Here is a 57671-nt window from a genome sequence, read left to right as displayed (position 1 = left end):
CGTCATGGTTCAGGAAGATTACTCCCTTGGATTTAAAACCACTACGCCGCCGACAGGACTTCCAGCTTATGGAGGTAAGGGTAAGTTCTACAATGATTTACAACTTTCCAATGAAGGTTTAGTGGGGACGGGTCAAATCGAATACATTACCTCCACGGCGGTGGGGGATGCCTTCACCTTCTTCCCGGATAGTACCAATGGCATAGCCAGCAGCTATGTCATCGAAGAGCGATCAACGGGGACTGTGCAATACCCTCCAGCTGATGGTCAGAATGTTTTCATCAACTGGCGACCGTATGATGATGTCATGTACGCAAAATCGCGATCAACACCGTTCAACATGTACGGACCTATTGGTATGAAAGCCGAGGGTACATTGGCCTACGGAGCTTCGGACTTGCGCGGGGATGCCAAGCTCGAATTCCTCGATGCACAGACCATTTCCAAAGACTTTGTATTCTCTAATCGATCCTTTGATGCGCAGAGTACCAGCTTTGCGGTGAAGAAGGATCCAACTTCAGATTGGGCCTTTAAACTTTGGGATGCCAATGGGTATGTAGACTTCGACAAACAATATGGCGAGTTTACCTTGAATGGAGGAACACAGTACATGGAGTTTACCATGAACAAATACATCACTTGGATGGACCATGCGGAGTGGAATATTCCAGTGAAAACCATCGAAGTGTCGCATGAAAGCGGACAATTGAGTCGAATGGTTGGAACCGCTCGTCGTTTGGACTCTTTGGAGTTTATGGCGATGTCGGCCAAGTTCGCTCTAGAGCCAAGTCTCCTTGAAGCTTTTGAAGTGCCAGAAATCGATGTGGCAGATTCGCGAATCTTCCCAGATTCGGGTTATGTGGCCATTGATCCTAACGCCTACATGCGCGAGCTTACCAACGCTCGTTTAACGGCGAACCGCTACTTGAAATACCACAACTTCTACAACGGAACCTTCAAGATTGATACTCGACACAAGTACAGTGGTTCAGCTGATTATGAATATCTCGACAAGGATGGTACGGCATGGCCACTGTTCTTTGAGGAAATCAAAGTAGACACCTCTGAAACCACCATTGGATTAGCCAAGGTGAAGAAAGAGGATGAATTCTATCTGAGTCCGTTCTTTGGCTATTACGGCAAAGTCCGTTTGCGCGCTCCAGAGCGACTCATGACGTACGATGGTCACCTGCTCATCCAGCACACTTGTGAGAACCTAGAAACCGATTGGTTTAAGTTTGAGAGTGAGATTGATCCGAACGACATCGTTGTGGATTTACCGGAAGACAATCCAACAACTCGTGGAGATGATATCTATAACGGTATCTATCTGGCACCTGACAGCACGAGTATCTACACCGGATTCTTGAACAATGATGCCTCCAAGGTAGACAAGGAGCTCATTTCGGCGACTGGAGTATTGTTCTATGATGAAACCTTGAACAGTTACATCATCACCACTCGCAGAAAACTTCGCGACGAGAGTATTCCGGACAATTACGTGAGCTTCAACAACCGCGATTGTATCATGACCGGGAAAGGGAAGATTAGCCTTGCTCAGAACACCGGCAGGGTAGAAGTAGAAAGTTACGGGGTAGCCGTGCACGACTTGCGTAATGACGAGTTACAAGTAGACGTGACCATGACCTGGAACTTCCTCTTTAGCGAAGACCTCATGAACGCCTTTGCAATGGAGATCAATGCAGAGAGTGGGTTGGCAGCTTCTTCCTTAGATGGAGAGGGGTACAACATCGCCATGCAGAACATCATCACGGATAAAGAAGATAGACAAGAGTACTTTGCAGACATCGCCAATTACGGAGCGCCAGAAGAAGTTCCTAAACCTTTACGCCGTACCATTGTTTTCACAGACATAACCCTGCTTTGGAGTGAAGAACGCAGTTCGTTTGTCAGTGATGGCAACTTAGGTATCGGTAACTTCGGCGAAGCACAGGTAAACAAGAGTGTTGAAGGGATTATGGAAATAATGCCGCGAAGAAGATCGGACGAGTTGTTCTTGTATTTAGAGCCAACTCGAGACTACTTCTTCTTCCAATACAGAAGAAACATAATGCAATTCTACTCGACCAACGAGGAGATTACAGCCATGGTGCTATTGGTAGAGGCAGACGAGAGAGCTTTGGAAGCTGAGGGCGGTAAGCCGAGATACGCCTACAATCAGACCTCGCGTGGACGAGTAAGTCTATTCTTAAGACGACATGACAGAGAGTAAAATCAAGATGGCCTATACACCACAACCGGAAGAGCGAGAGCTTCCGGAGGTGGATGTACTGGAAATGGAGGACAAGGAGAACGTCATTGTCCTCTACAACGATGAAGAGAACACCTTTGACCACGTAATTGAGTGTTTAATTTCAATTTGTGACCACACATTTGAGCAGGCTCAACAGTGTGCAATTATCACCCATTATAAAGGTAAGTGTGAGGTACTTAGCGGTAGTTATAATCACCTAGAGCCTAGATGTACCGCGCTTTTATCTGAAGGTTTATCTGCAGAAATTTTCTAAAGTACTTGCAAGAATCCAAATGCTGCGTATATTTGCAGCCCCTTAAGCAATCAACCACGCTTAAGGTCACCGGCCGGACGGCCGATTACATATAGGATGGCTCCGTAGCTTAACTGGATAGAGCACCTGACTACGGATCAGGAGGTTCGGGGTTCGAATCCCTGCGGAGTCACAAAAAGCCCAAGTTTTTGCTTGGGCTTTTTTTATTCCCCGAAGGGATAATCATCACGTTTTACTTAGGTGATTTGACGGATTGTGTTTGGGGTGTTTAAGGGGTTTGAGGCGTTTAATTGGTTTCAGGGGTTTTAGGCGTTTCAGGCGTTTTAGGTGTTTAAGAAGTTAACTGTGTTGAGGTTTTTCCGCCGCTGATGTTTTACGGCTTACGGCTTGGGCATTTGGTCGTGACGGAAATGGGGTGCTATTGATGCTGTGCGCGTATTTTGCGACTGCCGTTCGAATCCTATCTCGTAGTTCTTTCTTCAGTATTTTCTCTATTGACATTCTATTCCCAGGAGTGTCGTCGAATTCTTCCCGTCTGGGTTTATAAATCTTCGTCACTTGGGGTGTAGTTACACTAGTATGGGGTGGGGAGTTCGGGAATGGCCCCTGTTACGCATTTATGTTCACTTGTCAATTGCTGCGAAAGTCGAGCGATCTTGCTCTCCCGTGGACGAAGCAAAGTATTACCTCGTGGGAATCGATTCTGTGGATTTGACACAGTTGCCAGCAAAGGTCGTAAAGAAGCCTTCTATTCGCTTTTTGCGTCAAAAGCTATCGGGTGGGAGAATTGAGGTAGAAGTACCGATTATCGAGCCTGCAAGGGTGCTTATTCAAAAGTATGCAGCACGAGCGGACAAGCATTTACTCTTTGCCTGGCATCATCAACCATCAGATAATAAACTATACGTATCCCAACGGAATCGCATTCAAAAGAAAATGGCCATCCTCCTTCCAGGAATTAAGATAGGCACGAAGATGGACAGGCATACTTTTGCTTCTCATGGTCGTCAAGTAGGTGTGGATCCAGATCTATTAACTCAACTAATGGGGCATGAGGTGCCGGGCTATCAAATTGCGAATGTTTATAAGGAGAGATATAGGTTTGGCATACTCTATTAAGGATTGTGTAGTATAATCACCTATAAAGTAGTGTAAATACTACTTTTTATGCGTAGAAATACGGTATTTACAATTGTGACATTAAAGTGTTTGAAGTGAAGATGCTAAATTGCTTGCATGTGGAAGTATCGATAAATGATGTTTCATGCTAAGGATAACTTGAAGAATTATGCTCTACAACGATTTCGAAACAGTAGTACCAAAAGTTTCAAACCAGAGGAAATATTATTTTATAAGAACTGATCACGGCCGATATTTTGACGAATTCTATGAAAATGGATTCGTTGCAATTGGTTGGGATCCGATAACATTAGATGATTTAAAAAGGGCGGACACAGAAGAGGTTCGGTTGAAAGTCGGAAGAATCAAGGAAAGGCATGATATCGAAGACTCGATAGTCAAGAGGGAAATTACATCAATTCTCAATAAGCTACTATTGTTCAGGGATATGAATGTTGGTGATATTGTTGTTATGCCTAGTTATAATTCTGATCGCTTTGCATTTGGAAGAGTGTTGGATCCGCATGTTTACCTTGAAAATGATAATCGTGGAGAGTGTCCACATATTAAGAGGAGGAGGGTTGAATGGGTGAGTGTGAAGAATAAAAACAGGTTGCATCCTGATTTTAGCTTGATTAGAGCTCATCATGCAATATTTGATATTAGTTCAGATTATTCATCGAGGATTGACTCCTTGCTTAGTAGTGTATATCAGAAGGATGATTATACCTATCTTCGCATTGACGTTGGTATAGAAGAAGAGATTCCGATTCAGGAGTTGATTAAGATCTTTAATTCCATCGACCGTCTTGCCGAGGAATTCCGTGTTAAGTATCCAGATTTTGGTGAGGTTACAGTTAAGGTAAATCTAAATTCGCCTGGGGATATTGGTGTTAAGATTAGGTCGTCAGTTCATGCCATGGCATTCGCTTTCGTACTTTTTACTGCATGTACCCAAGATCAAGTTGATTCTCGCAACGTAAGTGATCAAGTGGTTGATATAGAGCCTGGAATTGATCAAAAGACTATTGAGAATGCCGTACATTCTCTACAAGAAACTAGAAGATCGCTGAATGCAAGGATGAATGAGAATCTTGATCGTTAATTATGGTTGACGGTATAGCTAATACTGAGAACTTTTTCAAGTTTGCCTTTCTGTCAGGAATGGTAATGATAGTTTTTGCTTTAGTTTATCCTCTCCAAAGAGAGGAAGAATTATTACAGCAAAAGGCCGAAGTTAATGCAGAATATAAGAGAGTGGAATACGCATACTTAGAGCTTAAATCTGAGATTGATCTTATGGTTGATCTTGGAGCAAAAGTGGATTCCCTTCTCAGGTTAGATACTTTAAGTTCGACAGATTCCATTCGTCAAATTTATTATGTCAGTCAATTTGATAGTATTAACGCTCTGTCTGAATCAAAAGATCCTGAACTCAATTTAATGCTTATTGAGCTTGGTTTTAAAAGGGAAATGCTCAGCATTCTTAAGAATAAAGCTGATGAATTTCGGATATGGAAGTATGTGCTCTTTGGTTTTGGTGCAATTTTCGCCATTTACGGTGGTGTCGTGTGGCATAATTGGTCGCGTAAAGAATATAAATTATTGCGAGTAAAAAAGTAAAATGATTATTTCTAACAGACTCTAATTTGTGTGTGTAGCAGTGATCTAGCTAACCCGTCGAGACCAGGGAATAGAATTTCAGCATTGATATTCATAGTATATAAACTTTCTAAGATATGTTCAGTTAATTCGCTTGGGATATCAATTACAATTACGTCAATATTAGCTGTGTGAGTTAGCTTATGGCTCATTGAAACTAAGTCTTCGAACCTGATGTTCTCGTATCCTTCCTCTTGTGCATTAAATGCTGTTCTCAAGTTGAACTCAAAAGTCTCATTTCCATTTGTTGGAAAGAGAAATGTCCCTTGTTGTCTTGCGATGCGTTCGTTGAATAGTTTTGGTTCAATTGGGATTACTGAAGACTGAATCGAATCTTTTGCAAGTTGAGTTTTTCCTATGTGTGTATTAGCCAACGCTCTGTGAACTTGATTTACCTCATCTTTTAGCACTTTTCCTTTAGAGTATGGTAGTGCATAGGTTTCTTTTAAATTATCTCTTAGTTTTTGCCAATTCACTGCCCAAATAGAAGAAGAAGTATTGTGATTAAATTCAAGAGCGAAATAGGTTGCTACGTACATGGAAAAGCTAAAATCTAGCAATCTAGTTGGAGCACCGTAATGTTGCATGACGGACAGCCATTCAATTTCTTGGTTTTCGTCAATTGCATGTTGGCTATAGAGTTGATATTTTTTCTTGAATTCATGTAGCATCCATTTTTCAAAATAATTTTGACCTAATTGTAGAGAGTCATACTTAGTCATTGACCTTTCTAAAGAGGTGGCTAATGACCAATCTGAGTTTGACTGACCTCGGAAAATAAATGGAGATAGAAAATATTTATTCAGTTTAAATATACTTTCCCAATCTACCAACGCTGTCCTCAAAAGTTTTCCCATATTTTAGATGATGTGATTATCGTATCAAGATACTAGACATTCCTTAGGTTATGGAAATTTATTCTGATTAACTTCAATAGTCATTTGAACAGCTCATACACTCATCAGTTTGTTAATCATGATGCAGACGCCTAGTTAGTGATCAGGAGGTTTGCAGATCGAGAACCTACGACGTCACATAAAGCCCAAATACTTACTTGTGCTTTTATTGTGACCTCGCTCGAAGACAACTGTTTGAGTTGTGATTAGGGTAGATTGCTATAATTTCGCTCAATGGAACTATTCATTCTGAAATCTCGAAGATGGCTTTACGTCTTCGGGCTTTTTATTCTCAGTCAATTCTCATTGAATGCTCAAGTTGCAGTTAACTCAAGTGTTCTAGTTTCGTTGAATTCGTTTAGTTCAGTGAATGATGCTGAGAGTGTCTTTTCTGATCATTGGAGAGGTGATTTTATACAGACTCAAGTCATTACTCCTGCAGTGGGTGTGGAGCTGGAGTTTCCCGATTACCATATTGGTGTTAGGGGTTCGTTTTACATTGCGCCCATATCATCACCCTACGGTGAACTTATATATTACCCATTATTGGATTATAAGTCAGCAAGATCTTTTGACGTAGACTATCGCTGGGAAAAATTGAGAATTGGTTTAGTTTGGAGTCAGAGGTTCTACAGCAGGGCTTCTATTGAGCCTTTGGGTTCTGCCAATCAAAATGGGATAGGGTTTAAGGTCGGCTGGAAGTATGGTAAAATAGATTTTGAGTTAAGAGACGAGATGTTTATCCTTTTTGAAAGGGTTCAAGGACATTTAAGTCCCACACTTTTTGGTCCTGCTTTTGGAATTAGCTTGCGAGCTACCTATCCTATCCGGATTTACTCAAATCAAGTATCTGTAGAGAAGTCACCGAATGAGAGCGAAACTATCAGAAATGGTCACGGGCTCAATTTTCAGTTTGGGGCATTGATAACAGGAAATCCAAATTTTGGATTTATTGACAAGACAGAGCCGCTCAACACGGGATATGCCCTTGGTTTAGAATATTTTCATCAACCGTGGAATGTGGCCTTGCTTTTTAGGAGAACGCAGTCGATTCGTCTAGGTATTACAGGAGGTATATTTCAGGAATACATCCAAAACAACTATTTCGGTGTTTCTTATTGGATGCCATTGGACAACAATAAATATGTCAAGTTTGACCTACTTCATAATTGGTCATTTAACAGGGCGACCCAAACTGGGATAAATCAAGAAGCGTTTATGAATAACGAATCTCTGCCATTCCAAATGGGGGATTACCCTAATTTAAGTGTAGGGCTCGCGTGTAGGTATCCTATTTCTAGGTCGGTTGACGCCTTTGGTCAATTGGATATATACTACAAGGCAGATGAATATTCTAAAACAGGGTTTGCTCGAAATTCTATCAGTCTTGGTATGTACGTATACCTATTCGCATTGAATTGAATTGAATTGACTTCTTTTGTAGAATTATTCTTCGTTCAAACGACTATCACGAAAAGGTATTGAGGTTGATTCAGAATAGAATACCCTTTCGCACTAGGGATTTTTTGATGTGAAGTCAATTTGGAAGTTGCTCTCAGGGTTGATGTGGTACTATCGACTTTAGAAAGGCAGTGGATGGGTAACATCGAAGCGTCATTCTAAATCAGTTGGTGAATAAATGGTGTCACTGGAAGTAAATCGCTGGGAAAGTGAATCGATGTTAACTCCTTTGTTGGGTTTCTTATAGGCCACACCTCGAACATTGTAGTGGCTAGGCTTTTCTTTTTCGAAGACAATTTTCAATGAATCTCCAACTCCGCATTGTTCATCCATGCGGTGGAAGATGTATATACCGTCGTACGTGGAGTCTTCAAAGGTGTAAGTGAAATGTGCAACTTTGTGAAACCCTCCTCGGACGGGCTTTGCGCTCAAGTCTTGGACGTGTACATGTGCCTCAATGGTCTCCTCCTTCCAGTTAGTGTCTGGCATATTGTAATAGTTCCATGAGTAAATAAACATAGCAACAGCTGCGAGTGTAGAAGTTGTTGTGAAGATCAATAAATACTTATTGGAGAAACGCATGGAGTTCGATTTGTGGGGCGTGGAGTATCTTTGTTTAAGCTATCCTTTGAATAGTATCACACCCAACCCAATATAATGAAGTATCTACTTATCGCTTTCTTTTTGGTGCTGTTTTCATCATGTAAGAATGATGATGGTATGAATACAGGAAAAAGTGAAACCACTATTTGGGTGGTTTCCATTCCTGGTGTTACCCCCATTTCTTGGGGGGGCCATGTTTGAAGCCTATGTACGAACAGGTCCTTATAATAATCGCAGCTACGAGCTGATTGATGTTGTTCAGCTCAATCCAACAGTAGATGACCCATATGTATTGGAAGGAACCCTTGCTTACGAAGGTGTTCATCCCGTAACTATTGAATTAGCAGCAACAGAAGAGCTTGATGTAGATGCTCCTTCGGAGTTTTCAAATCCGTTTCACAATGGGGCTGTAGATTTTGACGCTGAACTTGGGGTTAATGAGTTTGAAGTTTACTATTACCCGAACTTTTGGGTGAACTTAAAAGTCTACTCAAAAAGGTCATTAGCAGAGTTGAAAGGGGGCAACTTTAGTATCGGAAATGGCAGAAATTCGTTGGTGACCACGTATGCTTACTTAGTAGATCGTGAGAATATCGGTGACACAGTTGAGAATACGGGAATGGCCTACCTATCACTTGGAAAATCTGCTCCACTTTATTTGATAGGTGGTTCGCAAGATGGGGCTGATTCGTTACTTGTGCCTCTAGCCTATCCAAACTTTCGACACATGGATACAACATTCGTGTTCTTTGATGCAGACGATGGAACGTATTCAATTTCATATTGATTATTCAGCTTGGTATTATCAAAGAGGAGATGTACGAAAGTGCAGCTCTTTTTTTGGCGGGAAGTCTGACCTGCTCGATTTAATGGAGTCACCTTTTCATTGTTGTTATCACAAAAAAAAGAACCCCCGCAACAGACGCTGCGGGGGTGATACCATCAAAAACGTGATGTGTTATTGCTTGATCATCTTGTGGATGATGACTTCGCCGCTGATCTCAACTTTGCACATATACATGCCAGTGCTCCAAGATTCAGTGTTGATGATGATGGAAGAACGAGATTCGGTTTGGTCGGTGTAAACGACTTTACCCGTAGCATCAGTTACTTCGATGTTCAACTGACCGTCTTGCGGAGCTGCAGGAATTTGCAATTCTACATTGGCGTCAAATGGATTGGGAACAATCGAGAAGTCAAGGTCTTTGCTTGTAGCTTCGTCTGAACCGCTGTTGGCCATTTTGCCTTTGTCGAATGAACAGAAGGTGTAATCACTCCAAGGACCAAGTGTTCCGTCTTCACATTTTGCTCTCACTCTCCAGCTGAAGCAGGTGCTGTTAAGTGGGATGCTTACGCTGTTCACAGGAGAGTTGTACAACATTCCGGTTGGTGGAGTACCTGTGTTACAGTATGTAGGGTCGTCCCAGTTTACTTCAATGATGTAGTCCACGGCTCCGGGAACTGCGTTCCAGTTAAGGGTCACGTTTCCATCTGCATCAATTTCGCAGTAGAGTTCTACTGGTGCATCAATGTCACAATCCTTAGGACAGTCGTAGGTCAAAGTGTAAGTACAGCCTGTAGCATTGTTGGTTACGGTTACCGTGATTGGTAAGTCTCCTGCAGAAATTACCGGTACACTAGACGTTGAACCATTGCTCCAGCTGAATGAGTAGTTTGGCTCTGTTAGTGTTTGACCGAAACCGTCAGTGATCCAAATCGGAGAAAGGATGTCTGGATTCGCACAAGGGTTGTCACACATTTCGATCTGAAGCTCTTCGTTACAACATTGCTGATCTACACGCAGTCTACCACAGAGTTGAAGTGCTTCGTAAAGACCCGCGTTATAGGTTTTAACGAGAATGGTATTGGTGCCACCTGGAATGAGTTGTCCAGGAGGGATGAGTTGTGAAAATGAACCCGGTGTATTAAAGGTGACCCCCGCAGGAACGGTGATTGGGTTACCATTAATGCTCATGCTGTGCAATTCATTATCGGCTGCAATAAAACCAACATTGATGTTTGCACTAACAACAGGACAGTTATTCAAGTTGAAAGTGTACCTATAGGTAAAAGTATCTGTTGGGGCATTCGAAGCTACGTGGTTAGCAGCAGTTAGGAAGTGTGAGATGTATGTTCCGCACGGATCCTGAGCAAAACTGGTGTAAACTGTTCCGCCACTGGATTGGTTGTTGCCTGTGCTGATATAGGCATCAATATATCCAGGGCCCCAGCCTTGAATATTGACAGACCAATTCGGGTCTACAGTGCCTACGCCACCTACACCTGTGGTGAGGTCAAAGACAGTGGTTTGTGCGAAGGTCGATACTGATAGGAAAAGTATCGACAGCAAGGTCATTTTAATCTTTTTCATAGAATTAGATTAATGGTTAGTGCCTACTCTTTTTATGTGTAGATTTTCGGCATTCTCTACTTATTTATAGATATGGTAAATACATATCTTTCCTAGGTCGTTTGACAAGACGACATTTATAGATTCAAATGATGTGCGATAAATTGCGACTCCTCTACGCAAATCCTATAGAGACCTATTCGGCGAGATTCCAATTCGACGGCATGAAATTGGGGTTTATCATGGCTTGACTAATTTTGTGTCGATTGTAATCGTTAGTAAATGTAACAATGTAGATAGTGTTATACAATACGTATTCTTACGTATTTTTTTGGTATTTATCCATACGAATTGTATATAATTAATGAATTGTATATTTAATTAGAATCATCTTTTTAAAATTTGATAAGTAATTATAGGGTAATGTGCTTTTAGTTCATATCGGTATGAACCCGTGTTAAGGGATCTATGGAATTGAAAAAGCCCGATCAACTGACCGGGCTTCTCAAACTTCAAAAAGGAGTAATTAGAGTTTTTGAATCTTGATGGATCGAGAAACGGACCCACCTTCAATTTCAAGGTTCAGCGTGTAGCTACCTGTTTGTAGAGATTCAATATGACTGTTCATCAAGTCATTGATCTCAGAAAGTGATCCCTTGCCTTCGAGAATTACTTTTCCTGTGATGTCGACCAAGCGAGCATTTAACTCTGTGTCTACAGAAAGCTCGTCGCTTTGCAAGGAGATAGAGTTGCGAACGGGGTTAGGGAATACTTCAATAGATGCCATTTCGCGCTCCACTGCAGTGTTGGCATAGTGTGAACATGTGGTGGTGTGTGGCTCTTCAGATTTGAAGTTGGCAAAGTTCGTTTGATCGTGGAACTTGTGCACGAAGTCATACGTAGCACCGTTTTGTTCAGCGAAGAACACATACTGATGAGGAATGGAGAACTCGGTCATTTTTGAGTAGGCAAGAGCGGGAGTGGAGCTAGAAGCACCTGGGTTGTTTGGAATAGTTAAATAGTCATTAGCACTCACCATGCCGCTACCGTTACTTTGAATGATAACACCGATGTAAGATTCATTTTGATCTCTCGTGTACCAACCCACGTTGATTTCTTGCGCAGGAGGTGCATTGTATGCTAGGGTAGGAAGGAGGTTCTTAGTGGAGTTGTTCGCTGTGTTACCCATAGATCCGTTATTTACTACAACTGTAGTAGGAGGAACGCCACCTGCGAAGTCGTTTAAACGTACTTCAATATCTAACCCGTTTGCAGTGTAAGCGTAGGCCCAGTTGTTTTGGTCGTGGTCTGCTCCATCAATATTCGGGAAGATGACATTTCCTGTAACGAAATTGACGTCTTCAGTTGTGGCAGCTAGTACTTGCGGAGTTGCATATCCCATTACTGTCCAGAAATCCAAAGCACAAGTCACAACGTTTTGACCAAAAGTAGGCTGGGTGTACACATAGTGCATCACTAGATCCCAGTTGTTCGGGTTCATGTTTGCTGGGGCGTGTGTAAACGCAACGTCAACGTTAATAGGACGGTCAACCACTGGAGTGATTTGGTGCACCGGAGAAGGTGTGAAAGTGCCTGAATTGTAAGTGGCAGTGTAGATGTAGAGGTCGTCGGTCCAAGCCATAGCTAGCGCGTACTCTATATGGTTATCCATACTGATGCGCGTAGGGTCTGGGTAGTTGGAGAGGTTATGTGTTGTTACATAGGTGATGTTACAACCATAAGGGTCAAAGTCGTACAAGTCAACCGCGTGACCCACGCCATTTTGATGGTAGGCAACAAAAACGGTGTAGGTAGCACCACCACCGCTCGCGCTTCCAGCTAAGGCTCCAACTTCCAAGTAGCTGTAACCGCCGTTGTAGTTAATAGTACCACCGCAGTTCATAGATGGACCGCCTGGGTTGAAGTATTGCCAAATAACCTGGCCATCGTTACCATCGTCATACGCCGCCAGGGCGATGTCGTCAAAAACGTAGCACGAGGAGTGAGTAGAGGCTCCGGGTGAAACGCTGGTAGGGTACGCATATTCCACACTAACGGGTGGATTGTAGGTTTGAGCAAAGACACCACCAGAAAGCAGCATCATGAATAATACTTTTTTCATAAGTAAGTATTGATAGTTGAGAAATTGAGAAACTAGCCGTAGATGGTATAGTAATATATAGGTCTCTCTACGCCTATGAATCATTGAATTAGTGTCAAATGTAACTATCGAAAAATCATAAACAAATACGTATTTATACTATATTTGTACGTAGAAATACGTATATCATATAGATATCTCTGTTTTTGTAGGAATCATACTACATAAAATCAGGTCTCAAAATCTATACACATTATAAAGCTAGGCTTGCTCTCATGGCTTCATCGATGAGGGAAATCGATGATATTCGATATCACTTGTAAGAGAATTCGCACAAAATAAATTTCAACTAATAGATGTTGGTTACGAGTGAGTTGTATTCTTCTTTACAGAATGTATGGGGTGGTTATGTATGTCCAAATAAACTCAAAGCGCCGCTGTGTTTGGGGATGCGTGGGATAGTGGTGGTCATCGCGTAAAATCATAAAAAAAAACCTAATAATATACGTACTATTTTATAGTATGGTATTTACGCATTGAAGATTCGAGTTTGTACATTCATTTAGCGCAGTTGATAGGCCTAATCAGATTGTGTTAATGAATACTACTAATCAAAATCAATCTCAATGAAACGTATTTTACGTGTGGGGCTACTCTCTACATTTCTACTGAGCTCTATGTACACTTTTGCACAGTGTGGATGGATTGCCTCTTATCCCTATTCGAATTCAAATCCAACCGTAAGCGCTACGAATAATGCAATGCATTCTGGCGACAAATACTTCTACGTGGATAACTCTACAAAGAGACTTGCCAACATCTTTGGAGGTACTTGGATGTACGGTGTGCTAGACAACAGTTCGCAGCCTGTAAGATCAGGTACTAGGTTTTTGAAGCATCCTACCTCTTCTGATCTTTATTATGTAGGAACGGACAATAAGATCTACAAGACGTATTGGACTGCAAGTGGATGGACGACTTCTGTCTTCAATTCTTCTGCCCCATTGGTTCGATCGAATTCTCAAATTGCGTATTCGAGTTCAGATAACAAGATTTACTATATCGGGTCAGATGGTAAGATGTATATCCTTTCCATGGGTGGATCTTATCAACTCCTCAATTTGAATCTATTCCAGCATTACAACGGAGTTTTTCTCGCCTTTGATGATGTAACAGACTTGGTTGTGGATAATCAGGAGCGCATTTGGTTTTCATACGATGGAGGATCAATCAGTTACCTGTACTATTCTCTCGCTCCTGGGTATTTTACGGGATGGACTCTGATTAGATGGCCACATGACAACGACCCGAGTAATAATCTTCCGGGAGTACCAGATTTTGCTCCAGACGCTGTGAATTCGCCTATTGTGGTGGCAGATAACAGTGATGTGTACTACCGTAGAAGTGACGGACGCATCGTTTACTTCAACGCGGGTTCACCGGGAGATAGAGACCGCCCATGGTCTATCGTAGGATCTTACGCCGCTCAAGGTCATGTGATGAGCATGACGTATGGAGATGGTAAAATGGTCTTCGTTGCATCTAACAATCAGGTTAGAAACATTTACTACTCTGGCGGTACATGGAACGATTTTCTTGTAAACCCTAGAGTGGTAACGAGTCCTTCTCCAGTATGGATCAATGATGGTGAAATTCTTTATACCGATGTGGTGAGCAGTGGGACTCGCTTGATGAATTTTGAGTACGATATTTCAGGTTGTAAGAAGGAAGAGGTAGCAGGTACAGCGTTTAACGACGATGTGACTTTCTTCCCGAATCCAGCAGGTGATCATGTAACTATCGAGAATACAACCGATCAATCGATTCAAATGACTCTCGTATCGGCAATGGGGCAAGTGATGGAGAACATGGAGATCCTACCTAGTGAAACGCATCGCTTGGATGTTTCGAACCACCCATCTGGAGTGTACCTAGTGAGATGGACGGCTGGAGGAACTACACATTCAGAACGTCTAATCATTCAATAAGTATAAAAGTAAACATAGCAGCTGTCGAGAGAATGGATGGCTGCTATGTTCTTTATGGATTATCATCTTGGGGGTGATATCCGATTTGTTCATTTAATTTTTTTTCAATGAAAAATCTTTTTCTCTCAGCAGGTTTGCTGTTCTCAGGATTAGCGACTTATGGGCAAACATGTACCCATGAGTTTTTGTACAACGATCCGCTGAATTGGACTGAGGTAGATGTTACTACATCTGGCTTGGCATCTCCATCGCGAATTCAAGTTAGCGGTGGACAAGTTCAATTTATCAATGCAATTGACGGACCGAATGATACTCGGGTTTATCGCGATCTAAATGTTGACTTATGCGAAAACTTTGTAGTGGATTTTGAATTTGAAGTGACGGGAGTAGGCGATGGACTCGATGTAGCGAATGGAAGAACCATTGGGCATTCTATTCTTGCTCTCACAGAAAATAACCTCAATTGGATTGAAGATGAGAACAGCGTTAGATCGGATAATGATGCCATTGTTATTCAATTGGTAGATGGTACTGGTGCGGGTGCATCAGACATGAAGATGCAAGTGAAGCTAAAGGATGGGGCGAATACTCCCGTAACAGGTTGTGAATCCTCTTTTTTGCTTTTGAACAATTTGTACAGTGTTCGTTTGGAGCGATTGGGGCCCGATAAGGGGAGGGTGACCTTGTTTGATGAAGAACAAGAGCCAGCAGCGGAGATTTACAGCAGTTGTTTCGATATCGAGGGGGATATTTCTAATTTGAGATATATTCAGCACTCCAACTCACCTTCAGGTACATTCGATCGTGAGATGACAGGGACCATTGACAACACCTGTATCAAGAATTGTTATACCGAAGATGATTGCTGTATTGGTGATGAGATTGTAGGTCCAGGCACGATTTGTACAGCAGGATTGAATTCCAATAGCTACAGTTTTAACGGTTCTTCTTCTGCTGACTATGTATGGTCACTTCCAGCGGGTGTTACGTTCACTGGCCAAGGGACCAACTCGATCAATGTGAATAGCTGGGGTACTACCTCTGGTCAAGTAACAATCAGTTTGCAAGTGACATGTAACTGCAAGGTCTATAACTTTACGAAGGTTGTTACCATCTATCCTTCATTGGAGGGTTTGGGTAGTTCTCTATCTGCTACCATTACAGACAATGGAAATGGCACAGTTCAGATTGATGGTTCAAGCAGTATTTCAGGGACTGGAATTACGCACTCTTGGGTGATCTATGAAGCGGCCAATTGTGATGAAGGAGATAAGACGATTCTAAATGAGTTGACCAACCCTCAGCCTGTAAGCGTATCATATACTACGTCTACGTTCAATGACAATTCTGGATTGAGTTCTTTAAAGTGTTACGTAGTGGTTTATACCGTGTCGTACGACAATGGTCTTTGTTCGTATGAGTATCGATCTAAGCTCACCAATTCAGGATTTAGCAAGATGAGCCTAGGAACGCAAAATGGCAGTGCTTTTGCTCCGTATCAAAATGGAGTAGAGCTTTCTTCCAGTCAGATTATGCTTGGTCTTCCAGGTGAAAGAGCAGCTATCGAGTTGGGGGATGTCTATCCAAATCCAGCCGACCATTCTGTGACCATTGATATTGCTGTTTCGGGTGAAACTCAATTGAGAGTGGTTAATCAAAATGGCCAAACGGTTAAAGAAATGAAACTGTCAGAAGGTCAAATGAATTTCAGCACATCCTCCATGGCTTCAGGTGTGTACTGGTTTGTTTTTGAGACTGAAAACGGTAAAAGACTTACCAAAGAAGTTGTAGTGACGCATTAATTAGATAAGTGTGTGTCCAAGAGCCGACTCAGAAATGGGTCGGCTTTTTTTATGGGCGTTTTACATGCGTTGAATGAGCACGAGGCTACTATCAATCCTGAACAGATTTGTGTAAGCGTTCAGAATCTATTGTGGTTTTGTCCATTTAATCGGTAATAATTCCTACTTTTTTGGTGTGTTGCCAAGCACCCATTACAAGGGAAAGTGAAGAGAACGAAGCTAGTTTGCGCGTTCGCGTTGATGTTCAGTAGTTTGAGTGTGCTAGCAGGTAGTAGATGGCCTACTTGCACATGGTTTGTACAGGCGGAGGGTTGTACTGTTTCCATTGAATATGGAGCGGACAATCATCTTCCTATACCTTATGTTCCCATACTTTCGCCTTTGTTGAAGGGAATGTTGTCGCCTGTCGCTTCTCCATTCTTGTCATTTTTTGGAACGATTTCTCTTTTCGATCTTCCAAACACCTTTCAATCATTCCAGAGAAAGGCCGTTGCGTACAACGGTCAAAACCTGATACAGCGAAATGTGATATGGATGGCTGTGCCTTTTATTCTTGTGCTCATCATCATGACCATTCGTTTGAATTCGGTCCGAAATAAGCTGGCGAGGAGTATGGAAGAGGTGGATCGGCAGAATCAGCAGCTGAGGGCTATGGATGAGAAGAGGAAAGAACTGCTTTCTATTCTTGGGCATGATTTGCGAAGTCCTATTTGGGCCATTCGTCAGTATTTGGAATTGAATCAAAACCCATCATTCAAAGGTGAGAGCAAGATGCAATGTCATCGTGAAGCGCTTGCAAGTGCCATCAATCTTCAAGGTACTTTAGAAGAGTTGTTGGAATGGTCATCCGATAAGGAATGTCTCATCGTTCCTCGGTCTGAGTTCTTTCAACTGCGGACCTCCGTAGATTTTATTCTGAATAGTATAAAGTTGATGGCGATACATAAGGAGGTTGAACTCATCAATGCCATCTCCCCGTCTATTCAAGTGAATAGTGATAATCGAATGGTTTCCATTGTGTTGCGAAATGTGGTGGTCAATGCTGTGAAGTTCAGCAGTGGCGGTCACGTGCGACTTTCGGCTTATCGACAAAGAAGGGTGCTTCATGTAGTAGTTGAGGATAACGGAGTGGGAATGGATCCGGATCAATTAAGGGCCATCCAGACAACAGGCAGAGTAGACTCCATGATGGGCACGAAAGGAGAACGTGGATTAGGACTGGGAATCAGTGCTGCTTTGAAGTACGTTCATCGATTGGGAGGAGAGATGCAGTTTGAGTCGGAACTAGGCAAAGGGACACGGGTGTTCATTTCTGGTTTCGAGCTAGAGGAATAATCTGCGGATAAGAAGCAAAAGTGAATAGAATCAAACCGAAGAGACCTATGAATACCAGAAAGAAAAGACTTGCAGTTTTAGAGGATCACTTGATTGTGGTAGAGGGTATGCGGCATCATTTGGAAGACTGGGGATTTAAAGTCCTCGACCATTATTCTTGTGGGAATGACTTTCTCAATGCGCTGAAGCGGGGAGAGTCTTACGATTTGTTAATAATGGATTTAGGTATTCCAAATACGAATACTGAAAACCTAATTGTTCGACTCCGTCGTGATTACAGTTGGCTCAAAGTGCTGATTCTTACGGGGCTCAGCCATAGTTCTACCTTAACCCGCTATATGAATATGGGTGCTAGTGGATTTGTAGGGAAGATGGCAGGGAACGATGAATTGGCCTTGGCAATCCGACTGGTACTAAACGGAGAGAAGTATATTGATTCTCGTTTGTCGGTGAATAATTTCTCCCATACTGAAGATCCTTTTGAACGATTGACGCCTCGAGAAATTCAAGTGTTTAAGTTGTTGATTCTGGGGAAATCCTATCGCGACATTGCTGTTGAACTCTTTATTGAAGTGAATACTGTTGGGAGTTTCCGCACGCGTATCGCTCGAAAGTTGGGGGCAGATTCCATCAATGATCTTCGACTGATTGCGGCTCAATATGGCCAAATTTAACAACTCGAAGTCCGGTGGAATCATCGAGCTATTTCAGCTAATATCGTAACGAGTGTCAGTAAGTACTTACAACCGATTGGTTATACTTGCTGGGAGTAAGAGAATTGAGCCGTTATTGTTTTTGAACCGTGTTTGGCAACACTTCAAATTCCGACTTACGATGTGGCCTTTGGGTTGTGTCTTTATTAGGTTGTGTCTCGCTCTACACTTTTAGATGTATGCGGAAGGAAGCCGCGTTCTCTGAGCTACTTTCTTCCCATACATTTTAATTAAACAGTCAATTAACTAAACACAGAATAAAGGAGAATTGATAGAAGTGAAACTGCGCGAAAGAAAAAGTCCAAGCTGTCTTAGCTTGGACTTTCTTTATAAACACCCTTTTTACGTGGCTGAGTCTGCTATTTAAATTCGCGAAAGAATGTAGGATAGCGTTCACTTGTTTTCTCTAATCATCACTCTTCTTTGTCGTAGTAGAGCTTGTAGAATTTTCTTCCATTTTCATCCGTACCCGATTCAATCATCGATCGGTCACCATGAACATAAATGTGAAAGTTCTTATCGAGTTTAATCACTCCCTTATAATTTCCCGCTTGTTTCTTTACCACAGCTGTTGCCATAGAGAAAGACTCGGGAACAGCCATGCCGCTTTCTGCAGCGGTCTGTGACTTATGAGCTCTGTAGGATTCAATGACGTCGTTTTCAACCAATACCGCTTGTTCAAACTCGTGTTGGTTGAACTGTTCTGCCTCTTTGAAGTAATCCATAGATCGCTTCATCAGATCCACTTGGTCAACCTTGGAAACAACAAAATCTTCGGGAAGCTTCTTGGTGACAAAATCTTTGGTGGCTGAAATAATTTCAGAGGTGTAATTGGCTTCCTCCGACTTAGGTCTTGCGTTGATGAAATTATGCGTCCAGAATTCAGAATCCTTCTGGTCGTTGTCCAGAATAAAAAGAGTTGGTTCCACGCCTCCGTCTATAATAAAGCAGGCCTTGTCTGGCTTTTGTGTTCCAATTCCAGATTCTAATCGGACTCCTCCAGAGGAGTTGACGCTCAAAATCCGCTGACGAGAATCGAACTTGTAGATTCCGATCGCTTCACAGGGGATGCCGTCGTATTCAATCTCTGTAAACTTGGCTACAACAAGATCGCCGGGTTTGATGTTAGGGTGGGAAGATGCTTCTGCGAGGTGTTTGGAGATCAGTTCCGTAAAGTTGGCTGATTCATCATCCTTAAAAAATGCCCTCGATGCTTCATACAGTACATTGTACTTCAAATCGATAGGGTGGGTGAACTCAAAGCGCAATAAATCTGCGGCTTTAAAATGGCGAAGAAGGGCTTGAGTGAAGAAGTCCTGGTTGTCACCAACCACGTATTGATCCACTTCCACGACCTTTTCTGCTCGTTCACTTACAACCAGGGATATCGATTTTGTATAGGCTTCTGAAATGTTCATGTCGTCATCTTATTGAAGGGGTGAAGATAGGGAGGAGCGTGAAATCATCACAAGAGAGGTCGGCGACTTATTCAGATGTTTTCACAAAGGGGAATGGTATTCATTTTTTACCTTTCCGTCTAAATCAATGTCATGAAGTCACTTCTTTCCATTCTCTTTTCATTGGGTGCGCTTTGGTCCTCTGCGGACGAATATGCCACTATCGTTAGTGTCTCTATGAATGGTGAGAAGTACTTTGCTGCGGTTGAGATTTGGGATGATAATGGAACTATTGAAGATCTCTCAGACGATATTTCCTTAACAATCGGTGTTGTAGCTAACGTCAATCCCACAGGTTCAGATGCTATTCTAGATGAGAGAGGAAAGTTGAAATTGGAAGAATTGGATCCGAATGACTTTCAGGTGGAAATTATTTCCACTTCTCAGCACGAATCGACCAATGGCGATGGAGAGGTAGAACAGGAAAGCAAAGTTCGGGTATTCCATGTGGTTATCCTATTAACCGAGAATAGAGAGCCTATACTGAGTGGGCCGATTACCTATAGTTTAGAATGTGAAAAAGCCCGACGTTAATCGGGCTTTAGAGTTTACAACTTGAGTTGGTGCACTTAGAATTGATATTCTATGTGTGCAAACAAGTTGTGCCATCTCGTTTTATCGGAATCTTCAATTACATCTTGAATACCGTAGCTATAACGTGCGCCTACGTGAATAGGGCCAAGTTCAACCCCTGCTCCAAGCTGCCAAGAAAGGTATGCCCCCACATACTGCTCCTTTACATCTAGGTCGTCCAATTTAGCGGTAAGTGGAATGGAGAGCATTGGGCCTGTATTCACATCGAACATCAAGAATTTCCAACCCACATTTACAGGCACATCAAAACGGTTGTGTGTCAGAACAAGGTCTAAGTCTGTTTCTTTGGAAGAAAGAGATTGGAAGAGAATTTCTGGCTGCACATAGAGAAATGCCAGTTTAAATCGAGCAAATCCCCCTACTTGGTAGCTTAGTTGCGGAGATGCCGTACCTCCGTCGTAAGCGTACGTGCTGGCACCGACGCCTGCAACTGGACCATAGGAGAACATTTGTGCATGGGCGGCGAAACCGAAAAGGCACAATGCAAAGAGAGAAATGAACTTTTTCATTGAGGAATAGATTATTTAGTAGACTGTAAGTTACTATAATCTATTGAAGATGAGAGAAAAAAAAGGCAGTAGGTCGCGAACCATACTGCCTTCACACAAATTCTTCTCTGCCATGATTTGAGAGGTATGCAGAGCGAGAGGTTAATCATTTAACATCTGATATATTCCCTCGTTGTAAAATTAACTAACGAAAGCTTACCGACAAACGTATTTATAGCAACGATAATTTTCGATGAGTTAGAGGTGAAGAGGAGAGAGTGTTATGTAAGTTTTAAGGGTGGATATTTGTTCTAAATTCCCAATTTACAAGCATTTTAGTACGAGATTCAGCTGAGTTTTGAAGCTGTTGCGGAATGAATTAACCTATGGGTTACATTGTGCATTTGATTCTCCACTCTTTACTCATCTTACTTATTGTATGGATACTAGTCCTATCAAAGCAACCTCCCATAAATATTGAGGAAGAGCAATGAGGGGTGTGATTCTGTTCGGAATGTTATAAAAAAAACAAGGCTCCGAGTTTTCGGAGCCTTGACATACAACTTCACACAAATCGTTCGCTGATAAGCGGGCGGTTCCTTACGAATATATAGTTTATTTTGTAACCATTACAACGTAAGGCAGAATTTTTCCTGTGAGTGTCAGTGTGATAGGGAAGAACGGGTAGCTTCTGTAGACCCAAACACCCTTTTGAGAATATCATTAACCCTTGCTTGAGGGTTTTCTCTGATCTCTTTTTCTTCATTTGCGACCATGATAAACAGACCATCAATTGCACTGTGAGTTACATATCCGGTCAAATCAGTATTGACAGGTGATACGAATGGAATCTGATTGTATGCGGTAGTGATGTCCGACCAATACTGTGTTACATTCACAGATTTCAGTGCGTCTTCCACAATTGGAGTAAAAGCCGCTTCTAATTGAGAACCGGTAGTACGGTGCAAATACTGGGTAGCGGCATCATCGCTTCCTTTTAGAATGCTCATGGCATCAGTAATGGTCATTTTTGAAATGGCATCCACGAAAATATCCGTTGCCTTGGCAGATGCATTTTCAGCAGCGTGATTCATGGATTCTTCAAACTGTTTCACCAGATTGTTCATGCCAATGTTGTTCAGGGCTTCTTTCACCTTCTGTGCTTCGGGGGGGAAAGGAATGCGAATGAGAGAGTTGTTCAGGTAGCCATCGGTTTGACTCGTTTGTGTAACGGCGTTGGTGATGCCTACTCGAAGCGCCTCCTTCAGTCCATTTGAAACTTCAGCTTCCGTTAGTGGCATGTTCGTCTGCATCGTCTCCGACATTGTCATTAGGACATCACAAGAAGGAGTAAGGAGGGTGAGGCCTCCCAGTAAAGCAACGGTTAGTTTGGTTCTCATACTGTTTGTTTTATCGGGTAAAAGTACATGGGTTCTGTCAATCAATCTGTCAGTATAATATGAAATACCAACATCAGATACTTTCGTTAGTCATCCCCAAAAATCTCGCCTAAATTTACGGCATTAAACAATTGTGATGCAGGCAGAGATAATCACCATAGGAGACGAGATTCTCATTGGTCAGACGATAGACACCAATTCTGCATGGATGGGTGCCGCTCTCAATGATGTGGGCGTAGATGTTTGTCAGGTTCGATCCATTCGAGACACAGCAGATGCTATTGTAGCTGCACTAAACTCCATTCACCCCGACACGAAACTGGTTTTGATGACGGGAGGGTTAGGGCCAACGAAAGATGATCTAACCAAGTATACCCTCAACGATTACTTTGGCGGGCAGTTGGCATATCACGAGGAGGTCTATGCTCATATTGAAGCTCTTTTCGCTCGACTCAATCGCGTTCCCAACGAGATGAATCGCGGTCAGGCCATGCTTCCCAACGTTTGTACTCCATTGTCCAATCCCAATGGAACGGCTCCAGGGATGAGGTTTCACAAGGATGGAGTGTTCTATGTTTCCATGCCAGGTGTTCCCTATGAAATGAAGGGAATCATGAGTGGTGAAGTTCTTCCTTGGATTGAATCCACATTTATGGATCAACCTATTACCCATAAAACACTACTCACGCACGGTGTTCCAGAATCGGAATTAGCTCATATGTTAGAGGAGTGGGAGAACGAGTTACCTGAACCGTTGAAGTTGGCCTATTTGCCGTCGCCAGGGTCTGTAAAACTCCGACTCACCGCGCGGACCGGAGATCATCTACAGAACGTTGCCACCATTGAGCGTCAGTTTGAAAAAGCAAAAGAAATTCTAGGTGATGTGGTGTTTGGAGAAGATGCTCAGAATCTTGAAGGAGTAATAGGTGTACTACTTAAGAGAAATCACGCTACCTTTGCAACCGCTGAAAGCTGCACCGGTGGAAGTATCGCGGCAAAAATAACTTCCATTCCAGGTTCCTCTTCCTACTTTTTAGGAAGCATAGTGTCCTATTCCAATGAAGTCAAAGTACATCAACTCGGTGTAAATGAGGCCGAAATATTGGTTCATGGAGCTGTAAGTGAAAACGTTGTTCGTCAAATGGCTAAAGGAGTGCAAAAGAGATTGCATTCGACCTATAGTGTGGCAACAAGCGGAATAGCAGGGCCAGATGGAGGAACACCGGATAAGCCAGTAGGCACGGTTTGGATATGTGTTGCAGGTCCAAATTCAACAAAAGCGGAAAAATTTCAATTTGGTAATAACCGCGCACGAAATGTCAAACGCTCAGTATTAATGGCACTTGACATGCTTAGGAAGATGATTTTAGAGGATGAAAAAAGGTCAATTTGACCTAAAATCTAAAATTCCTAGTGATTCTATCACGAAGGGGCTTGTGAGAATCGATTGAATGTATTTATTTTGCAAGCCAATTTCGAAGTACGCGCTTAAACGAGGAAATACGATGTCACGAGTTTGTGAATTGACGGGTAAAAAAGCCATGGTGGGAAACCACGTTTCGTTCTCTAACAAGAAGAACAAGCGCAAGTTCAATGTGAACTTGACCCGCAAGCGTTTTTATATCCCAGAGGAAGACAAGTGGATTACTTTAAGAGTTTCCACCTCTGCATTGAAGACAATCAATAAGAAAGGCATTTCTGCCGTGCTCAAAGAAGCACGCGATAATGGAATGATTGCCAAGTAAAAAGGATATAGCAAATGGCAAAGAAAGGAAACCGCGTCCAAGTGATCCTTGAGTGCACTGAGCACAAAGAGAGCGGAAAACCGGGTACTTCTCGGTACATCACTACCAAGAACAAAAAGAATACGCCAGATCGTATGGAGTTGAAGAAATACAACCCTATCCTCAAGCGTTACACTGTTCATAAAGAGATTAAGTAAGCACCTAAAGACCGGAAGCAATGGCAAAGAAAGTAGTTGCAACCCTAAAGAAAGAGGGTTCTGCTATGTTTACCAAAGTGGTACGCATGGTGAAGCAAGATAACGGCTCATACGCCTTTGAAGAGCGCATCGTAACTAAAGACGGTACTAAAGATTTCTTTAGTAAGTAATCTAGCGACCTTCGCTCTACAAAAATTTAACCTCGACAGTTTGTCGGGGTTATTTTGTTTTAGGTGGAGCGGCCTTTGGCTCTTGGCCGTGGTGTCGTGCGGTTTAAGGTGTAGTCCTTGGTCGTTGGCTACGGCGGAAACACGTGGTTGATAACAATCGGAGTCTACGGCTACTAGTGTACATAATGGAGGACTGCCAATCTACCATCGGATCACACTTTTCGAAATCATCTAGAACTGTTTCGTTTCAACTTGATCATGAAACCTCTCCACCTATTATTCCAATCTTTCATTCACTCTCAATCCCAAACCTAGGACTGAATAGGCACAAAAAAACCAGAGCTCTCACTCTGGTTTCTCATATCTAGTTATGGCTAGAAATTCTACAATAGATATCCAACCGCGAAATGCAACAAGAAGAAGCCATGCGCAGAATGGATGGCAGGAAGGTGTGCTGCAACCTGATCGTTGTAGGATGAAGACGAAAAATCGTCAAAGCTGTAAATCGCTTGGTTATATTCGAAGTAGTCATCGCTGCCATTCATTAAGTACTCATAGCTATTGACTTCTGAACCGGTAAGTGCCAAGCCAAACTGGATGCCGTATTCAAGAATGTACTTACTTTCGATCACTCGAGTAGCTCCTACATCGAAATAGAATCTCAAACTGCTAGAACTGATGCGTTCTTCACCCTCTGAAGGCATTTCATTAGCACCGTTGTAGTAATCGCTAAAATCATAAGTCCCGGAGTACATAGCATACCCCAAACGGAAACCATAGTATCGTCCAACAGGTGCAATGATGTTGGAATAATAGCGGAAACCTGCATTCAATTCAAGTCCATTTGTCATGTAGTTCTCCCTTTTACTACTTAGGGTAGAATAGGTAGAACCATTGTAGTTGATTTCACCAAATCGCTTCATGGGTGCTCTTTGGAAAGACACTCCACCGGTAGCCATCCACTTTCTAGATATGCAATGATGGATCTGAGCCGTGTGTTTGAAATCCATAAAAGGACTGTGGTCTTCGTCTTGAAATGCCGTGATACCATTAGGTAAGGCAATTCCGTTGGCCCAAAAGTCTAAACTATAGGTCACATAGGTTTTGTGTCCCAAGTATCCTCTCGCCTGAGCATTGGCTGTTTGACTTGCCGTGATCAAGGCTATAATAGGGAGAACTATTCTCGTAATCTTTTTCATGCTTATTTGCCGTTCTGGATTTGGAAGAATGCGTCGTAAATGATCATTGAAGCGTAATCCTTTGACATGGATCCGTCGAATTCTTCGATGTCCACCATCATTACTTCATTGTTGTTCAAGTCAAATACAAACGTGATGAACATCTGATTGTACTGCGGTGTAAAGGCTTCATAAATAGCCCAAGGAGCCGTAAAAGGTAGAACGACAGGGTAAAGTAAGCTACCGAGTAGTACTTGTGCACTCATGTCTTTTTCCTTGATTTCTAATAGTAGAGGCATTACCACGTATGGTGTTCCATATCGCTCAACCAATGCATCCGCTTCGGATTGCATACTGTGATTGACAACTGTTCTACCGTGGCTCAATTGCTCTGACGCCCAAGTTCTCAAAAAGGCAAAATCTCTGTAATCCTGTCCGTCATTTGAACGGAAGTCGATAGGTGAGAGGAAATGAGCCTGGAAACGAGTCTGACGGAATACATACTTCATCAATTCACTTACATGCTTGCGCTGATAGTACGTTTCCTGGATGTCGAGTGGATTGTCTTTTCCTTCGTTTAAGCGGATGTAGGACGGAGCCAATACAATCGCTTCGTTGATGCCTAGAGCGTATTCATGATTGAGGATATTTCGAATTTCACTACTGCTCAATGCAATGTCCGACATGTTGATCGTGATGTAGTCCGATTTGGATTCATCAGATGCATCACGGATGGTTTTGAAATCGGCAATGAGTTGCTCGTCTTCTCTAAACTGATGAAGTACTGAAGAAACCCAAGATTGGTTACCCATACCTTCGAGTTCTCTCTTGTAGCGGATTTTATCCAACTTAGATAGTGCTTCAAACTCTTCATCTGTGAGCGTATCTTTCACTGGTGTCGTATCCATTGCTGCAATGAAGTCGTCATGGTCTTTTTCAAAATAAACCACTAGTGTTTTCAACGACTCTTTGTAGTTCATCTCGATGAAACTATTGTCCGAGAATTGCTTGAAGAGTGCATAGTTGTACGATACAGCCAAAGCGGTAGCCTCCAACTTAGAAATTTCTTCAAAGAAGTAATTCACGCCGTAGCTCTGTCCTTCAACGTCTTCTAGATCTGGAGCAACTTCGTCGTATTCACCGGCTACTTTGTAGGCAGCAATCGCGTGAATCGCGTAACCGATAACGGCTTCGATTTCTGGTGAAACTACAGAATCTCTGTGCGTCATTACATAAGCGTTGTAAATCGCGCGACTGTAGTCTCTTTCGATGAGATCAGAACGGAGAACGTCCTTTCTAGCAATGTCTTGAACCGCGTGGAATCTCTCTACGCCTAGTGGAGATTCGGTTACGGTTTTATCGAATTCAGCATTCAGCAAAGCATCGATGTAGGCTTCTCTTCTGGCCTTGATGTTCGGGTGGGTGCTTTCAGAATCATCGTAATCATCTACAGCAGTGATTTCGTTGATCTCATTGGCAATGTGTGTAGGTGGGAGACTCACACCTTCTGGCAAAAGACGATGAGGATTGAATTCAATTTCATCAAATGGAAGGTAGGAGTAGAGAAGGATGTCGAAGATTTCGATGGCATTCTCTGGGTTATAAGCACCACTACTAATCAAGAGTTCCGTGGCAAATTCATCAGCGCTTTCCTCCAACTTCTTAGAGTAGGAATACTCGCTTAGGATGCTCTTCTTGGAACCGAAAGTAGTGCGAACGGATTGCTCGAAATTGTAGTCGAATTCGCGATCTACGTCGTTGTTCGCAAAGTGACCAATCTCATGAGCCAAGATGAATGCGAGCTGGGTTTCGTTTTGAACCTGTGCGAGCAAGCCCGTGCTTACGAATAGGTGCCCGTCTGCCGTCATAAAGGCATTGGGTACATCCATTTTAATGGTGTACACAATAATGGATTCACGAAGCTCACGGTCGCTAGCGATTAACTTGTCAACGATGTCGTTGAGGTAGTTGGTCATATCATCCCCATATAGAACGTCTCCACTTAAGAGGAGTTCATTGAGGAAAAATTCGTTGTAGCGATCGAAGTCTACTTTGGCGTCTTCTTTTTTAGAGGCGAACCAACCGGCATCTTCGTGACGTTCTAACTGGCGTAAACGATGACGATAGGTCAAATCATCTGGAATATCACCTTGAGATTCAGTGTACGTCTGACCAAAAGTAAACGTACTAGAAAAGAGTGTGCATAGGATGACCAGCATCCATGCGGGAGTGTATCTCTTTGTCATAGAGGGTAATTGAGTGAGTTGAGTGTGTGCTTGCGCAGAATTTGAGAGCGTTAAATCAGTGGATCGAGTAGTCTTTCTCAATCGGATTCCAATAATACAACGAGAATTAAAAAGTTGCAAATGCAATAAGAGGGTCGTTCAAAGCAAAAAAAAGAGGCACTCGATGAGCGCCTCATTATTTATGGAAGGAAGGCCAATGACATGTGTACCATGATATACATGGACTTCAGATGGGATCCTACGAGTGTATTTTCCGAATTCTCGATGAGTTGATCTGGAGAATTGATATCTGAGATTCCCTGATTTTCAGGGTCGTGATTGAACACTTCCTTGTAGCCATAGCTATTCAAAGGGATTGAAAACTGTAACCCTAAATCAAAGCGGAATCGGTCGGCAAAAATGCGAGTTCTACCAGATTCAAAAATGATTCGGCTGGCATTACCTGCAATTGTAGCCGCGTCGTTCTCGGATATGCTCACCATTTGACCGTTTATCATTTCATAGGTGTAATTGGTGTAGTCAAAGTCCATACTCACATTCGACATGGCAAAAGCAAAACCCCAATAGCGACCTTGTGGAGCGTAAATAGTAGTGTACTTTCTGAAGCCGATGGCAAACTCCAGTGCGGAATAAGGCGTGTTGTAATCGTTCTCAGGAGTGTAATAACGGTATTCGCCATTTAGTTCATCATACGTGTTGAAATAACTAAACGGCTTCATGGAAGAAACGGTGTATCCAACCTTAGCCAATAAAGTAAACTTACGACTTACTACTCTTTCATAACCCACCTGATGGTTGAGTTGAAACTTGGTGTAATCCACCCCATCTTTGTTGCCCACGTTGTAGAGCCCCAAGTAGTTGTTCCATACATTGGCCTGGTAAAAAAGGATATCTTTCTTACCTAAATAACCGTAGGCTTGTGCATCTGCGGAGTGGCTTGAAAGAAAGCCAAAAACAACTCCAAATATCAGTGCGAACTTTTTCATTGTGCTATCAGTTTTGGAGTTGCATAAGCATTTCGTAGACGACCATCTGACTGGCGGCGGTAGACATTGGACCTCTGTAATCATGTACCATTCGTCCCACCTTTTCGCCGGTTTTCATATCGTACACATCCATAAAGGTGTTATCGGTGTCTTGAAAGACAAACACAGCACCCACCAAGAACGGCCAGAAAGGAGGGAATACATACATCAATACGGCTCCACCAGAAGTTGGCCACTTTGCATTTTTTACGCTAATGGTAGGAATTGCGAGGTACTTCATTCCCGTGCGATCTGCAACAGCAGCGAGTTCACGCTGATATGAGTTGACCATCTGAGCAGCACCTCGGTGACGATCCTCCGTTACAAAGAGTGCACAAGTGATGTAATCGTTGTAAATGTCAATTGTGGATTCGTCGAATACTTGAGAAGATACGAATCGAATATGGTCACTTCCGTATTCATAAACCAATTCTTGGGAAATGTGCGCGATCTTTTCTCGCAACTCCAAAGCATCACGGAAGTTGATTCGGTAGAAATTAGCAAAGTTCTTGTCGTAGGAATAGGTCCATGGCTCAAAGAAAATCACCGAATCTAAATCGAAATATACTTGTCCGGTTTGATCAAAGGACTCTTCCCAAACCATTTCGCGGTATTCTACTTCGTCCAAACCTTCGCGGCTTGTGCTGTCGTTTTCGTATTCTTCTTTTACTCGATCTAGAAGTTCTTCAAGTTGGTTCTTATTTGGAGATTTGAACATGAGCGGTGAAAGCCAATCAGAATCAATCCCCTGTAGTTTTCTTTGGTAGTAGATCTTATCAATCTTACTCAAGGCCTGGAACTCCTCCTCAGAAAGGGTGTCTTGTACAGGCTCCAAATCTTTGGGGTCGGCGGTGTAGGATGACAAATGAAGGGAGTAGAGACGTACAAAGTCGCGGGCAGAAGCCTCGTAAATTCGATTCACAAAGTCATTGTCCGGGAAATCGGCATGAAGCTGCGTGTTGTACGCAACCGCTATGGCCGCAATGTTCGATCCTGAAGTGTTCTCGCAAAAGTGGTAAACACGGTGAATTTCACCTTCGGTCTCATCTGCTTCTGGGTTGATGTCACCATAGAAATCGTGGGCTTTGATGTTGGTCAGTCCGTGAAGAGCCATTCCTGTTGAAATTCGCATTTCATCGGTGAGCTCAGGATAGAGTTTGGCACATACATAGGCGTTGTAGATAGCTCTTGGATAGGCGAAGTCGTGCAAATTCACGCGTATCACTTCTTGGCGAGCCAATTTGTTTACCGATGCAAAGCGTTCATCGCCCGATGGGTTAGCAGAACGCTTTTTCATTTCATCATCTACCACATCAATGATCTCTTCGATGTATTGGTCTCTTCGGTATTGAATATTGGGATGCGTACGATCAGTGTCATCTTCATCGTCTTTCGCCACAATTGGATTCACTCCTTCCACATTCAAATCTTGCGAAAGTTGAACAGAGTCCGGTAGAATCCAATCGAAGGAGAATTCGTATTCGTCAATCGGCAGATAGGAGAAGAGGAGTACATCAAACATTTCAATCGCGTTCTCCGGATTGTAGATGTCGGAATTTGAAAGGATTTGAGCGGCGTATAAATCAGACTGAGCCTCTCGCTCCCTCGAGAACATATTGCTCAAGTTTTCTACGCGTTCTTTGTCGCGCTCTGAATACTTACGTTCCTGTCTAAGGTCCCAACCGTTGCGAAGTTTGCGCTCAAAGTCGTGGTATACAAAGTGACCAATTTCATGGGCAAGGGTGAATGCCAACTCCGTTTCATTCTGAACCTGAGCCACAAGGCCCAAGGTCACAAACATTCGTCCGTTGGGCGTCATAAATGCATTGGGAACCCTTGAGCGAAGTGTATAGACCGTGATTGAATCGCGAAGAGGTGAATCTTCTCCTATCAATTCATCCACAATGTCATTGAGGTAAGTTGTGATTTCATCTCCAAAGATGACTACACCGTCTGTAACATATTCACTAAACATGAACTCATTTGCGTAGAGCAATTCGTGTTTAAGCTTGTTAAACTTACCAGGTGTAGAGCTTCGGTCACGACTAAGTTGCTTCATGTACTCAACTCGGTCTTCGTAGCGGAAGAGCGGTGGAATATTTCCACTGGCCTGAAGGGTGGTTTGGCCAAATGAGAGTAGCGATGAAGCAAACAAAATGACAGTTAGAACTGATTTCATTTGAATCACGATTGAATAGTTAATCTAGAATAGCTGTTAAGAGAGCAATCCGAGCGCAAGTATACCGCGAATTGTGTTCAATTGAAAGTAGTTTTGTTGGAAGCCAAACACAAGGGCAAAAAAAATCCCGCTACACGAATGCAGCGGGATATGTATGAATGATGAATTTTAGAATTGAATGCCTACGCTTGCGGAGAAGTAGAAGCCGGTTCCCGCGTCTACTTCTGGCATGTCCAAGCTAGAGTCTACATAAGAAGGGCGCCAGCCCATTTCATACTTGTGGAAGACTCCCCAACCAGCGGTATTAAAGAGGTAGGTGCCGCGGTATCCAATTCTACCTCCCAATGGCATAAACTTCAAATCCGTTTCTTTTACTTCGTCTACCTCCACATAACCGGTACCTGTATTTTCAAATAGTGTTCCTGTTCCGTGTTGTTGCGGACTTAGAAGGAGGTCGGCGTAGAACACTCTGCTTCTGCTCAAATTCTTTCCACTAAAGTGTTCGGAAGGCAGAACTTTTAGGATTCTATCCATTCTGTAGGCGTATCCCAAACTCAAACTTCCAATGTCGAATTTGTTCCAAACCACTACCTGTTCCGCATCATTAGTTACGCGAGAGGTATGCCCGAGAAGTGAACCTCCGGCTTGTTGCCATCCCACGCGAACATAATGACGGTGACGAGCAGTGGCCATGGTCTGAGCATGACGTTCGTATCGAACTCTAAAAGGAGTATAGTATTTCCAAACTACTGGTTTTAAGTATCGCTTTTGACGATCGGAGAAAACAATGCTTGCTCCTACGTTTACCTCCCATGAGTCGAAGGTGTACTCTGGGTAGTCTACATCGGAGTTGGTCGGAATGGCGTCGCCTTGATTCGTGATGCCCGAGAGTCCGAGATCCAATTGAAAGCGGTCGTTGATTTGACTGGAAGCTTCTATCATCCCAGATATACCGCCTGAGTTGATTCCGTTGAGTCCTGAGAGACCAATTCCCGCGCGAATTTCAACGATGCGATCTACAAAGGGCGACGTACTAGAAGGCAGCGTGTCTTGCGTGTATTCAATGATGGTGACAACATCCCCCTCAGACTCAGGGTCGATGGTAACTTCGCGGTTAGTGCCTCGTTCTGAAGGGACAGGGATGGTCGTCTTTTGGGCGGCCATCACGCTTGGAATGGCGAGGATAAAAAGTGCTGTTGAATAGCGTTTCATTGTAGGTCTTGTGTTGTGTTGATGACGCCCGCAAATCAAATTAAATGCCAAATTCAGAAATCTTCGTCTCGCCACGTTGATTTTCGGATATTTGCAGCTCTCAATTTAGAACCTATGGGATTATTAGGTAAACTTTTCGGACGTAGTCCGGAGAAGGACCAGCGACTTGATGAAGGTCTAGAGAAGACCAAAGAAAATGTTTTTGGAAAGTTAGCTCGTGCAGTTGCCGGTAAAAGTACGGTAGATGCTGATGTGCTTGACAACTTGGAGGAAGTATTGATTACATCCGACGTAGGGGTTGAGACAACCGTGAAAATCATCGAGAGAATTGAAGAGCGTGTTTCCCGCGACAAGTACATGGGAACCTCGGAACTTCAAGTGATTCTTCGAGAAGAAATAGCCTCACTCCTGGCAGAGAATCGCGCAGGCGATGGTGCTACTTTCGATTTACCCGACAAGAAGCCTTATGTGATTATGGTGGTTGGGGTGAATGGAGTAGGAAAAACTACCACTATTGGCAAGCTAGCGAGCCAATTTAAATCTGCCGGAAAGAAAGTGGTTCTCGGAGCGGCAGATACATTCCGCGCAGCCGCTGTAGATCAGTTAGTCGTGTGGAGTGAGCGTGCGGGTGTACCCATTGTGAAACAGGGGATGGGGTCCGATCCAGCTTCTGTAGCCTACGATACACTTCAGTCGGCGGTTAGTCAAGATGCAGACGTAGTCCTCATTGATACTGCGGGACGTTTGCACAACAAGGTCAACCTAATGACGGAGTTAGGGAAGATCAAACGCGTCATGCAGAAAGTGATTCCCGATGCACCACACGAAGTACTCCTAGTACTCGATGCATCAACTGGGCAAAACGCATTGAACCAAGCGGTGGAGTTTAGTAAGGTGACGGAAGTTTCGGCTTTGGCACTTACCAAACTCGATGGAACCGCTAAGGGAGGTGTGGTGATTGGTATTTCCGATCAGCTGCAAATTCCCGTGAAATATATTGGTGTTGGTGAGAAGATTGAAGATTTACAGGTATTCGACAGGAAGACCTTTGTAGATCGATTCTTTAGCTAAGCCAGACCTAATCAGACAGAAAAGCAAGCATGCGCACCAAGAGTTACAAGAAGAACGTCATCAACGTAGTTACACTCGGATGTAGTAAGAATATTTACGATTCCGAAGTGTTGATGGGACAGTTGAAGGCCAATGGAAAGGACGTGCGTCACGAAGCCGAAGAGGGAAACATCATTGTGATCAACACCTGCGGTTTCATTGACAATGCGAAGGAAGAGAGCGTAGAAACCATTTTGGATTTCGTTCAGAAGAAGGAAGACGGCGTTGTAGACAAAGTATTCGTTACCGGATGTTTGTCGGAGCGCTACAAACCAGATTTAGAGAAGGAAATTCCCAATGTAGATCAGTATTTCGGTACGCGAGATCTTCCCAAACTGCTCAAAGCTCTAGGCGCCGATTACAAGCACCAGCTGGTAGGTGAGCGTTTGACCACAACTCCGCAGCACTTCGCGTACATGAAGATTGCCGAAGGTTGCGATCGTCCGTGTAGCTTCTGTGCCATTCCGCTAATGCGTGGTGGGCATAAGTCAACGCCTATTGAAGATCTGGTCACACAGGCTGAAAAGCTGGCGGCTAAGGGAGTGAAAGAGTTGATTCTCATCGCTCAAGATCTGACGTATTACGGTCTAGACCTGTATAAAGAACGCCGTTTGGCCGACCTTCTCAAAGCATTGGCCAAGGTGGAGGGAATCGAGTGGATTCGTTTGCATTATCTCTTCCCAACGGGCTTTCCTGAAGATGTGCTCGATGTGATTCGCGAAGAGCCGAAGATCTGTAACTACGTGGACATTCCACTCCAGCACATCGCCGATCCTGTTCTGAAGAGCATGCGCCGAGGAACGACAATGGAAAAGACCAATCGCCTTCTCGATATGATGCGCGAAAAGGTTCCAGGAATTGCCATACGAACCACCTTGATTACGGGGTACCCAGGAGAAACGGAGGAAGATTTCCAAACCATGTTGCAATGGGTACAAGATCAGCGGTTTGAGCGTCTGGGCGTGTTTACGTACTCACATGAGGAGAATACACATGCCTATAAGCTCGAGGATGATGTTCCGGATGAAGTAAAGCGCGAAAGAGCCGATGCCATCATGGCGGTTCAGCAAGAGATATCTTGGGATAAAAACCAAGAGTTGGTGGGGAAGACCTATCGCGTATTGGTTGATAGAGTGGAAGGTGAGCACTTTGTAGCGCGCACTGAATTCGATTCACCAGATGTGGATAACGAAGTACTAATTCCTGCCGAGAGTACTTACGTTCGCGTTGGCGACTTTGTAAATGTGAAAATTCTGGAAGCGACAGATTACGATTTGCTCGCTGAAGTGGTTTCTTAAGATTCCACACGATATAAACACAAAAGCCCGATTCGACGAATCGGGCTTTTGTGTTTATAATTCTCCACTCATCATTCCGAGTTTCATGATGGCTGTGAGACCTTCACAATCTAAGGTTTTCAAGTGTTTTAGTATTTTATTTCTCCCCTCTTCAGTATCAACCATATCATCTACGATATCTGCTTGTCCTTTTTGTTCCATGCACTTGGCAATCATATCTTCGTTTGTATCGCTGAAGTATTCCGTCATGATTTCGACTTGATTCAAGATTTCTATCATTTCATCTTCAGTAAGACTAGAGAGGTACCCCTCCATTCCTTTTTCTGTTGATAACCCAGGATTTGCTTCCATGTATGCAACCCATCCATTTAGTAGTGGAAGGAATTCATCCATACTGTTTCCTATACATTCACAAGCGTTTTCTATCTCTTCTTGATAAGTACTAGCTTGAGCGAGGCTGTGGATACTCAACGTGGAGAAGAGGACGAGAAATAGGGCAGAGAGTCTTTTCATTGAAATGTTTTTTGATTTTCAAGTTTACAATAATCTCTGCTTTTCTAGAGTCTGAAGTCTATTATTTCAGATGTTGATGTATCGCGTAGGGTTGCATAAGTTGTGAGTTGTAGCACCTTTTGAACGATGAGGTGATGGAGCGATATGAATTTTTACACACGGAAAATTTTGTATTTCTCAAAAATTCGAGCATACATTTGCAACTCAATGAAAAACAACGCAACATACACTTCATTACAAGCTGCCATGATCATGGCGGAAGTGGCTGTTATGCGTTCATTGCGACGATTCGAGCGACGCCTCCGCGCGTAATACGTCCTTTTTGTCTGGTTCCGTACCAGACGTGCCCCCAGTTTTCCTATTGATTTTTTAAGTATTCGTTCCTCGGTAGTTTCTGTACTACTTCGGGATAATTTCATTTCTATTACATGTCGATACAAGTGATGGTCGCATCCAACGAGCACATTCCATTCGCAGAAACCATCTGCGAAATGATGGAAAGCTCTGCAAAAGTGCGAGGTACCGGAATAGCAAAGCGCGATCCTGCTTACATCCGAAGAAAGATGGAAGAGGGTAAGGGTGTAATTGCCCTTGACGGTGAGGCCGTTGTAGGTTTTTGTTACATCGAGAGCTGGGATGAACAGAAGTATGTGGCAAACTCCGGACTTATTGTTCACCCAGATTACCGCGGAACGGGACTAGCCCGACAAATTAAGCTACAAACGTTCAACTTGTCTAAGAAGATGTTTCCCAATGCCAAGCTTTTTGGAATTACTACGAGTTTGCCCGTGATGAAGATCAATTCGGAGTTGGGATATAAGCCCGTGACGTTCTCTGAACTGACCAAAGACGAGGTTTTCTGGAAGGGCTGCAACAGTTGTGTGAACGTAGATATCCTGACAAGAACGAATAGAAGCATGTGTTTGTGTACGGCTATGGTCTGCGACTTAAGTCAGACGAAACCCACCGAAGTGGACAAGCCGAAAGCATGGAATCGATTCACTGATTTTGTCAAGTCGAGAAGAGCTGCAAAATCTGGAATCCTCAAAAATTACAACGATGACAAAAAATAAAGTCCTACTCGCCTTTAGTGGGGGTCTCGATACTACTTTCTGTGTGAAGTACCTCATGCACGAGCTGAACATGGAGGTTCACTCGGCCATTGTAAACACGGGTGGTTTTTCACCGCTTGAACTCAAGAGCATAGAGCAAAAGGCTCACGATCTAGGCGTAACAAGTCACGTTGCGCTAGAGCAAACGGAGGATTTTTATGAGGATATTATCCGTTACTTGATTTACGGAAATATCTTGAAGAACGGTACGTATCCACTTTCGGTAAGTGCGGAAAGAGTCCACCAAGCTACTGCTTTGGCCAAGTATGCATTAGAGATTGGAGTCGATGCCATTGCACATGGAAGTACAGGAGCAGGAAATGATCAAGTTCGCTTCGATCTCGCTTTCCAATTGATTGCTCCACAGTTGAAGATCATCACACCAATCCGCGATTTGAAGATTTCGCGCCAAGATGAAATCGATTACCTCAAAAAGTTCAATGTGGATCTTCCTTGGGAAAAGGCAAAGTATTCCATTAACAAGGGAATTTGGGGAACGAGTGTTGGCGGAGTGGAAACACTGACGTCGAACCAAGCCCTTCCTGAGTCCGCTTATCCCAGTCAGTTGAAATCGGAAACGCCATCTCAACTGTCTATCACCTTTACCAAGGGAGAGGTGTCGGGAGTGAATGGTGAAGATCTATCTCCAGTAGAAGCGATTCTTAAAATTGAAGAGATTGCCTCGGCGTATGCCATAGGCAGAGACATTCATGTGGGAGATACCATTATCGGAATTAAGGGAAGAGTGGGGTTTGAAGCGGCGGCCTCCATCACTCTAATCAAGGCCCATCAGGCTCTGGAAAAGCACACCCTCTCCAAGTGGCAAATGCATTGGAAGGAGCAACTTTCAAATTGGTATGGCATGTTTCTACACGAGTCGATGTTCTTTGAACCCGTGATGAGAAACATCGAAACGTTCTTAAAAGACACCCAGAAGAATGTAACCGGAACGGTCTTTCTCCAATTGCATCCCTATCGTTTTGTGATTGAAGGGATTGAGTCGAAGTATGACTTGATGAATTCCGAATGGGGACAGTATGGTGAAATGAATGCGGGATGGAGTGGAGAAGACGTAAAAGGCTTCACGAAGATATTGGCGAATCCGATGCTGTTGCATCAAAAAGTGAATACGAGCGATGATTAGTGTTGGTATAGTTGGAGCAACGGGATATGTGGCAGGCGAGCTGATTCGGATCGCACTCCATCATCCAGAAATGAAAATTGATTTTCTGTACAGCCACTCGCAACCGGGAAAATCCGTTGGAGAAGCACACGGAGATTTGTTCTACAGTGATTTGAAGTTCACATCTGAACTCAATCCCAATGTAGACGTGCTTTTCTTGTGCTTGGGACATGGAAAATCAAAGGCTTTTTTAGAGCAGTACCCCATCTCACAATCCACCGTGATTATCGATTTGTCAAACGATTTCAGGTTGAATGCAGATGCTCAGTTTCAAGGCAGGAGATTTACTTATGGTTTAGTGGATGCGAGGGCAGATGAAATCGTGTCTTCCAAGAGCATAGCCAATCCGGGCTGCTTTGCCACGGCTATTCAGTTGGCGCTGTTACCCATTGCTGCGGCTGGTTTGTTGATGGATGATGTACATGTTCATGCGCTAACAGGATCTACTGGTGCGGGAGCGGGGCTTTCTAGCACCTCTCATTTTAGCAACAGAGCGAACAATGTAAGTCTATACAAATCCTTCCAACACCAACACTTGGGGGAGATTGGCGAGACTTTAAAGTCGTACCAAACCGATTGGAATCACCGTGTGAACTTCTTGCCTATGCGCGGGAATTTCACCCGAGGGATTTTTGCTTCGGCCTATATGAATACGGAAGAGGATGCCGCCACTTGGTTGGAACGGTACACGGAATTCTATAGCCATAGTCCATTCACAAAAGTGACAACGGAGCCAGTTCACCTCAAGAAAGTGGTGAACTCCAATTATGCCCTTCTTCAAGTAGAAGTGGTAGATGGAAAGCTCCTGATCACCTCAGTAATTGACAACCTTCTCAAGGGAGCAGCAGGACAAGCTGTTGAGAACATGAATCTCATTTTTGGGCTCGATCAAAGCGCGGGCCTCACCTACAAAACCAATGTATTCTGATGAATTTATTTGATGTCTATCCACGGTTTGATATCCGTCTTGCCAAGGGCTCTGGTATCTATCTCTACGATGAAAACGGTCAGCGTTATCTGGATTTGTACGGTGGTCATGGAGTTATTTCCATTGGTCATTCGCACCCATCGTATGTGAAAGCCTTGAAGTCGCAGATGGATCAATTGATCTTTTATTCCAACTCGGTTCATCTCCCTATTCAAGAGGCGTTGGCACACAAACTTGGCGAATTGAGTGGCTATCAGCAGCACAGTGTTTTCTACTGTAACAGCGGAGCTGAAGCGAATGAGAATGCATTAAAAGTAGCCTCTTTTCACAATGGGAAAGAGAGGTTTATCGCCTTTAAAGGAAGTTTCCACGGACGAACTTCTGCCGCGTTAGCAGTAACTGACAATCCGAATTTGTCGGCTCCACTAAACGCCGCTCACTTCCCGGTCACCTTTTTGGAATTGAACGATTCCGATGCGCTGAAAACAGAATTGGAAAAAGGAGATGTATGCGGAGTTATTGTTGAAGGAATTCAAGGTGTAGGTGGACTTGACATGCCTACCGATGCCTTTCTCGTTCAACTTCGCGCATGGTGTACAGAGTACGACGCAGTACTGATTCTAGATGAGATTCAAAGCGGTTGTGGTAGGACAGGGAAATTCTTCGCTCATCAGAGTGCGGGTATTCAAGCTGATGTGGTTACCATGGCTAAGGGATTGGGCAACGGTTTCCCGATTGGAGCGGTGCTCATCAGTGAGACTATTGCACCGAAATATGGAATGTTAGGGACCACCTTTGGAGGAAATCCATTGGCTTGTGCCGCGGCTTTGTCGGTTTTAGAAACGCTGGAAAGTGAACAACTGATGGCCAATGCTTCCGCTTTGGAGATGACATTCCGTGCGGAGTTTGTAGATGTTGATCACGTTCGTATCAAGGGGAAGGGATTGATGCTGGGTGTTGAACTTCCTTCTGGAATCAAAGAGATTCGAGGGAAGTTATTGTCGGAGCACTTTATGTTTACGGGAAATTCTGCCAACCCCAACTTGTTGCGTATCCTGCCTCCGCTATCCATTGATAGAGCTGCTGTCATTGAATTTTGTACGGCCTTAAAATCTTTGATTTAGGATGGACTCGATCGCGAATTTTCTATCCGTAAAGGATGTAGAGGATGTGGGAGATTGGATCAGCCTTGCTCAAAAGTTCAAGGTCAATCCTTATGCACATCAGCACTTAGGTGCCAATAAAACACTGGGTATCATCTTCTTCAATCCGAGTTTGAGAACCCGCTTGAGTACACAAAAGGCGGCGAGCAACTTGGGGATGAATGTGATGGTGATGAACTTTAACGGTGAAGGATGGCAGTTGGAAATGGAAGATGGAGCAGTGATGAATGGTTCCTCTCAAGAGCACATTTCTGAAGCTGCTTCGGTGATTTCGCAGTATTGCGACATCATTGCCGTACGCACTTTTGCCACGCTCACCGACAGAGAAGAAGACTATGCCGAGAAGTTCCTTTCGTCTTTCGTGAAATACGCCCGCGTTCCGGTGGTGAGTTTGGAAAGCGCCACCCTACATCCCTTGCAGTCGCTAGCTGACATGCTCACGTTAAAAGAACAGAACACCAAATCGAATCCAAAGGTGGTTCTTTCGTGGGCTCCGCATCCTAAGGCTTTGCCACAGGCTGTTGCCAATTCATTTGCGCAATGGACGCTTGCCGCAGGGTATGATCTCACCATCGCACATCCTCCCGGTTACGAGCTCCACCCTGACTTTACGCGGGGAGCTAGAATGACTCATAATCAGGAAGAGGCATTGCAAGGTGCTGATTTTGTGTACGTAAAGAACTGGAGTGCGTATGAGAACTATGGTCAGGTTTCAAGGGAATACGACCATTGGACTTTGGATGGAGCAAAAATGCAACTCACTCACAATGCGAAGTTCATGCATTGTCTTCCCATCCGTAGAAATGTGATTGCTACCGATGAGGTCATTGATGCACCCACCTCACTCATTCTGGAACAGGCGAACAACCGAACCTTTGCTGCCCAAGCGGTTCTCTATAAACTGTTGAGCCATGAAAGATAAATTGATTGTCGGCAAGATTGGAGGAAACGTAATTGACAATCCGGATTTGCTCAACACCGTACTCGATTATTTTGCGAATCTTCCCCATCAGAAAGTCCTTGTGCACGGTGGGGGAATACTAGCTACGCAACTGGCTGAAGTTCTGAATATTCCACAGCAAATGCACGAAGGGAGAAGGATAACGAGTGCCAAAACCCTCGAAGTAGCACAGATGGTGTATGCTGGAAAAATCAACACCGATCTTGTCGCTAAACTCCATTCCAGAGGACTAGTGGTTCAAGGCGTAAATGGAGCTGATGGGGCGTACATTCAATCGGAGAAACGTTCGGTGAAGCCTATCGACTTTGGCTTTGTGGGCGACATAGTAAAGGTGGATGGTGAGCGATTGGCTCGTACCCTTTCCAGCGGTATTGTTCCAGTGTTTTCAGCCATAACCGCAGATTTAGAAGGGCAGCTCTATAACACCAATGGAGATACCCAAGCTAGTGAAATCGCAATGGCTTTGTCGGATTTTTATGAGGTAGAACTGAGATACTGCTTTGACAAGCCCGGTGTTTTAAGGGACGTTCTAGATCCGTCTTCGGTTCTGAAGACTTTGTCGATTACGGAATACACAGAGCTAAAGGACAAAGGCGCTATTTACCAAGGGATGATTCCCAAATTAGACACCGGATTTAGAGCGCTAAACAACGGGGTTCAAACCGTGATTTTAGGAGGGACAGAGGTGTTTAATCCTATCCAGACTATTCATACAGAACTTGTACTATGATGGCTCACTCAGCACTTGAAATGCTCGAAAATCTAATTCGAATTCCCTCTTTTTCTGGGGAGGAAGATAGAACTGCGGATTATCTCGCTTCTCAATTTGAAGTAAGAGGCATTCCGTATGAACGCTCCATTAACAATGTTTGGGCCTTCAACAAACACTTCGACGCGGCGAAGCCCTCCATCTTGCTCAACTCTCATCACGATACGGTAAAACCGAATTCGGGATATACCCGCGATCCTTTTACTCCAGAAGTGGAGAACGGCAAATTATACGGGTTGGGAAGCAATGACGCGGGTGGGGCGTTGATCGCAATGTTTCATGCTTTCGTTCACTTTTACGAACGAGAGGGAATGTCGCACAACCTCATTTATTTGGCCGTAGGAGAGGAAGAAACATCTAGTTTAAACGGTGCCATTCACGCGCTTGAGAAAATGCCACCCATCAGTTTTGGCTTGGTGGGAGAGCCCACTGAAATGAACTTAGCCATCGCAGAAAAAGGTCTCATTGTTATAGATGCCGAAGCAATGGGAGTTCCGGGGCACGCCGCGCATACCAACACGGTTAATCCCATTTACAAGATTGCGAAAGATATCGCATGGGTAGAGCAATTCACTTTCGAAAAAGCCTCTGAAGTTACCGGACCTGTGAGGATGTCGGTTACTCAAGTTCAAGCTGGGAAGCAGAGCAACTTGGTACCGGCCAAAGCCTCTTTTGTGATGGATGTTCGAGTGCCCGATGTATACGAATTAGAAGAGGTGTTTGCCATTATTGACGCACACACGGAGAGTGTGCTTACAGCACGTTCGTTTAGAATGCGACCTTCGTCTATTCCAGCGGATCATCCCATTGTATTGGGAGGAATTGCACTGGGGAGAAAGACGTATGGTTCACCTACCTTGTCTGATCAGGCACACATGCGTTTCCCAACTTTGAAAATAGGTCCAGGCAAATCAGAGCGTTCACATACTGCTGATGAGTTCATTTATGTAGATGAATTAGAGAAGGGGATTGAGATCTATATCGATTTATTAAAGACAGTGCTATGAAGTTGTGGGATAAAGGGTTTTCGGTAGATCAAGCCATTGAAAAGTTCACGGTTGGCAACGACAGAGAGCTAGATATGAAGCTTGCGGAATACGATGTACTAGGCAATATGGCCCATGCGAGGATGCTACATTCCATCGGGATTTTGAGCACGGATGAAGTGCGTGATTTGCTTGGAGAATTGCAGAATATTCTGGGGGAAATCGAGAATGGAGAATTCGAAATTGAAGCCGAATTTGAAGATGTACACAGTAAGATTGAACACCTCCTTACCGAACGGGTAGGTGATGCCGGCAAGAAGATTCACACCGCTAGATCGAGAAACGATCAAGTACTGGTGGACCTTCACCTTTTTGCCAAGGCAGAGATCATTCATATCAAAGATCATGTGGATTCCTTGTTTGAACTGCTTCAATCTTTGAGCGAAAAGCACAAGGATGTTCTACTCCCCGGCTACACCCACCTCCAAGTGGCCATGCCTTCGAGTTTTGGACTTTGGTTTGGGGCCTATGCAGAATCCTTGGTGGATGACATGCATTTCTTGAAGGCTGCATATCAAGTCAGTAATCAAAACCCCTTGGGATCGGCGGCGGGCTATGGATCTTCGTTTCCCATCAACCGCACCATGACGACCGATGAATTGGGGTTTGAAACCATGCGATTCAATTCGGTTGCGGCTCAAATGAGTCGGGGTAAACTTGAGAAAAGCGTCAGTTTTGCACTCGCTTCCCTAGCATCAACACTGGGTAAATTGGCGGATGATGTTTGTCTCTACATGAGTCAGAATTTCGATTTTATTGGCTTTCCAAAGGAATTGACCACAGGGTCGAGCATCATGCCACACAAGCAGAATCCTGATGTGTTTGAATTGGTGAGGGCCACGGCCAATGAAATTCAAGCCTTGCCGCAGCGCTTAACCCTTCTCACCACGAACATGACTAGCGGCTATCACCGAGATTATCAGTTGCTCAAGGAGCCCTTCATGAAAGGCATTGAGCAGTGTAGGGAGATCTTGATGATCACGCATTTCATGTTGGAGAATATCATTGTGAAAGAATCTGTGGTACATGACAGCACATACAACTACCTCTTCTCTGTAGATGCGTTGAACAAGCGAGTGCTTGCTGGAGCAACCTTCCGCGAAGCATACAAAGAACTGGGCATGGAAATTCAAAGTGGCAATTTTGAACCTGACCGAGCGGTAAAGCACACCCACGAAGGTAGTATTGGAAACCTCTGCACTACAGAGATAGCCGCCAAATACCACCGCGTTTGGGACAATGTCGATGCTTAATCGGCTAGGATGGTAAGGAAATCACGGGTGAGTCCGCAATGGGAATTGCCAGTGGTGTCTGTCAATATTTTTATGATACGCTCATCGTCTAAGGTGTCAATGCCCGGGTAGTTTTCTATCAAGCTTTCCGCGCAAAAATCGAACACTTCTTCATCGTCGAATACCTCTGTGAGGTGCCCGATGGACGCCTCGTACCTGGCAAAATCTACTGGCGGAAGGATTTTTCGCAGTGAATCTGAATACTCGTCAATATCCAGATCCGTATCCAAATGCGTGGCATAGAAGTGAATCGCTCCCGCTGCATGTACATCAATGGGGCCAATCCCCTCCTGAATACAATTACAAAATTCCGCAGATATCGGCTGACTCGGATACAATTCGTTGATATCCGGAGAAGAACGAAAAATTCCACACGAGGTAAGAAGCAAAAGAGGAATGAACTTTTTCATGAGGTTGGGATTTTGGTGGAAGATAGGGGATTTGGGGATTAATGGGTTTCAGATGTTTAAGGGGTTTGAGGTGTTGGATGTTGGGTGACGGGTGATGGATGTTGGTGCACCCTCTACCGCGCGAATCCTTTCGCGTGGGCATTTGAGGTGTTGGTATGGGATGGGTGTTTAAGGGGTTTATGGTGTTTAAGGTGTTTAAGGGGTTGGATGTTGGGTGACGGGTGACGGATGGCCCTTCTACCGCGCGAATCCTTTCGCGTGGGGATTTGAGGTGTTGGTCAACCTTGATGCCTTATCCTCCTACACTTATTAGGAATCTAACAAAACTGGCTGTTACTTCACAATCTAATTCTTTAGCGTAGAGGTTGAATTCACGCACAAACGGGGGAGATTCCATGTTCTTGGTAAGATCCCAGATCTCGTCCTCGGTGAGCTGGTCGGTTGCACAGTTTTGCGCGATTTGAGAAATCATACGTTGAAACTCCTGTGATTCAGAAGCGAAACGAATAGAATCGGCAGGCGAGAGTTCGGAGTAGATGTTCTCAAGTGAATGGTCTGGATTTCGCATGTCGGTGTAATTTACCATAGTGGTGATAACGAATTCAAAAGGTTTTAAGTCGTTCTCTAAACACCCACAATAAACATCAAGAGTCTCTTTGTTCTTTTGAGGGAGTCGACTTACAGGTTGTTCTGCATTGGCCACAGTAAAGCGAAAGATTCGCAGGAAGAGTTGAGTCGACTCACAGTCCAATTCGGCTATTTGATTCAACATTTGGTTGTAGTGCTCATTATCGCGGACAGCTAATCCAACTTTCATCCAAATATCACGGTCAAATTGACTCTCCATACAAAGTCGAATGGCACCTGTTTCTTCAAATAGATCTTCAAAAACAATGCTTTGTTCGAAGAACTCAATGGAGTCGTTCTCGGAAAGAGACCTCTCCGCGACAGATAGGAGCTCTTCTGCATTGTCAAGGTCTTGCATTGAAATAAACATGGCGTTTAGGTACAATTCCAATGAATCGAGTTTCTTCTCGCTGCATTCACATAATGCCTTTGTCATTTCTTCTTGAGATTGACCAAAAGCACAAGTACCCATAATTAGAGTCATTGTAAACAGCAGAGTAGTGAGCGTTTTCATATTGAGAGTAGTTAGAATGAATGGAAGATTCTTTTGTTTAGGACAAGAGCATCCATCAAGTTTAACGGATTAAAGATGATGGAGGTTGAAGCATACCTTTGCTACGCGAGGTGTTGGCTGTGGACAATTGGCGTTTGGGCGGAGCGGAAACGAGATGGTTTGCTTTCCCTACAGGGAAATAATGTTCATGTTGTGCAACGAAAACCTAGGGATGTCGCTGCGCTCCTTAATCCCTTGGCTAGGGTTCGTCGTCAGCAACGGCGACGTTTCTGTATAAGTGCCGCCGTTCCCTAGCGAAGTGTCTGTATCATGTCTCGATAGAGCCAAATGTCAATTGGCAAAACCCTGTAGCCTCCCCGTACCAGTACCTAGCACTATTCACATTTCACCGCTCGTTTTGTTAATAACTCCAACTTGTCGGGGGAAGGCTTTCTACGTAACTTGAAAGTTCCCTCTGAGACGATAGATGATTCCTGTAACATATTGATAGTTAGATGTTTTTAGTATTCGATACTGAGACCACCGGTTTACCAAAAGACTTTAAGGCGCCAATTACCGATACGGACAATTGGCCCCGGGTCGTTCAGATTGCCTGGCAGCTTCACGGTGCCAAAGGCGAGTTGATTGAACAGGTTGAATACTTGATCAAGCCGGATGGATTTGATATTCCGTTTGAATCGGAACAAATTCACGGTATTTCTACGGCATTGGCAGAGCGCGATGGTGTGCCTCTTCGCGAGGCGATGGAGCACTTTGTTCGCACGTTGAAGGTTTCGAAATTCAACGTTGGTCAGAATGTGGGCTTCGATATCAATGTGGTAGGTTGTGAACTCTATCGCTTGGGCTTGGATAGTCCCATGTTGGAAATGCCTGTACTCGATACTTGTACCGAGGTTACAGCTCAGCTTTGCCAGATTCCCGGAGGTAGAGGAGGGAAGTTCAAGCTTCCAACCCTGACGGAATTACACCAGCACTTGTTTGGTGAAGCCTTCGGTGAAGCGCACAATGCAACAGCCGACGTGGAAGCCACAACGCGCTGTTTCCTCGAGTTGATTCGAACCGGTGTCTTTAAGCGCGAACAGCTGGGCTTTGACGATACTATGGTTCGCGATTTCGTGCAGGCGAATCCGGATGTTATCCAAACCATCGGACTCAAGCACCGCAACCTGAAGAAGCAAAGTGAAGCAATTCGCAAAGCGGAACAAAAGGAAGCGGGTATTGCTATTTCTGATGAGGCGATTGATGAAAACCTCGATCGACTCTCGGAAGTAAAGTTTGCTCACCTTCACAACCACACTCAATTTTCCATTCTTCAAGCGGTTACGGATATCCGATCCCTTGTGAATCGTGCGGGTAAGGAAGGAATGCCTGCGGTGGCTATGACCGATTTGGGCAACTTGATGGGCGCTTTCCACTTTGTGAAGGCCGTAGGCGACTACAATAAGAGTGTGGCTCAAGGGGCGAAAGATGCCGAGGCAAAAGGAGAGCCATTCGACCAAGTTCCAATGAAGGCCGTTGTGGGCTGTGAGTTCTTCGTTTGTGGCGATCGTCTCAATAAATCTGTGAAAGACAATGGGTTCCAAATACCCATGTTGGCCAAGAATAAAGCGGGTTATCTGAACATGGCCAAGATGAGTTCGGAAGGATTCATCAACGGTTTCTACTATGTGCCAAGAATTGACAAGGACTTGATTGTTCAGCACAAGGAGAATGTGATGGTAACCACAGGTGGACTTCAGGGAGAGGTGCCACAGCTCATTTTGAACGTGGGTGAAAAACAGGCTGAAGAGGCCTTTGTTTGGTGGCACGAACAGTTTGGCGATGATTTTTATGTGGAATTAAACCGACATAATCTGCCGGAAGAAGACCGCGTAAACGAAGTCCTTCTGCGCTTTGCCAAGCAGTATGGTGTTAAGTGCATTGCCGCCAATAACACGTTCTATTTAGATAAAAAAGATGCGGAAGCACACGATATCCTCCTCTGTGTAAAAGAAGGTGAGAAGAAATCGACTCCTATTGGCAGAGGTAGAGGCTATCGCTATGGTTTCCCGAACGATGAGTTCTACTTCAAGTCGCAAGACGAGATGAAGAAGCTCTTTGCCGATATTCCAGAAGCCATTGAGAATATCAGTGAGATTCTGGATAAGGTGGAGCCTTTTGAATTGGCTCGCGATGTCTTATTGCCAGCTTTCGATATTCCAGAGCAATTCCAAGATCCACAGGATGAGGTGGATGGAGGGAAGCGCGGGGAGAATGCCTTTCTTCGTCACCTTACGTATGAAGGGGCGGTACGACGCTATGATGAGATTACTGACGAGATTCGAGAGCGCCTCGACTTTGAGTTGGAGACCATTGCGAATACAGGGTATCCGGGTTACTTCTTGATTGTTCAAGATTTCTGTAATGCGGCCCGAGATATGGGTGTTAGCGTTGGTCCGGGTCGTGGTTCTGCCGCGGGTTCTGCCGTTGCGTACTGTATCGGTATTACCAATGTTGATCCTATTGCATACGATCTACTTTTTGAGAGATTCTTGAATCCTGAACGTGTGTCCCTTCCCGATATCGATATCGATTTTGACGATAGAGGTCGAGAGAAGGTGATCCAATACGTAATCGACAAATATGGATCGAGCCAAGTAGCTCAGATTATCACATACGGTACGATGGCAGCAAAGTCATCGATTAAAGATACCGCCCGTGTACTCGATTTGCCCTTCGACGTAGCCGATCGTCTCACCAAGATGATGCCGGATACCACGTTGAACAAGCTCATGGCCATGGACGAAAAGACCATGAAGAGCAAGTTCCGAGCAGAGGATTTGGACAAGGCAAACTCCATGGTTCAGGCATTCCAAAAGACCGATATTGAAGGGATTACCCTCAAGCAGGCCCATACTTTAGAGGGTTCAGTTCGCTCAACGGGGATTCACGCTTGTGGGGTGATCATCACGCCTTCGGATATTCGCGAACTCGTTCCAGTGAGCTTGGCGAAGGATTCGGATATGTGGTGTACCCAGTTCGACAACTCGGTGGTGGAAAGTGCGGGTCTCTTGAAAATGGACTTCCTCGGACTCAAAACCTTGACCCTCATTAAAGATGCAGTGGTCATGGTGAAGGAGAACCATGGAGTGGACTTGGATATGGAAGCCATTCCCATTGATGATAGAAAGACCTACGAGCTTTTCCAACGCGGTGAAACCGTAGGGGTGTTCCAGTACGAATCTGCCGGTATGCAGAAGTATCTGAAGGATTTAAAGCCAACGGTGTTTGCGGATTTGATTGCGATGAACGCACTGTATCGTCCGGGACCATTGGAGTACATTCCTTCCTTCGTTCGCCGTAAACACGGAATAGAGGAAATCACGTACGACCTCGATGATATGCAGGAATATCTAGAGGAAACCTATGGTATTACGGTATATCAGGAGCAAGTTATGTTGCTCTCTCAAAAATTGGCAGGGTTTACCAAAGGTGAAGCGGATACCCTCCGTAAGGCCATGGGTAAGAAGATCTTTGCCTTACTAGAAACGCTCAAACCAAAGTTCATCAACGGTGGTAAAGACCGTGGTCATGATGAAGACAAACTGAATAAGGTTTGGAAGGACTGGGAGGCATTTGCATCCTACGCCTTCAACAAATCTCACTCTACCTGTTATGCGTGGGTGGCTTATCAAACGGCTTATCTAAAAGCGCATTACCCTGCGGAATACATGGCGTCCGTGTTGAGCAACAACATGAACGACATCAAGCAGGTGACCTTCTTCATGGAGGAATGTCGACGAATGCATATTCCAGTTCTCTTACCGGATGTGAACGAATCGTCGTACGTGTTTACCGTGAACGATGAAGGTGCGATTCGCTTCGGGCTGGGAGGTATGCGCGGTGTAGGTGGAAATGCTGTAGACCACTTGGTAGCAGAACGCAAGAAGAATGGGGAGTACAAGGGAATTTTCGATTTCCTAAAGCGCGTGGATTTGCGCATTGTAAACCGTAAAACCATCGAGAGTTTGGCTCTCGGTGGAGCATTCGACAGTTTTGAAAATGAACACCGAGCTATCTACTTTGCCGATGAAATGGGCGATGGGCGTTCCTTCTTAGAGCGCGCCATCAAGTACGCTCAGAACGTGAAGGCCAGTGAGGAATCGGCACAAGTTTCCCTCTTTGGTGAGTCTTCCGAAGTTCAAATTCCAGAGCCACCTCTTCCAGATGTGGAGAAATGGTCGAGGATTCAGCAGCTCAATCGTGAGAAAGAAGTGAACGGGATGTACTTGAGTTCACACCCGTTAGACGATTTTCGTTATGAGATCAATGCCTTCTGTAACCAAAATGTAGAGGCATTTGTTGATGAACACACCTTGGTGGGAAGAGAGATTCATGTGGCGGGCATTGTGACCGATGTTCAGCACAGAGTTTCGAAGAACGGAAAGGAATTCGGCTTCTTTACGTTAGAAGACTTGAGAGGTTCGCATGAATTCCGACTTTTTGGTGAACCGTACTTGCGATTCAAACACTTCTTGGTGACCAATCAAATGATCTTCATGAAGGCCAAGGTTTCGAAGCGTTCATGGGAAAAAGATGGAGAGGTGATTGAACGTATCAATGTGGACATTTTCGATATGAAGCTCCTCCAAGAAATCATGGAAGAGTTGAGTAAATCCTTAGACGTTTCACTCCGTTTGGATGAACTTGACGAGTACCTGATGGACAAGATAGAAGCGGCACTGACGCGACATCCCGGAAAAAAGAAGGTGGCCTTTCACGTTATTGATTCTACCGAGAACATATTCGTTAAGCTTCCGAGCCGGACCCGAAGGGTAGAGATTTCCAAGGAACTTCTCGACCAGTTGCACGAGATCGATGAGCTCCAGGTCAAACTCAACTGATAGATTCCATCAATAGTAAGAATGCTAACTTTGCACCGTTTTAAAAGCACATGAAGCACATTTTTCTAACTCTAGCTCTTCTCATTGGAACTACTCTCGTGGCTCAGGTTAATCAAACCGATGCTCAGGGGAGAAAGCAGGGACAGTGGGAAAAGAAATATGAGAACAGTAATCAGGTACGCTATCGCGGTGAGTTTCACAACGATATTCCCATTGGGACATTTACGTATTTCCACCAAAGCGGTGCCCGTTTGTCGGTTATTGAATACAGAGGAGAAACAGGTGTGGGGTATGCTACCATGTACGAACGCGGAGGCTGGAAAATGGCCGAAGGAATTTTCGTGAACGAAAAGCGAGATAGTACGTGGAGATATTACGGACCAGATGGAGATTTGGTCTCTACTATCAATTGGAAGAAGGGAGAGAAAGACGGGGTTGAAACCATTCTATACCACGACGGTAGCATTGCTGAAACCATTACTTGGGCAGCCGGTGTGAAAGAGGGAGAATGGGTTCAGAAGTTCCCCGACGGTAGTACGCGAGCAAGAGGTGTTTACGCCAATGGTCGACTGCATGGAGACGTGATGTACTACGGACAAGAAGGACGACCTGAATACATTGGGTCGTATGTGAATGGACTGAAGGATGGCAATTGGTACATCTTTAAAGGTGGTCGTCAGCATATTAAGGAGATCTATGACATGGGAACTTTATTGGATTCAGAATGTTTGAATTCAGAAGGTTGTCCAGAGTTAGAGGAGAGTGAAACAGATGAGTAGAGTAGTAGTAGGACTTAGTGGTGGAGTAGATTCCAGTGTTGCCGCATACTTGTTACAACAGCAAGGTCATGAGGTAATTGGTCTTTTCATGCGCAATTGGGTGGATGAAAGTGTCACCCTCCACGATGAATGTCCTTGGATTGAAGATTCTAACGATGCCATGATGGTGGCGGAAGCTCTCGGTATTCCGTTCCAAGTAGTGGATCTCAGTGCTGAATACAAGGAGCGAATTGTAGATTACATGTTCGCTGAATACGAAGCGGGAAGAACGCCGAACCCAGATGTTCTTTGCAACCGCGAAATCAAGTTTGATACATTTTTAGATACGGCCCTGAAGCTGGGGGCAGATTATGTGGCCACTGGTCACTACTGCCGACGTGGCGAGGTGGAAGTAGAGGGGGAGCCCGTTTATCAATTGCTAGCTGGCGTTGATAAGAATAAAGATCAATCGTACTTCTTGTGTCAGTTGAATCAGTTTCAATTGAGCAAGGCTCTTTTCCCAATTGGACATTTGGAGAAGAGTGAAGTGCGCAAAATTGCCATGGAGCAAGGCTTCGTTACAGCAGAAAAGAAGGATAGCCAAGGGTTGTGCTTTATTGGGAAAGTGCGTCTTCCTGATTTCCTTCAACAACAACTCAAGCCAAAGAAGGGCCAAATCATCAATATAGATGCAAATGCCCCTGCCTTTGCCAATGCGATTCCTGCTGGAGATTACAGCGAACCTGATTTGGAAGGATGGAGCACTCCCGCAACTCTAACGCCCGAAATGGGTAAAGTGGTGGGCGAACACAACGGTGCTCATTACTTTACCGTGGGGCAACGCAAAGGATTAATGGTGGGTGGAACGCCAGAACCCTTGTTCGTTATTGGTACCGATGTAGAGAAAAATATCATCTACACCGGAATGGGTGATTCTCATCCAGGACTCTACCGCAAGGCCTTGTTCATTAAAAATGACGAATTGCATTGGGTGCGTGAAGACCTGCAACTGAAGATCGGTGAATCGAAAGACTTCAGCGTCCGCATACGTTATCGCCAACCGCTTCAAGCAGCCACTCTGTATCGCGAGGCCAACGGTTTGTACATTGTTTTCGTAGAGTCTCAAAAGGCTATTACCCCCGGACAATTTGCCGCATGGTATCAGGATGCTGAATTGGTAGGCTCCGGCGTGATTCATTAGTAAATATGAAGCGATATTTATTCCTAGCATTTCTACTCTTATCAACGGTTTCCACCCTTGCACAGCAGAAGTATTGGTTGGAAGCGCCATTGGATAAAAGAGGGTGGATTGAATCCCCAGGATGCAGAGGAATCTTAATGTCGTCTATAGATTGGGATGCTCTTCCGTTACCAGCCCTTTCGGAAAGAGCCTATCAAAGAAGAGAACGCCAAAGGATTCCTATTCGTCAAACCGATTATTCGCATAGAGACCCAAGTTTTGAAGCGAAGTTGAAAGATATAGGTTTGGAAATCCACGGATATTCCCGCTGGTTCAACTCCTATAGTATCTCATTGCCTTCTGAAGATTTCAACCTAGAAGAACTGAAAGCGCTTTACACGGATCGTGAAGTGGAGTTAATTCCAGTCCGAACCCTTGGTCGCCTGGAGGCTCCACAAACTTCCCCAGTTTTAGATGAAACTCCCATTCCCAGTGCTGCTGCGGCTCCTACTAGTCACCTCTACAATTACGGTCAAGCATGGGCGCAAACAGAAATGGTACACGGTGAAGCCCTACACGATTTGGGCTATGACGGTTCAGGTATGTTGATTGGGGTGATTGATGGTGCTTTCTTTAATGCCGATAACATTGGTCCTCTTTACCAAGTATTTCAGCAAGGCAGAGTTCTGGCTACTTACGATTTTGTGAATGGCGATACCAATGTGTTTCGTCCTGTAGGTTCTCACGGAACCCGCGTTTGGTCCATTATGGCCGCCGATTTGGAACCGCAATTTGTGGGTTCAGCTCCTCGTGCATCCTACGTTCTTCTTCGTTCTGAAGATGACGAGAGCGAGAGTAAAGTAGAGGAAGACAATTGGATTTTCGCCATGGAGTTTGCCGATAGCATGGGCGTGGATGTCATCAACAGTTCTTTGGGTTACAACGTGTTTGATACCGATCCGTCATACTTCCCTTCCGATATGGAAGGAAGAACCGCCATCGTTACGCGCGGTGCTGTAATGGCACACAGAGTGGGCATGGTGGTGATGAACAGTGCGGGTAACTCGGGAGCTTCTTCTTGGAGAATTATTACAGCTCCTGCCGATGCCGATAGCATTCTGAGTATTGGTGCGGTGGATTCCCTCGGACAAGTGGCTGCGTTCTCCAGCCGTGGGCCAACCGCCGATGGTCGTATTAAGCCCGATGTTTCTGCCCAAGGTGTACTTACGGCTCATTTGGGAACGAGTGGAACGGTAACTCGTGGAAATGGAACCAGCTTTTCTTCTCCTTTGCTAGCAGGTTTTGTAACATGCTTCTGGCAGGCCAATCCCAATGCGACCAACTACGAAATAATGGATTGGGTTCGTCAGAGTGCTTCTCATTATGCACGTCCCAACAACGATATAGGTTACGGTATCCCGAACTTTCAATTTGCCATGGAATTATCGGGTACGCTCAGTCCAAATCCCAGTATTTTCTACCCCAACCCTAGTGCAGGGGCGTTATATGTTAAGATGAAGTCGGACGAAAAGGCGACTTATCAAATCATCGACATCAACGGTAGGGTAATAGCTGATGGAACCTTAGGTTTTGCTCGAAATGATCGGATATTATTTCCTTTGGGAGCGGCTAATGGTCTGTACCAAGTTCGCGTGATTCAGGGAGATGAAGTAACCGTAGAAAAGGTCCTTCTTCAGCGACCATAAATCCTCCATTCTTCTGCTTGGTGTTGGTTGGTGAAAGGCCTATTTTCACGCTCCTAACCGACATCTTGTTCAATTGTATGAAGAATAGAGTCACCTCACTTTTTGGAATCCAATACCCCATTGTCCAAGCCGGAATGATCTGGTGTTCGGGATGGGAGCTTGCTTCGGCTGCTTCTAATGCGGGTATATTGGGCATTATAGGTTCGGGTTCCATGTATCCAGAAGTTTTGCGCGATCACATCCGCAAAACCAAAGCGGCTACCGATAAATCCTTTGGTGTGAATGTGCCGATGTTGTATCCCGATATCGACAAGCACATGCAAATTATCATTGAAGAAGGCGTGAAGATCGTCTTTACTTCAGCGGGCAATCCGAAAACATGGACCGCTCATTTGAAGGAGCATGGCATTACGGTGGTACACGTGGTAAGCAGCGTAAAGTTTGCCTTGAAAGCGCAAGCCGCAGGGGTGGATGCCGTGGTAGCCGAGGGTTTTGAAGCAGGAGGTCACAACGGTAGAGATGAAACAACCACTCTTTGTTTGATTCCAATGGTGAAGGAACAATTGGAGATTCCGCTCATTGCCGCAGGCGGTATTGGAACCGGACGAGGCATGTTGGCTGCAATGACTTTAGGAGCCGATGGAGTTCAAATTGGAAGTCGATTCGTAACTTCTCACGAGTCTTCTGGACACGAGTCTTTCAAAAAGGCTGTAGTAGAGGCTGCTGAAGGAGATACCATGCTTACCTTGAAGGAGTTGGCTCCAGTTCGCCTCATCAAGAATAAGTTCTTTAACGATGTTCAAGCGGCCTATGCCAATGGAGCAACCGTAGAAGATTTGAAAGAAGTACTGGGACGTGCCCGCGCTAAGAAGGGCATGTTTGAAGGAGATATGGTAGAAGGAGAATTGGAGATTGGTCAGATTTCTGGCTTGATTCACTCCGTAAAATCTACCGCGGAAATTGTAGATGAAATAGTTACTGAATACGAAGCTGCTCGAACTATGATCAGCAGTCAAGATTGGAAACTCAATGGGTAATACATTGAAACATGCGGTCATTTTGGCCGGCGGAAAAGGCACGCGTTTATCGGAGATTCGTCAGGATGTTCCCAAGCCTATGATGCCGGTTGATGGCAAGCCACTTCTACAATATCAATTGGAAATGTGTGCGGCTCAAGGTATTGAGCGCGTAACGTTATTGGTCAATCACCTCAAAGATTCCATCATAGAACACTTTGGGACGTCCTTTCAAGGTGTCACTATCGATTATTATGAAGAGAAATCTCCTTTGGGAACCGTTGGTGGTGTGAAGGCCATTGAAGATCGCATTGAAGAGGACTTCTTGGTTCTGTATGGAGATGTGATGATGGAAATGGACCTTCATCGATTGTATCAATTCCACCTGGATAAGAAGAGCGAAGCCACGCTAGTGGTGCATCCCAATGATCACCCATACGACAGTGATTTAGTTGAGCTCAATCCAAACGATGAGGTGACGGCCTTTTTGTCCAAGCCGCATGCTGAAGGTCTTCGATATCACAATTGCGTGAATGCTGCAGCGTATGTCTTTTCCCCTTCCGTATTATCCCGACTCGAAAGTGGGGTGAAGGCTGATTTTGGTAAGGACATTTTTCCATCTTGGGTGGGCGAAGTTCGCATGTATGGGTATTCTACCACAGAATATTTGAAGGACATGGGGACACCTGACCGATTGGCTAGAGTGGAAGGAGACGTGAAGAGCGGTAAAGTAGCTCGACGTTCGCTGACGCATCCGCAGAAATGCATTTTTTTAGATCGAGATGGGGTGTTGAATTACGACACCGATCTCATTGATAAACCCGAAGATTTAGAACTGTATCCTTGGACGGCTCCATCCCTCCAAAAAATCAATCGTTCGGATTATTTGAGCGTGGTAACTACCAACCAAAGTGTAGTGGCTCGTGGAATGACGGATGAGGCAGGTTTAGCCGAAATCCACAAGAAAATGGAAACGGAGCTAGGGGAGCAGCACGCTTTTGTGGACGCCATCTACTATTGTCCACATCACCCGCACGGCGGATACGAAGGTGAGCGTCCGGAGTATAAAATCGACTGTGATTGTAGGAAGCCAAAGCCAGGTATGATAATGAAAGCGGCCAAGCGATTCAACATCGACTTGCGTCAGAGCTGGATGATTGGCGATAGCTCCCGCGATATTGAGTCGGGTAAAGCCGCGGGTGTGCGCACCATTGCGCTTCGCACCGGTCACGGAGGGATTTCCCTCAACGCACGTCCTGATTTCCACTTCGACAATTTGGAAGACGCCGTTCATTTTATCTTGACCAATCCATTTGAAGAGCATTTTGCCCGCATACGAAAACAGATGGCTCACACTCGCAAAACGCCTTTGGTGATTGGGGTTGGCGGGCAATCGCGTTCAGGCAAGACCAGCTTTGTAAGCGATATGATGTACCGTTTGGCTCAATCGGGAATACAGAGCATACGTCTTCCGCTAGATCAATGGATTCGCCCAAAATCCGACCGAACTCCTGAAGAAAACGTCTACCACAACTTTAGAGTCGACAAGATGAAAGAGGACATCAAAGTCTTCTTATCGGGATCCTCCATCCAGATTCCGGGATATGCAGATCACCCGCAGCGCATGGCCTTTTCTATTCACGCCAAGTGGAGTGGAGAGCCTATCGTGTTTGTGGAGGGGGTACCTGCCTTGGTTGATGAAGAAATGGCCTCTATTTACGATTACAAAGTTTTTGTAGAAGTGGATGAAGAGAAGAGGAGAACCCGTTTCAATCGCCTTTATGAATGGAAGGGAAAAACTGCATCCGAAATTGAGGATTTGTACGCGCTGCGCATGCGTGGGGAGTATGAAATCATCAAACAAGGGCGTACCTTCGCTGACGACACCGTATTGACATGATCATAACTAAAACCCCGTTTAGAATCAGTTTTGTTGGGGGAGGTTCCGATTTGGAAGCCTTTTACTCCACACATCCTGGTGCTGTATTGAGTACGAGTATTGACAAGTACATGTATATATCGAGTCATAAGTTCTTTGAGCCCGACAAGATTCGTACGAAGTATTCAGAAACAGAAACTGTAGATAGAGTAGAGGATTTGAAGCACAACTTGCTTCGAACCATTTTACAGAGACGACAGATTTCTGGAGGAATTGAAATCAGTTCCATTGCCGATGTTCCTGCGGGTACAGGCATGGGGTCTTCCAGTAGTTTCACCGTGGGGGTGCTTCACAATCTTTCAGCCTATCAAAATCAATACGTTTCTAAGGAGACGTTGGCCAAGGAGGCATGTGAGATTGAAATCGATATTCTCAAAGAACCCATTGGAAAGCAAGACCAATATGCCGCTGCTTATGGCGGGTTGAATGTGATTGAGTTCAAGCCCAATGGTCACGTTTCTGTAGAGCCCCTTCATTTGAGCAAGGAAGCCGATGCTGACTTGCAATCTCATTTGATGATGTTCTACATTGGCAATCAGCGAAGTGCATCTAGCATTTTGGCGGAACAAAAGAAGAACACCTCGCAAGAAGACAAGCACAAAGCCCTGGTACAAATGGTGAGCTTGGTGTACGATCTCCGCGATGCCCTTACGTCCAATAACTGGGACGGTATGGGAGAGATTCTTCACGAAAACTGGATGCTCAAGCAGAGTTTAGCGAGCGGCATTACCAATCCTATGATTACCGAGTTGTACGATGCGGCACGAGCAGCAGGTGCAACCGGCGGTAAATTGCTAGGAGCAGGTGGGGGAGG

General features: G+C 44.4%; 49 protein-coding genes and 1 tRNA gene (2 of these 50 only partly in view). 35 read left to right on the top strand and 15 right to left on the bottom strand.

Going from position 1 to position 57671, the window contains the following annotated elements:
* The 6 genes from F8C82_RS06940 to F8C82_RS06915 form a co-directional block, all read left to right on the top strand.
* Positions 1-2233 carry the 3' portion of a hypothetical protein gene (locus tag F8C82_RS06940; protein WP_151692819.1) on the top strand. The gene continues 2207 nt to the left of window position 1, outside the view, so 2233 of the gene's 4440 nt are visible here — the last part of the coding sequence; its start codon lies beyond the left edge, outside the window; it ends in the stop codon at positions 2231-2233.
* On the top strand, positions 2220-2528 hold the full coding sequence (locus F8C82_RS06935; RefSeq protein ID WP_407675821.1) for an ATP-dependent Clp protease adaptor ClpS: 309 nt from the start codon (positions 2220-2222) through the stop codon (positions 2526-2528). The genes F8C82_RS06940 and F8C82_RS06935 overlap by 14 nt, the downstream gene beginning before the upstream one ends.
* A gap of 98 nt (positions 2529-2626) precedes the next feature.
* Positions 2627-2700 (top strand) — tRNA-Arg (locus F8C82_RS06930).
* A 494-nt stretch (positions 2701-3194) separates the two neighbouring features.
* Positions 3195-3647, top strand: coding sequence for a site-specific integrase (locus tag F8C82_RS06925; protein WP_151692818.1), 453 nt, complete (start codon positions 3195-3197; stop codon positions 3645-3647).
* Positions 3648-3816: 169 nt separating this feature from the next.
* On the top strand, positions 3817-4752 hold the full coding sequence (locus F8C82_RS06920; RefSeq protein WP_151692817.1) for a hypothetical protein: 936 nt from the start codon (positions 3817-3819) through the stop codon (positions 4750-4752).
* A gap of 2 nt (positions 4753-4754) precedes the next feature.
* Positions 4755-5270 (top strand): hypothetical protein, encoded by a 516-nt coding sequence (locus tag F8C82_RS06915; protein WP_151692816.1) that lies wholly within the window; start codon positions 4755-4757, stop codon positions 5268-5270.
* An 11-nt stretch (positions 5271-5281) separates the two neighbouring features.
* Here the strand turns inward: F8C82_RS06915 and F8C82_RS06910 are convergent, their stop codons facing one another.
* On the bottom strand, positions 5282-6166 hold the full coding sequence (locus F8C82_RS06910; RefSeq protein WP_151692815.1) for an FRG domain-containing protein: 885 nt from the start codon (positions 6164-6166) through the stop codon (positions 5282-5284).
* Positions 6167-6439: 273 nt separating this feature from the next.
* Between F8C82_RS06910 and F8C82_RS06905 the strand changes: the two genes are divergently transcribed.
* A complete protein-coding gene (locus tag F8C82_RS06905) occupies positions 6440-7627 on the top strand; it encodes a hypothetical protein (RefSeq protein WP_151692814.1) in 1188 nt (395 codons plus the stop codon).
* A 192-nt stretch (positions 7628-7819) separates the two neighbouring features.
* Here the strand turns inward: F8C82_RS06905 and F8C82_RS06900 are convergent, their stop codons facing one another.
* Positions 7820-8248 (bottom strand): hypothetical protein, encoded by a 429-nt coding sequence (locus F8C82_RS06900; RefSeq protein WP_151692813.1) that lies wholly within the window; start codon positions 8246-8248, stop codon positions 7820-7822.
* Positions 8249-8323: 75 nt separating this feature from the next.
* Between F8C82_RS06900 and F8C82_RS14720 the strand changes: the two genes are divergently transcribed.
* The gene (locus F8C82_RS14720; RefSeq protein ID WP_170266181.1) at positions 8324-8470 is read left to right on the top strand and encodes a hypothetical protein; all 147 of its coding nucleotides are present in this window, start codon (positions 8324-8326) and stop codon (positions 8468-8470) included.
* Positions 8463-9056 carry a hypothetical protein gene (locus F8C82_RS06895; protein WP_151692812.1) on the top strand — a complete coding sequence of 198 codons (594 nt, stop codon included), beginning with the start codon at positions 8463-8465 and terminating at the stop codon, positions 9054-9056. Before F8C82_RS14720 ends, F8C82_RS06895 begins: the two co-directional genes overlap by 8 nt.
* Positions 9057-9227: 171 nt before the next feature.
* Here the strand turns inward: F8C82_RS06895 and F8C82_RS06890 are convergent, their stop codons facing one another.
* Together F8C82_RS06890 and F8C82_RS06885 are read right to left on the bottom strand one after the other, a co-directional pair.
* Entirely contained in the window at positions 9228-10640 is a 1413-nt protein-coding gene (locus F8C82_RS06890; protein ID WP_151692811.1) for a T9SS type A sorting domain-containing protein, read from the bottom strand.
* A gap of 505 nt (positions 10641-11145) precedes the next feature.
* A complete protein-coding gene (locus F8C82_RS06885) occupies positions 11146-12741 on the bottom strand; it encodes a T9SS type A sorting domain-containing protein (RefSeq protein ID WP_170266180.1) in 1596 nt (531 codons plus the stop codon).
* Between the two features lie 605 nt (positions 12742-13346).
* On the opposite strand from F8C82_RS06885, the gene F8C82_RS06880 reads away from it, so the two are divergent.
* The 4 genes from F8C82_RS06880 to F8C82_RS06865 all read left to right on the top strand — a co-directional run bounded on the left by F8C82_RS06880 (position 13347) and on the right by F8C82_RS06865 (position 18519).
* Positions 13347-14708, top strand: coding sequence for a T9SS type A sorting domain-containing protein (locus F8C82_RS06880; protein WP_151692809.1), 1362 nt, complete (start codon positions 13347-13349; stop codon positions 14706-14708).
* Between the two features lie 107 nt (positions 14709-14815).
* Positions 14816-16510, top strand: coding sequence for a T9SS type A sorting domain-containing protein (locus tag F8C82_RS06875; RefSeq protein WP_151692808.1), 1695 nt, complete (start codon positions 14816-14818; stop codon positions 16508-16510).
* A 204-nt stretch (positions 16511-16714) separates the two neighbouring features.
* Complete coding sequence (locus tag F8C82_RS06870; protein ID WP_151692807.1) at positions 16715-17845, top strand: sensor histidine kinase; 1131 nt, start codon at positions 16715-16717, stop codon at positions 17843-17845.
* A gap of 47 nt (positions 17846-17892) precedes the next feature.
* A complete protein-coding gene (locus F8C82_RS06865; RefSeq protein WP_151692806.1) occupies positions 17893-18519 on the top strand; it encodes a response regulator in 627 nt (208 codons plus the stop codon).
* Positions 18520-18971: 452 nt separating this feature from the next.
* Here F8C82_RS06865 and F8C82_RS06860 read toward each other — a convergent pair whose 3' ends face one another.
* Complete coding sequence (locus F8C82_RS06860) at positions 18972-19976, bottom strand: nucleoid-associated protein (protein WP_151692805.1); 1005 nt, start codon at positions 19974-19976, stop codon at positions 18972-18974.
* A gap of 132 nt (positions 19977-20108) precedes the next feature.
* On the opposite strand from F8C82_RS06860, the gene F8C82_RS06855 reads away from it, so the two are divergent.
* Positions 20109-20549: a hypothetical protein gene (locus F8C82_RS06855; protein WP_151692804.1), complete on the top strand. Its 441-nt coding sequence runs from the start codon at positions 20109-20111 to the stop codon at positions 20547-20549.
* Positions 20550-20584: 35 nt separating this feature from the next.
* On the opposite strand, the gene F8C82_RS06850 is transcribed toward F8C82_RS06855, so the two are convergent.
* Positions 20585-21118, bottom strand: a complete 534-nt coding sequence (locus F8C82_RS06850) for an outer membrane beta-barrel protein (protein ID WP_151692803.1) — start codon at positions 21116-21118, stop codon at positions 20585-20587.
* 641 nt (positions 21119-21759) lie between these two features.
* The gene (locus F8C82_RS06845; RefSeq protein WP_151692802.1) at positions 21760-22497 is read right to left on the bottom strand and encodes a DUF4197 domain-containing protein; all 738 of its coding nucleotides are present in this window, start codon (positions 22495-22497) and stop codon (positions 21760-21762) included.
* Positions 22498-22633: 136 nt separating this feature from the next.
* Here F8C82_RS06845 and F8C82_RS06840 point away from each other — a divergent pair, with 136 nt between their 5' ends.
* The 4 genes from F8C82_RS06840 (at position 22634) to F8C82_RS06825 (ending at position 24609) form a co-directional block, all read left to right on the top strand.
* Positions 22634-23890: a competence/damage-inducible protein A gene (locus F8C82_RS06840; protein WP_151692801.1), complete on the top strand. Its 1257-nt coding sequence runs from the start codon at positions 22634-22636 to the stop codon at positions 23888-23890.
* Positions 23891-24002: 112 nt separating this feature from the next.
* A complete protein-coding gene (gene rpmB, locus F8C82_RS06835) occupies positions 24003-24242 on the top strand; it encodes a 50S ribosomal protein L28 (RefSeq protein WP_151692800.1) in 240 nt (79 codons plus the stop codon).
* A gap of 14 nt (positions 24243-24256) precedes the next feature.
* Positions 24257-24439, top strand: a complete 183-nt coding sequence (gene rpmG / locus F8C82_RS06830; protein ID WP_151692799.1) for a 50S ribosomal protein L33 — start codon at positions 24257-24259, stop codon at positions 24437-24439.
* A gap of 20 nt (positions 24440-24459) precedes the next feature.
* Positions 24460-24609: a DUF4295 family protein gene (locus F8C82_RS06825; RefSeq protein WP_151692798.1), complete on the top strand. Its 150-nt coding sequence runs from the start codon at positions 24460-24462 to the stop codon at positions 24607-24609.
* Positions 24610-24992: 383 nt separating this feature from the next.
* Here the strand turns inward: F8C82_RS06825 and F8C82_RS06820 are convergent, their stop codons facing one another.
* The 5 genes from F8C82_RS06820 to F8C82_RS06800 all read right to left on the bottom strand — a co-directional run bounded on the left by F8C82_RS06820 (position 24993) and on the right by F8C82_RS06800 (position 32449).
* The gene (locus F8C82_RS06820) at positions 24993-25808 is read right to left on the bottom strand and encodes a hypothetical protein (RefSeq protein WP_151692797.1); all 816 of its coding nucleotides are present in this window, start codon (positions 25806-25808) and stop codon (positions 24993-24995) included.
* A gap of 2 nt (positions 25809-25810) precedes the next feature.
* Positions 25811-28033 carry a M48 family metallopeptidase gene (locus tag F8C82_RS06815; protein WP_151692796.1) on the bottom strand — a complete coding sequence of 741 codons (2223 nt, stop codon included), beginning with the start codon at positions 28031-28033 and terminating at the stop codon, positions 25811-25813.
* 179 nt (positions 28034-28212) lie between these two features.
* Entirely contained in the window at positions 28213-29019 is an 807-nt protein-coding gene (locus F8C82_RS06810; protein ID WP_151692795.1) for a hypothetical protein, read from the bottom strand.
* 7 nt (positions 29020-29026) lie between these two features.
* Positions 29027-31237 (bottom strand): M48 family metallopeptidase, encoded by a 2211-nt coding sequence (locus F8C82_RS06805; RefSeq protein WP_151692794.1) that lies wholly within the window; start codon positions 31235-31237, stop codon positions 29027-29029.
* Between the two features lie 168 nt (positions 31238-31405).
* Positions 31406-32449, bottom strand: a complete 1044-nt coding sequence (locus F8C82_RS06800; RefSeq protein ID WP_151692793.1) for a hypothetical protein — start codon at positions 32447-32449, stop codon at positions 31406-31408.
* Between the two features lie 114 nt (positions 32450-32563).
* Between F8C82_RS06800 and ftsY the strand changes: the two genes are divergently transcribed.
* Positions 32564-33520 carry a signal recognition particle-docking protein FtsY gene (gene ftsY / locus F8C82_RS06795; RefSeq protein WP_151692792.1) on the top strand — a complete coding sequence of 319 codons (957 nt, stop codon included), beginning with the start codon at positions 32564-32566 and terminating at the stop codon, positions 33518-33520.
* A 29-nt stretch (positions 33521-33549) separates the two neighbouring features.
* A complete protein-coding gene (gene rimO, locus F8C82_RS06790) occupies positions 33550-34857 on the top strand; it encodes a 30S ribosomal protein S12 methylthiotransferase RimO (RefSeq protein ID WP_151692791.1) in 1308 nt (435 codons plus the stop codon).
* Between the two features lie 54 nt (positions 34858-34911).
* Here rimO and F8C82_RS06785 read toward each other — a convergent pair whose 3' ends face one another.
* Positions 34912-35370 carry a hypothetical protein gene (locus F8C82_RS06785; protein WP_151692790.1) on the bottom strand — a complete coding sequence of 153 codons (459 nt, stop codon included), beginning with the start codon at positions 35368-35370 and terminating at the stop codon, positions 34912-34914.
* Positions 35371-35804: 434 nt separating this feature from the next.
* Here F8C82_RS06785 and F8C82_RS06780 point away from each other — a divergent pair, with 434 nt between their 5' ends.
* The 8 genes from F8C82_RS06780 to argH are packed head-to-tail and all read left to right on the top strand — an operon-like array spanning position 35805 to position 43785.
* Positions 35805-36443: a GNAT family N-acetyltransferase gene (locus tag F8C82_RS06780; protein WP_223279498.1), complete on the top strand. Its 639-nt coding sequence runs from the start codon at positions 35805-35807 to the stop codon at positions 36441-36443.
* The gene (locus F8C82_RS06775; protein WP_151692788.1) at positions 36430-37626 is read left to right on the top strand and encodes an argininosuccinate synthase; all 1197 of its coding nucleotides are present in this window, start codon (positions 36430-36432) and stop codon (positions 37624-37626) included. The genes F8C82_RS06780 and F8C82_RS06775 overlap by 14 nt, the downstream gene beginning before the upstream one ends.
* Complete coding sequence (argC, locus tag F8C82_RS06770; protein WP_151692787.1) at positions 37619-38593, top strand: N-acetyl-gamma-glutamyl-phosphate reductase; 975 nt, start codon at positions 37619-37621, stop codon at positions 38591-38593. The genes F8C82_RS06775 and argC overlap by 8 nt, the downstream gene beginning before the upstream one ends.
* Positions 38593-39717, top strand: a complete 1125-nt coding sequence (locus tag F8C82_RS06765) for an aspartate aminotransferase family protein (protein WP_151692786.1) — start codon at positions 38593-38595, stop codon at positions 39715-39717. The genes argC and F8C82_RS06765 overlap by 1 nt, the downstream gene beginning before the upstream one ends.
* 1 nt (position 39718) lies before the next feature.
* Positions 39719-40678 carry an N-acetylornithine carbamoyltransferase gene (locus F8C82_RS06760; protein WP_151692785.1) on the top strand — a complete coding sequence of 320 codons (960 nt, stop codon included), beginning with the start codon at positions 39719-39721 and terminating at the stop codon, positions 40676-40678.
* Positions 40668-41447 (top strand): acetylglutamate kinase, encoded by a 780-nt coding sequence (gene argB / locus F8C82_RS06755; RefSeq protein ID WP_151692784.1) that lies wholly within the window; start codon positions 40668-40670, stop codon positions 41445-41447. Before F8C82_RS06760 ends, argB begins: the two co-directional genes overlap by 11 nt.
* Positions 41444-42493 (top strand): M20/M25/M40 family metallo-hydrolase, encoded by a 1050-nt coding sequence (locus F8C82_RS06750; RefSeq protein WP_151692783.1) that lies wholly within the window; start codon positions 41444-41446, stop codon positions 42491-42493. Before argB ends, F8C82_RS06750 begins: the two co-directional genes overlap by 4 nt.
* The gene (gene argH, locus F8C82_RS06745; RefSeq protein WP_151692782.1) at positions 42490-43785 is read left to right on the top strand and encodes an argininosuccinate lyase; all 1296 of its coding nucleotides are present in this window, start codon (positions 42490-42492) and stop codon (positions 43783-43785) included. Before F8C82_RS06750 ends, argH begins: the two co-directional genes overlap by 4 nt.
* Here the strand turns inward: argH and F8C82_RS06740 are convergent.
* Positions 43782-44234 (bottom strand): hypothetical protein, encoded by a 453-nt coding sequence (locus tag F8C82_RS06740; protein ID WP_151692781.1) that lies wholly within the window; start codon positions 44232-44234, stop codon positions 43782-43784. The two genes, argH and F8C82_RS06740, sit on opposite strands and share 4 nt — an antisense overlap.
* Before the next feature lie 292 nt (positions 44235-44526).
* Complete coding sequence (locus F8C82_RS06735) at positions 44527-45375, bottom strand: hypothetical protein (RefSeq protein ID WP_151692780.1); 849 nt, start codon at positions 45373-45375, stop codon at positions 44527-44529.
* Positions 45376-45869: 494 nt separating this feature from the next.
* On the opposite strand from F8C82_RS06735, the gene dnaE reads away from it, so the two are divergent.
* The 7 genes from dnaE to F8C82_RS06700 form a co-directional block, all read left to right on the top strand.
* Positions 45870-50258, top strand: a complete 4389-nt coding sequence (gene dnaE, locus F8C82_RS06730; RefSeq protein ID WP_151692779.1) for a DNA polymerase III subunit alpha — start codon at positions 45870-45872, stop codon at positions 50256-50258.
* 50 nt (positions 50259-50308) lie between these two features.
* Positions 50309-51037, top strand: coding sequence for a toxin-antitoxin system YwqK family antitoxin (locus F8C82_RS06725; protein ID WP_151692778.1), 729 nt, complete (start codon positions 50309-50311; stop codon positions 51035-51037).
* Positions 51030-52217 (top strand): tRNA 2-thiouridine(34) synthase MnmA, encoded by a 1188-nt coding sequence (gene mnmA, locus F8C82_RS06720; protein ID WP_151692777.1) that lies wholly within the window; start codon positions 51030-51032, stop codon positions 52215-52217. The genes F8C82_RS06725 and mnmA overlap by 8 nt, the downstream gene beginning before the upstream one ends.
* Before the next feature lie 5 nt (positions 52218-52222).
* Complete coding sequence (locus F8C82_RS06715) at positions 52223-53902, top strand: S8 family serine peptidase (protein WP_151692776.1); 1680 nt, start codon at positions 52223-52225, stop codon at positions 53900-53902.
* A gap of 77 nt (positions 53903-53979) precedes the next feature.
* Entirely contained in the window at positions 53980-54939 is a 960-nt protein-coding gene (locus F8C82_RS06710; RefSeq protein WP_151692775.1) for an NAD(P)H-dependent flavin oxidoreductase, read from the top strand.
* Positions 54932-56818 carry an HAD-IIIA family hydrolase gene (locus tag F8C82_RS06705; RefSeq protein WP_151692774.1) on the top strand — a complete coding sequence of 629 codons (1887 nt, stop codon included), beginning with the start codon at positions 54932-54934 and terminating at the stop codon, positions 56816-56818. Before F8C82_RS06710 ends, F8C82_RS06705 begins: the two co-directional genes overlap by 8 nt.
* Positions 56815-57671 carry the 5' portion of a GHMP family kinase ATP-binding protein gene (locus tag F8C82_RS06700; protein ID WP_151692773.1) on the top strand. It continues 127 nt past the right edge of the window, so the window shows 857 of its 984 coding nt (coding positions 1-857); its start codon is at positions 56815-56817; its stop codon lies off the right edge, out of view. Before F8C82_RS06705 ends, F8C82_RS06700 begins: the two co-directional genes overlap by 4 nt.

Origin of the sequence: Phaeocystidibacter marisrubri, assembly GCF_008933165.1 — a bacterium.
In the GTDB taxonomy this organism is placed as follows: domain Bacteria; phylum Bacteroidota; class Bacteroidia; order Flavobacteriales; family Schleiferiaceae; genus Phaeocystidibacter; species Phaeocystidibacter marisrubri.
Note: the sequence above shows the minus strand (reverse complement) of the source record. Positions and strands in the feature narration are given on the sequence as shown.

Excerpts from the sequence above, each read along its gene's own strand:
- F8C82_RS06895 (WP_151692812.1), top strand. The coding sequence starts at position 8,463 with ATGTTTGAAGCCTATGTACGAACAGGTCCTTATAATAATCGCAGCTAC.
- F8C82_RS06785 (WP_151692790.1), bottom strand. The coding sequence starts at position 35,370 with ATGAAAAGACTCTCTGCCCTATTTCTCGTCCTCTTCTCCACGTTGAGT.
- F8C82_RS06735 (WP_151692780.1), bottom strand. The coding sequence starts at position 45,375 with ATGAAAACGCTCACTACTCTGCTGTTTACAATGACTCTAATTATGGGT.
- F8C82_RS06850 (WP_151692803.1), bottom strand. The coding sequence starts at position 21,118 with ATGAAAAAGTTCATTTCTCTCTTTGCATTGTGCCTTTTCGGTTTCGCC.
- F8C82_RS06840 (WP_151692801.1), top strand. The coding sequence starts at position 22,634 with ATGCAGGCAGAGATAATCACCATAGGAGACGAGATTCTCATTGGTCAG.
- F8C82_RS06885 (WP_170266180.1), bottom strand. The coding sequence starts at position 12,741 with ATGAAAAAAGTATTATTCATGATGCTGCTTTCTGGTGGTGTCTTTGCT.
- F8C82_RS06875 (WP_151692808.1), top strand. The coding sequence starts at position 14,816 with ATGAAAAATCTTTTTCTCTCAGCAGGTTTGCTGTTCTCAGGATTAGCG.
- F8C82_RS06705 (WP_151692774.1), top strand. The coding sequence starts at position 54,932 with ATGGGTAATACATTGAAACATGCGGTCATTTTGGCCGGCGGAAAAGGC.
- F8C82_RS06810 (WP_151692795.1), bottom strand. The coding sequence starts at position 29,019 with ATGAAAAAGTTCGCACTGATATTTGGAGTTGTTTTTGGCTTTCTTTCA.
- ftsY (WP_151692792.1), top strand. The coding sequence starts at position 32,564 with ATGGGATTATTAGGTAAACTTTTCGGACGTAGTCCGGAGAAGGACCAG.
- argC (WP_151692787.1), top strand. The coding sequence starts at position 37,619 with ATGATTAGTGTTGGTATAGTTGGAGCAACGGGATATGTGGCAGGCGAG.
- F8C82_RS06800 (WP_151692793.1), bottom strand. The coding sequence starts at position 32,449 with ATGAAACGCTATTCAACAGCACTTTTTATCCTCGCCATTCCAAGCGTG.
- F8C82_RS06765 (WP_151692786.1), top strand. The coding sequence starts at position 38,593 with ATGAATTTATTTGATGTCTATCCACGGTTTGATATCCGTCTTGCCAAG.
- F8C82_RS06815 (WP_151692796.1), bottom strand. The coding sequence starts at position 28,033 with ATGACAAAGAGATACACTCCCGCATGGATGCTGGTCATCCTATGCACA.
- F8C82_RS06750 (WP_151692783.1), top strand. The coding sequence starts at position 41,444 with ATGATGGCTCACTCAGCACTTGAAATGCTCGAAAATCTAATTCGAATT.
- F8C82_RS06715 (WP_151692776.1), top strand. The coding sequence starts at position 52,223 with ATGAAGCGATATTTATTCCTAGCATTTCTACTCTTATCAACGGTTTCC.
- F8C82_RS06740 (WP_151692781.1), bottom strand. The coding sequence starts at position 44,234 with ATGAAAAAGTTCATTCCTCTTTTGCTTCTTACCTCGTGTGGAATTTTT.
- F8C82_RS14720 (WP_170266181.1), top strand. The coding sequence starts at position 8,324 with ATGAAGTATCTACTTATCGCTTTCTTTTTGGTGCTGTTTTCATCATGT.
- F8C82_RS06775 (WP_151692788.1), top strand. The coding sequence starts at position 36,430 with ATGACAAAAAATAAAGTCCTACTCGCCTTTAGTGGGGGTCTCGATACT.
- F8C82_RS06915 (WP_151692816.1), top strand. The coding sequence starts at position 4,755 with ATGGTTGACGGTATAGCTAATACTGAGAACTTTTTCAAGTTTGCCTTT.
- F8C82_RS06865 (WP_151692806.1), top strand. The coding sequence starts at position 17,893 with ATGAATACCAGAAAGAAAAGACTTGCAGTTTTAGAGGATCACTTGATT.
- F8C82_RS06860 (WP_151692805.1), bottom strand. The coding sequence starts at position 19,976 with ATGAACATTTCAGAAGCCTATACAAAATCGATATCCCTGGTTGTAAGT.
- F8C82_RS06905 (WP_151692814.1), top strand. The coding sequence starts at position 6,440 with ATGGAACTATTCATTCTGAAATCTCGAAGATGGCTTTACGTCTTCGGG.
- dnaE (WP_151692779.1), top strand. The coding sequence starts at position 45,870 with ATGTTTTTAGTATTCGATACTGAGACCACCGGTTTACCAAAAGACTTT.
- F8C82_RS06710 (WP_151692775.1), top strand. The coding sequence starts at position 53,980 with ATGAAGAATAGAGTCACCTCACTTTTTGGAATCCAATACCCCATTGTC.
- F8C82_RS06855 (WP_151692804.1), top strand. The coding sequence starts at position 20,109 with ATGAAGTCACTTCTTTCCATTCTCTTTTCATTGGGTGCGCTTTGGTCC.
- mnmA (WP_151692777.1), top strand. The coding sequence starts at position 51,030 with ATGAGTAGAGTAGTAGTAGGACTTAGTGGTGGAGTAGATTCCAGTGTT.
- F8C82_RS06900 (WP_151692813.1), bottom strand. The coding sequence starts at position 8,248 with ATGCGTTTCTCCAATAAGTATTTATTGATCTTCACAACAACTTCTACA.
- F8C82_RS06825 (WP_151692798.1), top strand. The coding sequence starts at position 24,460 with ATGGCAAAGAAAGTAGTTGCAACCCTAAAGAAAGAGGGTTCTGCTATG.
- F8C82_RS06725 (WP_151692778.1), top strand. The coding sequence starts at position 50,309 with ATGAAGCACATTTTTCTAACTCTAGCTCTTCTCATTGGAACTACTCTC.
- F8C82_RS06760 (WP_151692785.1), top strand. The coding sequence starts at position 39,719 with ATGGACTCGATCGCGAATTTTCTATCCGTAAAGGATGTAGAGGATGTG.
- F8C82_RS06890 (WP_151692811.1), bottom strand. The coding sequence starts at position 10,640 with ATGAAAAAGATTAAAATGACCTTGCTGTCGATACTTTTCCTATCAGTA.
- F8C82_RS06920 (WP_151692817.1), top strand. The coding sequence starts at position 3,817 with ATGCTCTACAACGATTTCGAAACAGTAGTACCAAAAGTTTCAAACCAG.
- F8C82_RS06935 (WP_407675821.1), top strand. The coding sequence starts at position 2,220 with ATGACAGAGAGTAAAATCAAGATGGCCTATACACCACAACCGGAAGAG.
- rpmB (WP_151692800.1), top strand. The coding sequence starts at position 24,003 with ATGTCACGAGTTTGTGAATTGACGGGTAAAAAAGCCATGGTGGGAAAC.
- F8C82_RS06880 (WP_151692809.1), top strand. The coding sequence starts at position 13,347 with ATGAAACGTATTTTACGTGTGGGGCTACTCTCTACATTTCTACTGAGC.
- F8C82_RS06805 (WP_151692794.1), bottom strand. The coding sequence starts at position 31,237 with ATGAAATCAGTTCTAACTGTCATTTTGTTTGCTTCATCGCTACTCTCA.
- F8C82_RS06845 (WP_151692802.1), bottom strand. The coding sequence starts at position 22,497 with ATGAGAACCAAACTAACCGTTGCTTTACTGGGAGGCCTCACCCTCCTT.
- rpmG (WP_151692799.1), top strand. The coding sequence starts at position 24,257 with ATGGCAAAGAAAGGAAACCGCGTCCAAGTGATCCTTGAGTGCACTGAG.
- argH (WP_151692782.1), top strand. The coding sequence starts at position 42,490 with ATGAAGTTGTGGGATAAAGGGTTTTCGGTAGATCAAGCCATTGAAAAG.
- rimO (WP_151692791.1), top strand. The coding sequence starts at position 33,550 with ATGCGCACCAAGAGTTACAAGAAGAACGTCATCAACGTAGTTACACTC.
- argB (WP_151692784.1), top strand. The coding sequence starts at position 40,668 with ATGAAAGATAAATTGATTGTCGGCAAGATTGGAGGAAACGTAATTGAC.
- F8C82_RS06910 (WP_151692815.1), bottom strand. The coding sequence starts at position 6,166 with ATGGGAAAACTTTTGAGGACAGCGTTGGTAGATTGGGAAAGTATATTT.
- F8C82_RS06820 (WP_151692797.1), bottom strand. The coding sequence starts at position 25,808 with ATGAAAAAGATTACGAGAATAGTTCTCCCTATTATAGCCTTGATCACG.